At 66.2% G+C, this 56,342-nt stretch carries 53 protein-coding genes, 1 tRNA gene and 2 pseudogenes (2 of these 56 cut by a window edge); 28 read left to right on the top strand and 28 right to left on the bottom strand.

All coding sequences use genetic code 11. The annotated features are described in order from the left end of the window. The 5 genes from EJC47_RS10810 to EJC47_RS10830 form a co-directional block, all read right to left on the bottom strand. Nucleotides 1-763: the 5' portion of a hypothetical protein gene (locus EJC47_RS10810; protein ID WP_126847553.1), read on the bottom strand. 260 nt of this gene lie to the left of the window's left edge; only the first 763 of its 1,023 coding nucleotides appear in the window; the start codon lies at nucleotides 761-763; the stop codon falls past the left edge of the window. A gap of 64 nt (nucleotides 764-827) precedes the next feature. After that, nucleotides 828-2,501: a putative bifunctional diguanylate cyclase/phosphodiesterase gene (locus EJC47_RS10815; protein ID WP_126847555.1), complete on the bottom strand. Its 1,674-nt coding sequence runs from the start codon at nucleotides 2,499-2,501 to the stop codon at nucleotides 828-830. A gap of 71 nt (nucleotides 2,502-2,572) precedes the next feature. Further along, nucleotides 2,573-3,172, bottom strand: coding sequence for a Smr/MutS family protein (locus EJC47_RS10820; RefSeq protein ID WP_171010463.1), 600 nt, complete (start codon nucleotides 3,170-3,172; stop codon nucleotides 2,573-2,575). After that, nucleotides 3,147-4,418: a murein transglycosylase A gene (gene mltA, locus EJC47_RS10825; RefSeq protein ID WP_126847557.1), complete on the bottom strand. Its 1,272-nt coding sequence runs from the start codon at nucleotides 4,416-4,418 to the stop codon at nucleotides 3,147-3,149. The genes EJC47_RS10820 and mltA overlap by 26 nt, the downstream gene beginning before the upstream one ends. A gap of 5 nt (nucleotides 4,419-4,423) precedes the next feature. Continuing rightward, complete coding sequence (locus EJC47_RS10830; protein ID WP_148110549.1) at nucleotides 4,424-5,068, bottom strand: Tim44/TimA family putative adaptor protein; 645 nt, start codon at nucleotides 5,066-5,068, stop codon at nucleotides 4,424-4,426. A 179-nt stretch (nucleotides 5,069-5,247) separates the two neighbouring features. Here EJC47_RS10830 and secB point away from each other — a divergent pair, with 179 nt between their 5' ends. The 3 genes from secB to trpS all read left to right on the top strand — a co-directional run bounded on the left by secB (nucleotide 5,248) and on the right by trpS (nucleotide 8,437). Next, nucleotides 5,248-5,769 carry a protein-export chaperone SecB gene (gene secB, locus EJC47_RS10835; RefSeq protein ID WP_126847559.1) on the top strand — a complete coding sequence of 174 codons (522 nt, stop codon included), beginning with the start codon at nucleotides 5,248-5,250 and terminating at the stop codon, nucleotides 5,767-5,769. A gap of 63 nt (nucleotides 5,770-5,832) precedes the next feature. Then, nucleotides 5,833-7,431: a murein biosynthesis integral membrane protein MurJ gene (gene murJ / locus EJC47_RS10840; protein ID WP_126847561.1), complete on the top strand. Its 1,599-nt coding sequence runs from the start codon at nucleotides 5,833-5,835 to the stop codon at nucleotides 7,429-7,431. A gap of 4 nt (nucleotides 7,432-7,435) precedes the next feature. After that, nucleotides 7,436-8,437 carry a tryptophan--tRNA ligase gene (trpS, locus tag EJC47_RS10845; RefSeq protein ID WP_126847563.1) on the top strand — a complete coding sequence of 334 codons (1,002 nt, stop codon included), beginning with the start codon at nucleotides 7,436-7,438 and terminating at the stop codon, nucleotides 8,435-8,437. Between the two features lie 179 nt (nucleotides 8,438-8,616). On the opposite strand, the gene dnaA is transcribed toward trpS, so the two are convergent. The 3 genes from dnaA to mutM form a co-directional block, all read right to left on the bottom strand. After that, entirely contained in the window at nucleotides 8,617-9,987 is a 1,371-nt protein-coding gene (gene dnaA / locus EJC47_RS10850; protein WP_126847565.1) for a chromosomal replication initiator protein DnaA, read from the bottom strand. Between the two features lie 516 nt (nucleotides 9,988-10,503). Next, nucleotides 10,504-10,767, bottom strand: coding sequence for a 30S ribosomal protein S20 (rpsT, locus tag EJC47_RS10855; RefSeq protein WP_033966658.1), 264 nt, complete (start codon nucleotides 10,765-10,767; stop codon nucleotides 10,504-10,506). Nucleotides 10,768-10,859: 92 nt separating this feature from the next. Then, nucleotides 10,860-11,669 carry a bifunctional DNA-formamidopyrimidine glycosylase/DNA-(apurinic or apyrimidinic site) lyase gene (mutM, locus tag EJC47_RS10860; RefSeq protein ID WP_126847566.1) on the bottom strand — a complete coding sequence of 270 codons (810 nt, stop codon included), beginning with the start codon at nucleotides 11,667-11,669 and terminating at the stop codon, nucleotides 10,860-10,862. A gap of 214 nt (nucleotides 11,670-11,883) precedes the next feature. On the opposite strand from mutM, the gene EJC47_RS10865 reads away from it, so the two are divergent. From EJC47_RS10865 to EJC47_RS10905, 10 genes and pseudogenes are all read left to right on the top strand, one after another. Further along, on the top strand, nucleotides 11,884-12,645 hold the full coding sequence (locus tag EJC47_RS10865) for a class I SAM-dependent methyltransferase (RefSeq protein ID WP_126847567.1): 762 nt from the start codon (nucleotides 11,884-11,886) through the stop codon (nucleotides 12,643-12,645). Between the two features lie 154 nt (nucleotides 12,646-12,799). After that, nucleotides 12,800-14,335: a 2-polyprenylphenol 6-hydroxylase gene (ubiB, locus tag EJC47_RS10870; RefSeq protein ID WP_126847568.1), complete on the top strand. Its 1,536-nt coding sequence runs from the start codon at nucleotides 12,800-12,802 to the stop codon at nucleotides 14,333-14,335. After that, nucleotides 14,332-15,450 (top strand): hypothetical protein, encoded by a 1,119-nt coding sequence (locus EJC47_RS10875; protein WP_260591542.1) that lies wholly within the window; start codon nucleotides 14,332-14,334, stop codon nucleotides 15,448-15,450. The genes ubiB and EJC47_RS10875 overlap by 4 nt, the downstream gene beginning before the upstream one ends. Next, nucleotides 15,447-16,603: pseudogene (gene coaBC / locus EJC47_RS10880) on the top strand (bifunctional phosphopantothenoylcysteine decarboxylase/phosphopantothenate--cysteine ligase CoaBC); the annotation flags it as partial. The gene EJC47_RS10875 and the pseudogene coaBC, both read left to right, overlap by 4 nt. A gap of 57 nt (nucleotides 16,604-16,660) precedes the next feature. Further along, nucleotides 16,661-17,107, top strand: a complete 447-nt coding sequence (gene dut, locus EJC47_RS21200) for a dUTP diphosphatase (protein ID WP_171010470.1) — start codon at nucleotides 16,661-16,663, stop codon at nucleotides 17,105-17,107. Then, entirely contained in the window at nucleotides 17,104-17,487 is a 384-nt protein-coding gene (locus EJC47_RS10885) for a hypothetical protein (protein ID WP_033964155.1), read from the top strand. The genes dut and EJC47_RS10885 overlap by 4 nt, the downstream gene beginning before the upstream one ends. 133 nt (nucleotides 17,488-17,620) lie before the next feature. Continuing rightward, the gene (locus EJC47_RS10890) at nucleotides 17,621-18,370 is read left to right on the top strand and encodes a HesA/MoeB/ThiF family protein (RefSeq protein WP_126847570.1); all 750 of its coding nucleotides are present in this window, start codon (nucleotides 17,621-17,623) and stop codon (nucleotides 18,368-18,370) included. Nucleotides 18,371-18,405: 35 nt separating this feature from the next. After that, on the top strand, nucleotides 18,406-19,536 hold the full coding sequence (wecB, locus tag EJC47_RS10895) for a non-hydrolyzing UDP-N-acetylglucosamine 2-epimerase (protein ID WP_126847571.1): 1,131 nt from the start codon (nucleotides 18,406-18,408) through the stop codon (nucleotides 19,534-19,536). After that, the gene (wecC, locus tag EJC47_RS10900) at nucleotides 19,520-20,818 is read left to right on the top strand and encodes a UDP-N-acetyl-D-mannosamine dehydrogenase (protein ID WP_126847572.1); all 1,299 of its coding nucleotides are present in this window, start codon (nucleotides 19,520-19,522) and stop codon (nucleotides 20,816-20,818) included. Before wecB ends, wecC begins: the two co-directional genes overlap by 17 nt. Before the next feature lie 18 nt (nucleotides 20,819-20,836). Further along, complete coding sequence (locus EJC47_RS10905) at nucleotides 20,837-21,847, top strand: NAD-dependent epimerase/dehydratase family protein (RefSeq protein WP_126847573.1); 1,011 nt, start codon at nucleotides 20,837-20,839, stop codon at nucleotides 21,845-21,847. A 29-nt stretch (nucleotides 21,848-21,876) separates the two neighbouring features. Here EJC47_RS10905 and galU read toward each other — a convergent pair whose 3' ends face one another. The 4 genes from galU to rpsU form a co-directional block, all read right to left on the bottom strand. Further along, complete coding sequence (gene galU / locus EJC47_RS10910) at nucleotides 21,877-22,746, bottom strand: UTP--glucose-1-phosphate uridylyltransferase GalU (protein ID WP_126847574.1); 870 nt, start codon at nucleotides 22,744-22,746, stop codon at nucleotides 21,877-21,879. A 106-nt stretch (nucleotides 22,747-22,852) separates the two neighbouring features. Beyond that, a complete protein-coding gene (locus tag EJC47_RS10915) occupies nucleotides 22,853-23,407 on the bottom strand; it encodes an FKBP-type peptidyl-prolyl cis-trans isomerase (RefSeq protein WP_126847575.1) in 555 nt (184 codons plus the stop codon). A 1-nt stretch (nucleotide 23,408) separates the two neighbouring features. Then, nucleotides 23,409-23,990 carry an FKBP-type peptidyl-prolyl cis-trans isomerase gene (locus EJC47_RS10920; protein ID WP_126847576.1) on the bottom strand — a complete coding sequence of 194 codons (582 nt, stop codon included), beginning with the start codon at nucleotides 23,988-23,990 and terminating at the stop codon, nucleotides 23,409-23,411. Nucleotides 23,991-24,072: 82 nt separating this feature from the next. Next, on the bottom strand, nucleotides 24,073-24,279 hold the full coding sequence (rpsU, locus tag EJC47_RS10925; RefSeq protein WP_010162663.1) for a 30S ribosomal protein S21: 207 nt from the start codon (nucleotides 24,277-24,279) through the stop codon (nucleotides 24,073-24,075). Between the two features lie 153 nt (nucleotides 24,280-24,432). On the opposite strand from rpsU, the gene cysS reads away from it, so the two are divergent. The 5 genes from cysS to EJC47_RS10950 all read left to right on the top strand — a co-directional run bounded on the left by cysS (nucleotide 24,433) and on the right by EJC47_RS10950 (nucleotide 29,603). Further along, nucleotides 24,433-25,860, top strand: a complete 1,428-nt coding sequence (gene cysS / locus EJC47_RS10930) for a cysteine--tRNA ligase (protein WP_126847577.1) — start codon at nucleotides 24,433-24,435, stop codon at nucleotides 25,858-25,860. Nucleotides 25,861-25,943: 83 nt separating this feature from the next. After that, nucleotides 25,944-26,375 carry a TM2 domain-containing protein gene (locus EJC47_RS10935; protein ID WP_260591543.1) on the top strand — a complete coding sequence of 144 codons (432 nt, stop codon included), beginning with the start codon at nucleotides 25,944-25,946 and terminating at the stop codon, nucleotides 26,373-26,375. A gap of 35 nt (nucleotides 26,376-26,410) precedes the next feature. After that, nucleotides 26,411-27,346 carry a D-2-hydroxyacid dehydrogenase gene (locus EJC47_RS10940; RefSeq protein ID WP_126847579.1) on the top strand — a complete coding sequence of 312 codons (936 nt, stop codon included), beginning with the start codon at nucleotides 26,411-26,413 and terminating at the stop codon, nucleotides 27,344-27,346. A 73-nt stretch (nucleotides 27,347-27,419) separates the two neighbouring features. Next, nucleotides 27,420-27,905 (top strand): hypothetical protein, encoded by a 486-nt coding sequence (locus EJC47_RS10945; protein WP_185867641.1) that lies wholly within the window; start codon nucleotides 27,420-27,422, stop codon nucleotides 27,903-27,905. A gap of 111 nt (nucleotides 27,906-28,016) precedes the next feature. Continuing rightward, nucleotides 28,017-29,603 (top strand): class II 3-deoxy-7-phosphoheptulonate synthase, encoded by a 1,587-nt coding sequence (locus tag EJC47_RS10950; protein ID WP_126847582.1) that lies wholly within the window; start codon nucleotides 28,017-28,019, stop codon nucleotides 29,601-29,603. A 24-nt stretch (nucleotides 29,604-29,627) separates the two neighbouring features. Here the strand turns inward: EJC47_RS10950 and EJC47_RS10955 are convergent, their stop codons facing one another. Further along, nucleotides 29,628-29,774, bottom strand: a complete 147-nt coding sequence (locus EJC47_RS10955) for a lmo0937 family membrane protein (protein ID WP_010407531.1) — start codon at nucleotides 29,772-29,774, stop codon at nucleotides 29,628-29,630. Between the two features lie 141 nt (nucleotides 29,775-29,915). Here EJC47_RS10955 and EJC47_RS10960 point away from each other — a divergent pair. The 5 genes from EJC47_RS10960 (at nucleotide 29,916) to EJC47_RS10980 (ending at nucleotide 36,889) form a co-directional block, all read left to right on the top strand. After that, nucleotides 29,916-29,990 (top strand) — tRNA-Glu (locus EJC47_RS10960). Between the two features lie 84 nt (nucleotides 29,991-30,074). Then, nucleotides 30,075-31,838 (top strand): site-specific integrase, encoded by a 1,764-nt coding sequence (locus EJC47_RS10965; protein ID WP_126847584.1) that lies wholly within the window; start codon nucleotides 30,075-30,077, stop codon nucleotides 31,836-31,838. Nucleotides 31,839-32,117: 279 nt separating this feature from the next. Next, nucleotides 32,118-32,606, top strand: coding sequence for a hypothetical protein (locus tag EJC47_RS10970; protein ID WP_126847587.1), 489 nt, complete (start codon nucleotides 32,118-32,120; stop codon nucleotides 32,604-32,606). A 173-nt stretch (nucleotides 32,607-32,779) separates the two neighbouring features. Further along, nucleotides 32,780-33,049: a hypothetical protein gene (locus tag EJC47_RS10975; protein ID WP_126847589.1), complete on the top strand. Its 270-nt coding sequence runs from the start codon at nucleotides 32,780-32,782 to the stop codon at nucleotides 33,047-33,049. Between the two features lie 87 nt (nucleotides 33,050-33,136). Next, the gene (locus tag EJC47_RS10980; protein WP_126847591.1) at nucleotides 33,137-36,889 is read left to right on the top strand and encodes a hypothetical protein; all 3,753 of its coding nucleotides are present in this window, start codon (nucleotides 33,137-33,139) and stop codon (nucleotides 36,887-36,889) included. A 29-nt stretch (nucleotides 36,890-36,918) separates the two neighbouring features. Here EJC47_RS10980 and EJC47_RS10985 read toward each other — a convergent pair whose 3' ends face one another. The 4 genes from EJC47_RS10985 to EJC47_RS21025 form a co-directional block, all read right to left on the bottom strand. After that, nucleotides 36,919-37,377 (bottom strand): YbaK/EbsC family protein, encoded by a 459-nt coding sequence (locus tag EJC47_RS10985; protein ID WP_126847593.1) that lies wholly within the window; start codon nucleotides 37,375-37,377, stop codon nucleotides 36,919-36,921. Between the two features lie 106 nt (nucleotides 37,378-37,483). Next, nucleotides 37,484-37,804 (bottom strand): hypothetical protein, encoded by a 321-nt coding sequence (locus EJC47_RS10990; RefSeq protein WP_126847595.1) that lies wholly within the window; start codon nucleotides 37,802-37,804, stop codon nucleotides 37,484-37,486. Between the two features lie 9 nt (nucleotides 37,805-37,813). Further along, complete coding sequence (locus EJC47_RS10995) at nucleotides 37,814-39,109, bottom strand: hypothetical protein (RefSeq protein ID WP_126847598.1); 1,296 nt, start codon at nucleotides 39,107-39,109, stop codon at nucleotides 37,814-37,816. Nucleotides 39,110-39,395: 286 nt separating this feature from the next. Further along, nucleotides 39,396-39,542, bottom strand: coding sequence for a hypothetical protein (locus EJC47_RS21025; RefSeq protein ID WP_185867642.1), 147 nt, complete (start codon nucleotides 39,540-39,542; stop codon nucleotides 39,396-39,398). An 88-nt stretch (nucleotides 39,543-39,630) separates the two neighbouring features. Between EJC47_RS21025 and EJC47_RS11000 the strand changes: the two genes are divergently transcribed. After that, nucleotides 39,631-40,659: a hypothetical protein gene (locus EJC47_RS11000; RefSeq protein WP_126847600.1), complete on the top strand. Its 1,029-nt coding sequence runs from the start codon at nucleotides 39,631-39,633 to the stop codon at nucleotides 40,657-40,659. A gap of 46 nt (nucleotides 40,660-40,705) precedes the next feature. Here the strand turns inward: EJC47_RS11000 and EJC47_RS11005 are convergent, their stop codons facing one another. Then, complete coding sequence (locus tag EJC47_RS11005; protein ID WP_221885170.1) at nucleotides 40,706-41,170, bottom strand: SDR family NAD(P)-dependent oxidoreductase; 465 nt, start codon at nucleotides 41,168-41,170, stop codon at nucleotides 40,706-40,708. Nucleotides 41,171-41,279: 109 nt separating this feature from the next. Here EJC47_RS11005 and EJC47_RS11010 point away from each other — a divergent pair, with 109 nt between their 5' ends. Both EJC47_RS11010 and EJC47_RS11015 read left to right on the top strand, forming a co-directional pair. Beyond that, nucleotides 41,280-42,116 carry a hypothetical protein gene (locus EJC47_RS11010; RefSeq protein ID WP_126847602.1) on the top strand — a complete coding sequence of 279 codons (837 nt, stop codon included), beginning with the start codon at nucleotides 41,280-41,282 and terminating at the stop codon, nucleotides 42,114-42,116. A gap of 104 nt (nucleotides 42,117-42,220) precedes the next feature. Next, nucleotides 42,221-42,889: a hypothetical protein gene (locus EJC47_RS11015; protein WP_126847604.1), complete on the top strand. Its 669-nt coding sequence runs from the start codon at nucleotides 42,221-42,223 to the stop codon at nucleotides 42,887-42,889. 67 nt (nucleotides 42,890-42,956) lie between these two features. On the opposite strand, the gene EJC47_RS11020 is transcribed toward EJC47_RS11015, so the two are convergent. From EJC47_RS11020 to EJC47_RS11050, 7 genes and pseudogenes are all read right to left on the bottom strand, one after another. Then, nucleotides 42,957-43,676: a hypothetical protein gene (locus EJC47_RS11020; RefSeq protein ID WP_126847606.1), complete on the bottom strand. Its 720-nt coding sequence runs from the start codon at nucleotides 43,674-43,676 to the stop codon at nucleotides 42,957-42,959. Then, entirely contained in the window at nucleotides 43,666-45,843 is a 2,178-nt protein-coding gene (locus tag EJC47_RS11025; protein WP_126847608.1) for a hypothetical protein, read from the bottom strand. Before EJC47_RS11025 ends, EJC47_RS11020 begins: the two co-directional genes overlap by 11 nt. Then, nucleotides 45,830-47,956 (bottom strand): hypothetical protein, encoded by a 2,127-nt coding sequence (locus EJC47_RS11030; RefSeq protein WP_126847610.1) that lies wholly within the window; start codon nucleotides 47,954-47,956, stop codon nucleotides 45,830-45,832. The genes EJC47_RS11025 and EJC47_RS11030 overlap by 14 nt, the downstream gene beginning before the upstream one ends. Beyond that, complete coding sequence (locus EJC47_RS11035; RefSeq protein WP_126847612.1) at nucleotides 47,949-49,277, bottom strand: hypothetical protein; 1,329 nt, start codon at nucleotides 49,275-49,277, stop codon at nucleotides 47,949-47,951. The genes EJC47_RS11030 and EJC47_RS11035 overlap by 8 nt, the downstream gene beginning before the upstream one ends. 315 nt (nucleotides 49,278-49,592) lie before the next feature. Then, nucleotides 49,593-49,784, bottom strand: a complete 192-nt coding sequence (locus EJC47_RS11040) for a DNA-binding protein (RefSeq protein ID WP_126847614.1) — start codon at nucleotides 49,782-49,784, stop codon at nucleotides 49,593-49,595. Between the two features lie 214 nt (nucleotides 49,785-49,998). Continuing rightward, nucleotides 49,999-50,775: pseudogene (gene xth / locus EJC47_RS11045) on the bottom strand (exodeoxyribonuclease III). 22 nt (nucleotides 50,776-50,797) lie between these two features. Then, a complete protein-coding gene (locus EJC47_RS11050; RefSeq protein ID WP_126847616.1) occupies nucleotides 50,798-52,084 on the bottom strand; it encodes a hypothetical protein in 1,287 nt (428 codons plus the stop codon). 243 nt (nucleotides 52,085-52,327) lie between these two features. Between EJC47_RS11050 and EJC47_RS11055 the strand changes: the two genes are divergently transcribed. After that, a complete protein-coding gene (locus EJC47_RS11055; RefSeq protein ID WP_126847618.1) occupies nucleotides 52,328-53,314 on the top strand; it encodes an HNH endonuclease in 987 nt (328 codons plus the stop codon). 90 nt (nucleotides 53,315-53,404) lie between these two features. Here the strand turns inward: EJC47_RS11055 and EJC47_RS11060 are convergent, their stop codons facing one another. After that, entirely contained in the window at nucleotides 53,405-53,782 is a 378-nt protein-coding gene (locus tag EJC47_RS11060) for a hypothetical protein (protein ID WP_126847620.1), read from the bottom strand. Nucleotides 53,783-53,920: 138 nt separating this feature from the next. Between EJC47_RS11060 and EJC47_RS11065 the strand changes: the two genes are divergently transcribed. Further along, entirely contained in the window at nucleotides 53,921-54,217 is a 297-nt protein-coding gene (locus EJC47_RS11065; RefSeq protein ID WP_185867643.1) for a helix-turn-helix domain-containing protein, read from the top strand. 1 nt (nucleotide 54,218) lies between these two features. Here EJC47_RS11065 and EJC47_RS11070 read toward each other — a convergent pair whose 3' ends face one another. Together EJC47_RS11070 and EJC47_RS11075 are read right to left on the bottom strand one after the other, a co-directional pair. After that, on the bottom strand, nucleotides 54,219-54,869 hold the full coding sequence (locus tag EJC47_RS11070) for a hypothetical protein (protein WP_126847624.1): 651 nt from the start codon (nucleotides 54,867-54,869) through the stop codon (nucleotides 54,219-54,221). After that, nucleotides 54,866-56,342: the 3' portion of a TM0106 family RecB-like putative nuclease gene (locus EJC47_RS11075; protein WP_126847626.1), read on the bottom strand. 11 nt of this gene lie beyond the right edge of the window; only the last 1,477 of its 1,488 coding nucleotides appear in the window; its start codon lies beyond the right edge, outside the window; the stop codon is at nucleotides 54,866-54,868. The genes EJC47_RS11070 and EJC47_RS11075 overlap by 4 nt, the downstream gene beginning before the upstream one ends.

Consider the following 56,342-nt stretch of genomic DNA (forward strand, 5'->3'; position numbering starts at 1 on the left):
GCCGCGCCTCGAAGGAATCCTCGGTGCCCACCGCCGGGTCGGGATCGTCGAGATGCAGGAACATGTCGTTCCAGAACGCGACGATCGCTTCGGGCCGGTCGATCACGCAGAAGATGAACTCGATTTCGGTCAACTGGCGCAGAGCGAAATCGGCCGCGACGATGTCGCCGCGCAAGCGCGCCTGGCGCTCAGCTTTAACCTTATTGGTGTAGTGCCGCATGAAGTCGTCGTGCCGCTCGGCACCGGCGCGCGCGCGGTCCGCCTCGGACATGTATGCGGGATTGCGCGCCTTGCACACCGGGCAATTCTCGGCGGCCTCGCGCTCGATCGTCGCGCGGTTGCGCGTGCCAGGGGCGAGGCCGGGCCCGCCATAGCGATCGGTCAGATGGTGGCGCAGGATGAACATCGTCAGCCGGTCATTATACCAGCGGCGTTCGCCGACCTGCTCGTCCTTGTGGAAGACCGGGACGGGCACGCCCTCGATCGCGCGTTCGATCGCGACATCGACCAGGCGCTGCACCCCGTGATCCAGCGCGGCGAGCCAGGCGGCGCGGAAGCCGTCGGCCCCCGGTTGTCGGCGGAGGTAGTAGGCCCCCTCCGCGCTCATGTTGATGCGCCGGGCGGCGGCGGTGACCGATCCGGTTTCGGCGAGCGCGGCGATGAAGCCGCGCTGCCGCTCGGGCGTCCAGCCGTCATAGCGATATTTGCGGGGAACGGGCTCGAACGCGAGCACCGGGCGAGCGGTGGGGACGAGGTTCTGCATGTCCGCGCATTTAACTGATATGGTTAATGTAGGGCAGCGTGCGGTCGCTGCGCGAGTGCGCGGTTCAGCCGACCGCCGCCCAGCGCACTTCGCCCTTGCTCCAGGCGAGGAAGGCGGCTTCGTTCATCGGTTGGGCGATGGCATAGCCCTGGATCACGTCGCAGCCGATGATACGCAGGATATCGGCCTGCGCCTGCGTCTCGACCCCCTCGCCGACCGCCTGGCAGCCAAGGCCGTGGATCAGCCCGATCACCGCCTGTGCGATGATGCGTGCATCGGCGTCCGCGGCGATATGTTCGATCAGGCTGCGGTCGAGCTTGATCCGGTCGAGCGGGAGCGCGCGCAGGCGCGGCAGGCTGGAATAGCCGGTGCCGAAATCGTCGATCGCGATGGTCGCACCGTCGGCGCGCAGCAGCGCGATCGCCTCGAGCACTTCGTCGCTGCAGTGCATCGCGAGTGTCTCGGTGATTTCGAGTTCGAGCAGCCGCGCGGGTGCATCGACGCGGTGCATCGCCGCACGCAGGCGGCGGAAGAAGCTGGCATGGTCGAGCTGGCGCGGCGACACGTTGACGGCGAGGCGGTGTTCGATCCCCATCCGGCTCCAGCGCGCGATCGTCTCGGCGACGCTGTGCACGACCCAGTCGCCGATCTCGACGATCAGCCCGGTTTCCTCGGCGCGCGGCAGGAAAGTGCCGGGCAGGCGCAGGCCGTCCTGCGGGTGCCGCCAGCGCAACAGCGCTTCGGCGGCGACGATCTGCCCCGATCCGATGCGGAGTTGCGGCTGAAAGACGAGCGCGAATTCATCGCGGTCGATCGCGTCGCGCAGCGCGCTTTCCAGCCCGGCGCGCTCGGTGATCTGCGCGGCCAGCTCGGCCGAGAAGTGCTCGGCGCGGCCGCGGCCGCTGCTTTTTGCGTGATACATCGCGGCATCGGCGGCGCGCATCAGGTCGGTCAGCGTTTCGCCATGGTCGGGGCGCAGCGCAATGCCGATCGACGCGCCGATCGCGATATCGGTGCCCGCCAGATCGAACGGCTCGGCCAGCGCGAACAGGACCGCACGCCCGATCCGGGCCGCGTCCGCCGAATCGACCTGCGCGAAGAACATCGTGAACTCGTCGCCCGCCAGCCGACCGATCAGCGGGGCCGGCCCGGCCTCGGGCAGCGCGACGCTGTCGGCGACCGCGCGCAGGCGGTTGGCAACCATCCCCAGCAGCATGTCGCCACAGGCATGGCCCATCGTATCGTTGACCGCCTTGAAGCGGTCCAGATCGATGAAGAACAGCGCGCCGCCCGCGCCCGTCGGCATCGTCGACAACAGCCGCTCGCACGTGCGGCGGAAGTTGGTGCGGTTGGCAAGCCCGGTCACCGGATCGAACATCGCCAGCCGCTGGACGCTATCGAGATTGGCGTTCAACTGTGCGAACAAGCCATGCATCGCGGTAGCGAGCTGGGGCACGTTCGTCGCGATTTCCGGGGGGATCTGGTCGCTGAGATCGCCCTGCGCCGCCTGCGCCAGACGCGCGATGGCAGCGTCGATCGCCGACGCCGTCCCGGCAATGCTGCGCTCGGTCGATGCCCAGCACATCACCGCACACACGATCGCCGGGATCAGCGCACGCGAGATGTTGCTGATTTCGACGCCGCCCGACGATGTCGCGGCGAGCGCAAGGATAAAAGCGACCGCCCCGGAGCACATCGCGAACACGATTGCGCGGCTTTTGAGCGTAACGCCTTCCATCGCGATATCGTTGACTCCTGGCAGCGTGGTGCGAAACGCACTGGCTTGTCCAAGACGATGACAGCCAAAGGTTAAGACTTTCGCGAACTCCGCGCGCGTTTCAGCACGATGTAGAGCGCACCGCTCCCACCGTGGCGCGGATGTGCCGCGCGGACCGCCGCAATCGCGTCGGCGTGGCGCGACCCGGCCAGCCAGTCGCCGGTCGCCGCGCGAATCGCCCCGCGCGCGTGCGGACGCTCACTGGTCGGGCGCGGCGGCTTTCCGGTGACCAGCAGGATCGTGCGGTCCCCGGCCCGGATCGCCGCGTCGAGCGCGCCGTCCAGTTCATTATAGGCGGATTGCAGCGTATGCCCGTGCAAATCGATTGTGCGATCGGGGGAAACGAGGCCTCGCGCGATTTGCTTGTCCCAGGTGCCGTCCAGCGTGTTGGCGCTGTTGGCGGCAGCGCGTGCGGGTTTGGGAACCGGCAACGGTGGAACGCGGCCGACGACACGCTTGGCAGGCGTTGCCGCAACCGGCGGGGCGATGGATGGCGCGGCCACGCCCGCTGCCCTGGCGGTTTTCGAGCCCGTCGCTGGCACCGTCGGCGCGGCTTTGGCCAAAGGGCGTACCCCGGCCATCACCCGCGCCCACAACGCCGCTTCGTCAGAACTGAGGTGACGCGTTCCCATCGGGCCTCTCACCAGACACGCGCGCGCCAGCCAGTCGCTGAAGAGTGCCCGTCGGCAACAAGAGAAAGGCGGTGCCGCGCGCGGTCATGCCCCCGGCGATGGCCTCGGCATCGGGGCCTGCCCCCCAAAAGGTATCGACGCGATTGGCCCCCTTGATCGCGCCGCCGGTATCCTGGGCGATCCACAGGCGGCTGGCGTCGGCGCGATCCATCGAGAGCAAGACCGGGGCCCCCAGCGGGATGAAATGCGGATCGGCAGCGACACTCACCCCGCCGGTGACCGCAACGCCCAACGCGCCCATCGGCGAGCCGGATTGTTCGTGAAAGAACACATAGCTCTTGTTTTCGCGCATGATGTCGCGGCCCTGATCGGGATGGTCATGCAACCATTGCGACATGCCCTGCAGCGAGGTTTGCCCCGGCCCGAGCAAGCCGCGCTTTTTCATCAGCGTGCCGATTCCGGTGTAATCGCGGCCATTCTGATTGTCATAGCCGATCCGCATCACCGACCCGTCGGGCAAGCGCAGCCGCCCCGACCCCTGGATCTGCAGGAAGAACAATTCGACCGGATCGGCCGCCCAGGCAAGGATCGGCGCGCGCCCGGCGAGCGACCCGGTCTCGATCGCGGTACGATCGTCATAGGGGATGAAGCTGCGCCCATCGACGCGGCCGCGGATCTTCTTGCCCTTGAGCGTATCGCTGAACTGGCCGAGATCGACATCGACCAGGTCGGTCGGTCGCGCGTAAATCGGCACGTCATAGCCGCGCCGCCGTTCGCGCGCGGCGCGGATTTCGGGCTCGTAATAGCCGGTGGCAAAGGCTTTGCCGTCGCCGACCTGCGCCGTCTCGAAATATTCGGCGAAGAACGCCCGTGCCTCGCCCCGGCGGACGCCTGGCGCGGCCCCACACGCCGCCGCCCAATCGCTGCCGCGAGTCAGGCCGGAAACATCGGTACGGCGCAACAGCGACGGACAGGAGGCCTGAAAAGCCACCAGAGCCCGCGCCGCAGCGGCTTCGTCGATGGGGAGCGTGTAGACAGGCGGACCTGCGATCACGCCCGCGCTGGCGGCGGTCGCCGTGCCGGCCGCAACCGGCGCAACGGGCTGCGGCGCGATCGGGGTGGCGGCGACGGGTTTGCGCACCGGTGCAGGACGGTTGGCGACCGGACGGGGGCGTTCGACGTGACCGCCGCACCCGGCGAGCAAGACGGCAAACGCAATCGGCAGCCCGGTAAATGCCCCCCGCATTGGCGTTATGCCTCGTCGGTGTCGGCGAGCTTCCAATTCGGGTCGCTGCTCTTGAGAGTGCGCACGAAGGTCCAAACATCATGCGTCTCAACCGCATCGGTCATCGAGCCCGCGATCACGTTACCCTCGGCATCGCGCGTCACCGCAGCGATGTCGGCATCGAAGCGGACCGTGATCCGCGCAACCTTGCCGTCGAGCGACGCGTCGGCAATGACCGCGCGCTCGATCGACACGAGCCGGTTGTCCAGCACATGGCCCGCAGTGTCACGCGCCACGATCGCGCTGGTGAAGGCATCGCGCACCGAATCCTCGGCAAGCCAGGCGAGTTGTTCCTCGTCGCCCTTCCAGAATGCCTCCAAAATCATGCGATAGGCACCCTGCGCGCCACCGAGAAAACGCGAGACGTCGAAGGTGGATTCGGCAGCGATGATCGCGCGGATCCCCGCTTCGGCCTTGGGCTCGACATTGCGGCTGATCGGTTCACGCGCTTCGCCGATCGCCTCGACCGGGCGCTGCACCACCGTCAGCGGAGCACGTTCCTCGGTCGGCTTGGGCAAGGGCTGTTCGTGACCCGTGCGTTTGCCCAGCACCCGATACAGGTTCAGCGCCAGAAACGCAGTCAGCATTACGAGAATGACGGTCAGGAACACGCGGCCTCCGGGGCTTTCAACAGATGCAGTACATAGGCCTAACGCGCCAAGGATTCAAATCATGCAATAAGACGAGCGTCTCCGGCGAGTTGAACTCGCTGCCCCCCCCTGCTAGGCGCGCGCTTTCGACCACGCCACGGAAGTGTGGCGCTTATACGATCAGGGTAAGGACGAGTTCCATGAGCGAGCAGGACGACGGCTTCATCACCACCACGGTTCCGACGACCGACCCCTATGGCAATGGCCTGGACACCGCGCCTGCGGCCGGCCTCATCTCGCAATATGTGAAGGACTTGTCGTTCGAGAATCCGAACGCACCGGCCATTTTCCAGAACCCGACCGCGCCCGCCATCGACGTGCAGTTCAACATCGCTTCGGCCCAGGTCGGCGACGATGTCTATGAAATCGTGCTGCGTATCGAAGTGAAGGCCGAAGCAGAGGGCACCGTCGCCTTCCTCGTCGACCTTTCCTATGCCGGGCTGTTCGGCCTGCGCAATTTCCCGGCAGAGCATCTCCAGCCGTTCCTGCTGGCCGAAGCGCCGCGCCTGATCTTCCCGTTCGCGCGCCGCGTGCTGGCCGACGCCATCCGTGACGGCGGCTTCCCGCCGCTGCTGCTCGAGCCGATCGATTTCGCCAGCGTCTTCCTGCAGCAGCAGGAAGCGGCCGAAGGCGGCATTGGCGAGACGCTCGGCACCGCCTAAGGGCCCTTTCAGCCCCCGATCTCCCAGTCCGGATGCGGGGGCTGTTTTTGTGAAGACAGCGCCATGAACCTCGTCAAATCACTCGGCTCGATCGGCGGCCTCACGCTGGCCAGCCGGGTGCTGGCGTTGGTGCGCGATTCGCTCGCCGCCCGTTATGTCGGGGCGGGGTTTGCATCGGACGCGTTCAATGGCGTCGCCTTCCGTCTGCCCAACATGTTCCGCGCTTTGTTCGCGGAGGGCGCGTTTTCCGCCGCCTTCATCCCGATGTTCAACAAGAAAGCCGCCGGGCCGGACGGCATTGCCGGCGGCTATCGCTTCGCCGAGCGCGCGCTGGCGGTGTTGCTGCCGATCCTGATCCTGTTCACCGGCGCGCTGATCCTGGCGGCCTGGCCGATCACTTGGCTGCTCTCGGGCGGTTTCGCCCGCCAGCATCCCACCCACGAGCAATTCGCCTTTGCGGTGATGCTGTCGCGGATCACGTTGCCCTATCTCGCGCTGATATCGCTGGCGTCGCTGCTGGGGGGCATCCTCAATTCGCTCGACAAATTCTGGGTCAATGCGGCGGCCCCGATCCTGCTCAATCTCGCCATGATCGCGGGGCTGTGGTTCTTCCACGGCACCGACGTCTATCAGACCGCGCGCGTGCAGGCGATTTCGGTGACGGTCGGCGGCGTGCTGCAACTGCTGTGGCTGCTATGGGCGTGCCACCGCGCCGGGGTCGATATGCGGCTGCGGCTGCCGCGCTTGGACGCCGATGTGCGCGAGATGCTGCGGCTGATCGTCCCCGCTGCGGCGGGCGCGGGCGCGTCGCAGATCAATCTGTTGATCTCGACCTCGCTCGCGGGCAGCCTGCTCGCCTCGGGCTCGATCACGTATATTTATTATGCGGACCGGCTGAACCAATTGCCGCTCGGGCTGATCGGGATCGGGCTTGGCACGATCCTGTTGCCGACAGTGTCGCGCCTGCTCTCGACCGGGCAGGATACCGCCGCGATGGAGACGCAGAATCGCGGGATCGAGCTGGCGCTGTTCCTCACCCTCCCCGCCACCGTCGCCTTCATGGTCGCCGCCGAGCCGATCGTGCGCGGGCTGTTCCAATATGGGCATTTCACCGCGATGGACGCGCGCCGCTGCGGCTGGGCGCTCAGCGCCTTCTCGGTCGGCCTGCCATCCTATGTGCTCGTGAAGGTGCTGACGCCCGGTTATTATGCGCGCGGCGATACCAGGACGCCGGTGCGCTATGCGATGATTTCGATTGCGGTGAACATCGTCGGCAACCTCATCCTGATCCCGCTGATCGGCCATGTCGGCCCGCCGCTCGCCACCGCGCTCGCCTCGACGGTCAATGTCGCCATGCTCTATCGCACGCTGGTCGAGCGCGGCCATTTCGCGGCGGACAGCGCTTTGCGCCGCAAGGTCCCGCGCCTGCTGCTCGCCGCCCTGCTGATGGGGGCGACGGTGTTCGCGTTCGAGCGGCTGCTCACCCCCTATCTCGGCGGCGCGCTGATCGTGCGCTATGCAGCCCTTGGCGTGCTGGTCGGCGCGGGCAGCGCGGTCTATGGCGTGGCCTGTTTCGTTACCGGTGCTTACCGGATCGCGGACCTGAAGGCGCTGATGCGGCGGCGCGGCACCTCCAACACTCCCAAGCCCGCCCAGGAATAAGCATATGCGTGTCGTCTCCGGCATCCAGCCAACCGGCAATCTCCACCTCGGCAACTATCTCGGCGCGATCAAGCAATGGGTCGCGATGCAAGACGCGATGCCGGAAGGCGACGATTGCCTGTTCTTCCTGGCCGATCTTCACGCACTGTCGCAGCCGGTCATCCCGGCCGAGCTCAACGCCCACACCACCGAAATGGCCGCCACTTTGCTCGCCTGCGGGATCGACCCGAAACGCGCGATCCTGTTCAACCAGGCGCGCGTGCCCGCGCACAGCGCGCTCCACTGGATTCTGGGCGGCACCGCGCGGATGGGCTGGCTCGGCCGCATGACGCAGTGGAAGGACAAGGCGGGGAAGAAGGGCGAGACGCAAAGCGTCGGCCTGTTCACCTACCCCGTGCTGCAAGCCGCTGACGTATTGCTCTATCAGGCGACGCACGTTCCGGTCGGCGAGGACCAGAAGCAGCATCTGGAACTGGCGCGTGACATCGCGGTGAAGTTCAACACCGATTATGGCGACACCTTCACGCTGCCCGAGCCGTTCATCTCCAAGGCCGCCCCGCGCATCATGAGCTTGCGCGATGCCAGCGCCAAAATGTCCAAGTCCGATCCGTCCGACGCCAGCCGGATCAACCTGGTCGATGACGACGACACCATCGCGGGCAAGATTCGCAAGGCCAAGAGCGATGCCGATGGCTTGCCGGGCGAAGTCGCCGGCCTCACCGAACGGCCTGAGGCGCGCAACCTGGTGACGATCTATGCGGCGCTGGCAGGCGTAACGCCCGATGCGGTGCTGGCGCAGTTCGCCGGCCAAGGCTTCGGCGCGTTCAAGCCTGCCCTCGCCGATCTGGCGGTGGCGACGCTCTCGCCGATTCGCCAGCGCCTGACGGCCTTGCTCGATGATCGTGCAGCGGTCAGCGCGGTGCTCGCCGAGGGCGCGGCGCGCGCGAGTGTGCTGGCGGCACCGACGCTGGCGGCGGCGCAGGCGGCGGTCGGGTTGCAGGTGTAACCTTCGCCGCAGGCCGACTGGTGCCAAAATCCCTCTCCCAGCGGGAGAGGGAGGGAGCGGCGAAGCCGCGGAAGGGTGAGGGTGAGCCGGGTGCAGCTCCCGCAAAGTCGCCCTCACCCTTCCCACCGCTGACGCGGCGGGCCCCTTCCCTCTCCCGCTGGGAGAGGGAGGTTAAGCGATCAGCCCTCCAGTTCGCGCAGCAAATAGCGCACGGCGGTATCGATCTCGCGATCGGTGTCGCGCAGTTCCTCGATCCGGCGCACCGCGTGGATCACGGTCGAATGGTCGCGCCCGCCGAACTTACGGCCGATCTCGGGCAGCGAGCGCGTCGTCAGCCGCTTGGCGAGGTACATGGCGATCTGGCGCGGCCGTGCCACCACCACCGCGCGCCGCGCCGAGACCAGATCGACCGGCTTCAGCTCGAAATGCGCCGACACCGCCTTCTGGATCTCGTCGATCGTTACGCGGCGTTCCGCCCCGCGCAACACGTCACCCAGCGTCGCCACGGCGAAGTCGAGGTCGATCTCGACCCCGGTCAGTTGCGCATAAGCCACCACGCGGTTGAGCGCGCCTTCGAGATCGCGAATGTTCGCGGTGATGCGCGATGCCAGCAAATCGAGCACCTCGGCGGGCACCTTGGCACCCGGCATGTCGGCCAGCTTGCGCGCCAGCACCGCGCGGCGCAGCGCCAGATCAGGCGCCTTGATGTCGGCCACCAGCCCGCACGACAGCCGCGAGGTGATCCGCGCCTCGACCCCGTCGAGCCCCTGCGGGCAGCGATCGGCCGAGATGACCAGGCGCTTGCCCGCGCCCATCACTTCGTTGATCGTGTGGAAGAACTCTTCCTGCGTCGAATCCTTGCCCGCGATGAACTGGAGGTCATCGACCAGCAGCAGATCGGCCGAGCGCAGCCGCGTCTTGAAGCTGTGCGTGTCGCGGTTGCGCAGCGCCTGGACGAAATCGAACATGAAGCGCTCGGCCGACATCAGCAGCACGCGAGCGCCGGGCACCGCCGCCAGATAGGCCGCACCAATGGCGTGCATCAAATGCGTCTTGCCCTGCCCGGTGCCGCTGTGGAGGAACAGCGGGCTGAAGCGCGGCACGCCGGGCTCGGCCAGCGCGCGCGCCGCGTTGAACGCGACCATGTTGGAAGAATCGACGACGAAGCGGTCAAAGGTGAAGCGCGGGTCGAGCGGCGGGCGATCGGCGACCACCACGGGCGCTTCCACCGCAGCCGGGAGCGAATCGACCGTGAGAATGGCGGGCGCGGCAGCTGCGGTGGCGGAGCCCGTCTCGATCGTGACGCGTCGCACCGTCGGCAGAACCGCGCGGAACTCCTGCAGCAAGCGATCGGCATAATGGTTGCGGACCCAATTGGTCATGAACGCCGACGGCAACGCCAAACGCACCGACCCCTCGTCCAGACCGGGCAACAGCGTCATCGGCTTCAGCCACTGATCGAACAACCGCGCGCCCGCCGATTCCCGCAAATGCGCCCGCACGGTGGCCCAGGCGCGGGCCACCGAACCGTCCGGCTGCACGCCATCCATGCTGGTGCCGTCTGCGCTCGCCCCCCTGTTCAACGTTACGACCACACCAAAAACCTTTGTTTGACAGCGCGGTGAAAGACCGCGCCGCCGGAACTGCACAGACAAAGCCCCCCACAGCCGGAATCACCGCCTGCATGACGTTGCCATTCGAATTGAGTCGCGAGACGCTCGGTCTGCGCGTTGGAGGGCCAGTTATGAAGATCGCAGCGAGTCGATCAAGGCCTGCCCCTGTCAGATTTTTGAAATAATCTGGATTGACTCGTATCTAGCCACGGATTCGCGTCAAATTTCTTATAAGTATCTGATTTACAACAGATATTGTCGTTACACTTTCGTGTCGTTTTTGCGAATCGCGGTGAATCCGTGGGTTCCGGTAAATTGGGGTTCGCGGGGTCCCGAAACGTTCCGTGCACAACGCGCGGCGATGGGATGGAAGCGATGCGGTTCCGCAGCCGACGACAAAAAGCCCGCCGGATTTGCATCCAGCGGGCGTTTTTACCGCAAAATCAGCGGGAATCAGGCCAGCGCGGAGAGGCGCTTGGTCAGACGCGAGAACTTCCGGCTGGCGGTGTTCTTGTGCAGCACGCCCTTGGCGACGCCGCGCATCAGCTCGGGCTGGACCAGCGCCATCGCAGCGGTCGCTGCGGCCTTGTCGCCTGCTTCCAGTGCATTCTCGACCTTCTTGACGAAAGTCCGGATGCGACCGGTGCGGTTGCCGTTTACCAGTGTCCGCGCGGCGTTACGACGGATACGCTTTTTCGCCTGTGGCGTGTTCGCCATGAAGCCCTCTGATTCTGCAAATAAGAAAGGGCGGGAGAAAGCTCCCGGCCCCGGAAGCCGTGCGCCTTAGCGAGAACGTGCGCGCTGGTCAATCACCGCTGGCACTTTGGGCACCAAAATGTCGAGCGCCCGCCCTCGGCATAGCGCGCTACGGTGCCCCCGCACGCGCAGGGCTCCCCCTCGCGGCCATAGACCAGGAATTGCTTGGAGAAATAGCCGAGTTCCCCATCGGGCCGCGCATAATCGCGCAGGGTCGATCCGCCTGCCTCGATCGCGGAGAGCAGCACCGACCGAATCGCCGCGACGAGTCGCTCGAGCTTGGCGCGCGACAGCTCGCCCCCGCTGCGCTTGGGCGAAATGCCCGCAAGATGGAGCGCCTCGCAGACATAGATGTTGCCGAGCCCGGCGACGATTCGCTGATCGAGCAGCAGCAGCTTGATCGACGCGATTCGCCCGGCAAGCGCCGCGTGCAGGTACGCGGCGGTCAGCTCGGGGCCGAGCGGTTCCGGCCCCAAGGCCTTGAAGGCGGGAAAGTCGGCGAGCGCGGTCGTCGCCAGCAGATCGACCGAGCCGAAGCGCCGCGCGTCGTTGAGCGCCAACCGCTGCGTCGCGGTTTCGAGAATCAAATGATCGTGCGGCAGCACATCGCTGGGGTCGACGCGCCAACGCCCCGACATGCCGAGATGGAACACCATGGTGTCGCCGCGATCGGTTTCGATCAGCCCGTATTTGGCGCGTCGGCTAAGCCCGGTGACCGTGGCCCCGGTCAGACGCTGGCCGAGATCGGCCGGAAAGGGGTGCCGCAAGTCCGGGCGGCGGAGCTGGACCAGCGCGATGCGCTGCCCCTCCAGCACGGGCCGCAGACCGCGCACGGTGGTTTCGACTTCGGGGAGCTCAGGCATTCCCCCGCTTTCGCTGGAACCGCGACAGGGGTCAACGTGCCCACCGCGTTATCGCTTCTCCGCGTCCTCTGCGCCTCTGCGCGAACCAATTTTGTTCGCGCGGAGGCGCGGAGGACGCAGAGACGAAGAGATTCCTCGGCCACGCGCGGAGCAATTTGGCGGAGCAGCAACGCGATGGTTTGCGCCGCCGCTTCGCTCGGCTAGAGCGGGCGGCATGACCGACACCCAATCCGGCTCCGATACCGCCCCCGGCACCGTCTCCTTTGGCTATGAAGACATCCCCGCCACCGAAAAGACCGCGCGCGTCGGCGGCGTGTTTTCGAGCGTGGCGCGCAGCTACGACATCATGAACGACGCGATGTCGGGCGGGATGCACCGTTTGTGGAAGGATCGCTTCGTCCGCCGCGTGAAGCCGCGCGCGGGCGAGCAGATCCTCGATATGGCGGGCGGCACCGGCGACATCGCCTTCCGCCTGGCCGAATCGGGCGCGAGCGTGACCGTCGCCGACATCAACCCGCAAATGCTGGAAGTCGGCATGGAACGCGCCGCCAAGCGCGGCATTGATGGCCTGGTATGGACCGAGGCCAATGCCGAGACGCTGGTCTTCCCCGACCGCTTTTTCGACGCCTATACGATCGCCTTCGGTATCCGCAACGTGACCGACATCCCCAAGGCGCTCCGCGAGGCGCACCGCGTGCTGCGCCGCGGCGGGCGCTTCTATTGCCTGGAGTTCTCGACCACGCTGTGGCCCGGCTTCGCCGATGTCTATGACGTCTATTCCCACAAGGTGGTGCCGCAGCTCGGCAAGTTGCTGGCGCAGGATGCCGACAGCTATCGCTATTTGATCGAATCGATTCGCCGTTTCCCCGACATGCCGACTTTCGAAGGCATGATCCGCGACGCGGGCTTCGTGCAGACCGGGGTCGAGCCGATGCTGGGCGGGCTGGTCGCGATCCACCACGGGTGGAAGATTTGATGCAGTGCGCTGAAACCCCTCTCCCAACGGGAGAGGGAGGGGCCCGCTCGACGCAGTCGAGTGGGAGGGTGAGGGCGACCAACGCCTGCGCAATCACCCTCACCCTTCCGTCGCTTCGCTCCTCCCTCCCTCTCCCGTGGGGAGAGGGAACAATATGACCGCCCCCGCTATCCACCTGTGGCGCCTGCTCAAATGGGGCCGCATCCTCGCGCGCCATGGCGCGCTCTCGGGCATCGAGCGCGATCTCAATACGCCGACGCCGGTGCGTCGCCTCGCGCGGATCGCACGGATCGGTGCGCGCGTGCCCGCCGTGCCGCGCTATGCCGATGCGTTTCAGGCGATCGGCCCCGCTGCGATCAAGCTCGGCCAGACGCTGGCGACGCGGCCCGACATTGTCGGCGAGGCGGCGTCGAACGATCTGATGCGGCTGCAGGACGCGCTGCCGCCCGTGCCCTATGACACGATCCACGCCGCGATGACGCGCGCGTTCCAGCGCGATCCGGCGGAATTGTTCGCCTCGATCGATCCCGTCCCGGTCGGTGCAGCCTCGATCGCGCAAGTCCATCGCGGGGTCACCACCGACGGCCGCACCGTCGCGATCAAGGTGCTACGCCCCGGCGTCGAGGAAGATTTCACCCGCGCGATCGACACCTATGAATGGGCGGCGGCGCAAGTCGAGGCGATGGGCGGCGAACTGTCACGGCTGCGCCCACGGCTGGTGATCGAGACGTTCAAGCGCTGGACCGCGCGCGAGCTCGATTTGCGGCGCGAAGCCGCCTCCGCCTCCGAACTCGCCGATGCGATGACCGCCGAGCCCGATTTCCTGGTGCCCAAGATCGATTGGCAGCGCACCACCGGCCGTGTGCTGACGCTCGAATGGATCGACGGGATCAAGCTGTCCAACCGCGCGGCGCTGGTCGAAGCGGGCTATGACATGCAGGCGCTGGCCAACACCCTCGTCCACGCTTTCCTGCGCCAGGCGATCGCCGAAGGCTTCTTCCATGCCGACATGCACCAGGGCAATCTGTTCGCGCTGCCGGGCGGCAAGATCGCCGCGATCGACTTTGGCATCATGGGGCGGATCGACCGGCGCGCGCGCGTGTGGCTGGCCGAGATCCTCTACGGGCTGATCACCGGCAACTATAAGCGCGTGGCCGAAATCCATTTCGAGGCGGGCTATGTGCCGCCGCACCACAATGTCGCCGAGTTCGCGACGGCGCTGCGCGCGGTGGGCGAGCCGATGCGCGGCATGGCGGTGAAGGACATGTCGATCGGCATGATGCTCGACGGCCTGTTCAATATCACTCGCGATTTCGACATGCAGACGCAGCCGCATTTGTTGCTGCTGCAAAAGACGATGGTGATGGTGGAAGGCGTCGCGACCAGCCTCGACCCCGACATCAATTTGTGGGACGCCGCCGCCCCGTTCGTGCGCGAATGGATCCGCACAGAACTCGGCCCCGAAGCGGCGGTCGCCGACCGACTGGTCGAGGGCTTCCGGACCCTGTCGCGCTTGCCCGATCTGGTGCGCAACATCGAACGGCGTTTCCCCAATCCGCCCGGAGCCCCGCCCGAGCCGCCGCTCAAACACATCGAAGTGCTGCGCGTCGGCGGCGGCTGGCGGTATGCGCTCGTTGCGCTGGTGAGCGCGGGGGCAAGCCTGGGCCTTGGGTGGGTACTCTGGGGGTGAAGGACGCCACGCCCCTGTGGCTCGCCAAGCCTTCCAGATTTGCCGGGGTATCGCTCCAGAAGGCCCGTATCGGCCTGGCGCTACTCGCGCTGCTGTTACTCGCGACCTTGCTGGCTTTGGCGAGCCCCGGGACACCGTCGATCGACCATGACCCGGCCAATCGCGGCGAAGATCAAGCCGATGTCGTGCGCTATGAGACGATTGTCCAAGGGATGCGCGGCGGTGGCGGTTATTATCCGGTGACCGCCCAAGCGCTCCGCGCGGGCGATGATCCGATGCGCCCCTTCCTCACCTTCCGCCTGCCGACGCTCGCGGTGGTACAGGCCGCGCTGCCGCCCCCCGTCACCATGCTGCTGCTCTATGCGCTGGTCGCGGGAGTGGTGTTCGCCTGGTATCGACAATTGCGGTCGGCTTTTGCCCGTCCGGCAGCGGTGTGGGTCGCGATGGCGTTGCTGGCGGGGGGGCTGATCGCCTTCGTGAAGGCCGACCTTGCCTGTTTTCACGAGATTTGGGCGGGATTGCTGATCGCGCTGTCGCTCGCCGTGCGGCGCGAGGGCAAATGGGTCGAGGCGGTCGCGATCGGGCTGATCGCGATGCTGATCCGGGAAAGCGCTGCGCTCTACGTCGGTATCATGGCAGTGTTCGCCTTTGCCGAGGGCCACCGCAAGGAAGCGATCGGCTGGACATCGACGCTGGGGGTGCTGGCGATCGTACTCGCGCTCCACGCTCACGCCGTGTCGCTGGTGGTACGGGAGACCGATCCGGCTCTGTCGGGCTGGCCCGGCCCGCTGGGTTTCGGCTTTTTCATCACGACGATGCAGCTTTGGACGGTGTTGAGCTTGGCTCCCTTGTGGTTCGCCGCGCCGGTCGTCGGGCTGGCACTGTTCGGCTGGGCTGCGTGGAAGAGCGAACTGGCGTTGCGCGCGCTGGCCGTGTTCGCCGGTTATGCCGCGCTGCTGGCTCTGTTCGGGCGCGCCGACACCTTCTATTGGGGGCTGATGGTCGCGCCCACGCTCCTGATCGGCCTCGCTTTCGCGCCGGACGGCGTGCGTGACCTGATCGCGCGCGCGCAGGACCCGCGCCGCAAGATTACTGTTACGCGGGTGGTGCGATGAAGATTCTGCTGATCGTCGGCGGCGGCATTGCCGCGTACAAAGCGTGCGAGCTGATCCGGCTGTGCCGCAAGGGCGGGATTGCGGTCAAATGCGTGCTGACCGATGGCGGCGCGCATTTCGTCACGCCGATGACGCTGGCCGCTTTGTCCGAAAACCAGGTCCATACCAGCCTGTGGGACCTGAAGGACGAAGTCGAAATGGGTCATATCCAGCTCAGCCGCGAGGCCGACCTGGTGGTGATAGCCCCTGCAACGGCGGATCTGATGGCGAAGATGGCGGCGGGCATTGCCGATGACCTGGCCACCACTTTGCTGCTCGCGACCGACAAGCCCGTGCTTGCAGCACCCGCAATGAACGTGCGGATGTGGCAGCACCCGGCAACGCAGCGCAACGTCGCCACGCTGCGCGGCGATGGCGTGACCGTGCTGGAGCCCGATGAAGGCGCGATGGCGTGCGGCGAATATGGCCCCGGTCGCCTGCCCGAGCCCTCGGCGATTTTCGCGGCGATTCGGGCGGCTTTGGCTGCGTGACCGCGCTTCACATCCTAGTCACGGCCGGCCCCACGCATGAGCCGATCGACCCGGTGCGCTACCTCGCGAATCGCTCCTCCGGCAAGCAGGGCTTTGCGATTGCCGCCGCGCTGGCCGCGCGCGGCGCGCGGGTGACGCTGGTCGCGGGGCCGGTTGCGCTCCCCACGCCGCCGGGGGTGACGCGCATCGATGTCGAGACCGCGCTGGAGATGGCAGCGGCGGTCGAAGCGGCGCTGCCGGTCGATGCGGCAATGATGGTCGCCGCCGTCGCCGACTGGCGAGTCGACCGCACCGCGCAGAAGATCAAGAAAGGCCCGGACGGGCCCCCGACGCTGCAGCTTGTCGAGAATCCCGACATCCTCGCCACGCTCGCCGCCAGCCCGCTGCGCCCGCGCCTGCTGATCGGCTTTGCGGCCGAGACCGAGCGCGTAACCGAGCACGCCACCGCCAAGCTGACGCGCAAACGCGCCGACTGGATCGTCGCCAACGACGTGTCGGGCGACGTGATGGGGGGTGCCGCCAATGCCGTCCACATCGTTACTGCAGGCGGGATCGAAAGCTGGGAGCGGCTGCCGAAGGACGAGGTCGCGGCGCGGCTGGCCGATCGCATTTTGGCAACGCTTGCGCCGAACGGCTCGGCGACCTTCGACACGCCCGATACGCACTGCTATGATCCGGCGATGAGTGGCTCCATTACCATTGCGCTGAAACGCCTCCCCCATGGCGAAGGCCTGCCCCTGCCCGTTTATGCAACCGAGGGTGCGGCGGGCATGGACGTCGTCGCCGCCGAGGAAACCGTGCTCGTGCCCGGCGCGCGCGCGGCGATTGCAACCGGCTTCGCCATCGCGATTCCGCCGGGATATGAGGTGCAGGTTCGCCCGCGCTCGGGCCTGGCGCTGAAGCACGGCATCACCTGCCTCAACACGCCGGGTACGATCGACAGCGATTATCGCGGCGAAGTGAAAGTCATTCTCGCCAATCTCGGGCAGGAGCCGTTCGCAATCGCGCGTGGCGACCGGATCGCGCAGCTTGTCCCCGCCCCCGTGCAGCGCGCGGTGCTGGAAGTGGTGGAGGCGCTTGACGATACCGCGCGCGGCGTCGGCGGCTTCGGGTCGACCGGGCGATGATCGCCCTGCTGCTTCTGCTCCAGGCGGCGGAGCTGCCCGCCATGCCGACCGACTGGTCGGCGTTGGCACCGATCCCCTATCTCGCGCCGCCCAAGGTGACGCCCGAGCTGTCCGGGTTCGTGGCGACCGAAATCACCGCCGGGCGCTGCGCCGTGCCCAAGCCGGCCGATGGCCATTATGTCGTGCGTGTCGACGTCGCGACCTTGATCGCCTCGGACGGAACGGTGCGGCGCGCGGTGCCGCACGCCATTGCCTGCCCGACGGTCGAACAATATGCGGCGGGCCTCGTCACCGGTTTTGCGCGGGGCAATCTGCCGATGCGGCCGGGCGCGACCGACGCCTGGTATCGCGCGACGATCGTGTTCGAGTGGAACGCCTAGTGCCGTCCTCGGAGAGGCCGGATCATCCCCATCCCGTTCGGGCTGAGCCTGCCCTGAGCAAGGCCCTTCGACAGGCTCAGGGCGAACGGAAAACGGCGCGAAACACCAAAGCTGTGCCTCTGACAGGCTGCCTGTGACGCTGTCCGACGAAGAGCTGAACCGCTACGCCCGCCATATCGTGCTGCGCGAGGTTGGTGGCGCAGGGCAAATGCGGCTGAAGGCCGCGTCGGTCGCGATTGTCGGCGCAGGCGGTATTGGCAGCCCAGCCATTCAATATCTGGCAGCAGCCGGGGTCGGGCGGCTGATCGTCATCGATGACGACACCGTCGATCTTTCCAACCTCCAACGCCAAACCCTGTTCGGCGATGCCGATGTCGGCGCGGGCAAGGTCGCGGCGGCGGCGCTCGCGGCTCACCGGATCAACCCGCATGTCGTCATCGACCAGCGCCCCGAGCGGCTGACCCCCGACAATGCCGCCCGCCTGCTGGCGGGCGCGGATGTGGTGATCGATGGCACCGACAGTTTCGCGACGCGTCTGGCCGTCGCCGACGCCGCGCACGCCTTGCGCATCCCGCTGGTATCTTCGGCGGTCGGGCAATTCGAGGGGCAGCTTGGCGTGTTTCGCGGCTGGGAGGCGGACAAGCCCTGCTATCGCTGCTTCGTCGGCAATGTGGTCGATCAGGCCGGCGACAGCTGCGCCGAACAGGGCGTGCTGGGCGCGATGACCGGGGTGATGGGCAGTCTCGCCGCGCTGGAGGCAATGCGCAGCGTGGTCGGCTTCGGCGACGATAGCGCGGGCAAGCTGCTGCTGATCGACGCGCTCGCTTTCCGCTTCCGCACGATCGTGCTGCCCAAGGATCCCGGATGCGGGGGATGCGGTTAGCGGGGTTTTAAGGGAGCGCACGCTATGCGCCTGCCATGACCTCTCCGCGCATCCTCATCATCTTCGGCACCCGGCCCGAAGCGATCAAACTCTTTCCCGTCGTTGCGGCGCTCAAGGCGCAGGGCGGCCTCGACGTGCGCACCTGCGTGACCGCACAACATCGCGGGCTGCTCGACCAGGTGCTCAGCATCGCCGGTCTGCGCCCCGATATCGATCTCGACCTGATGGAACCGGGCCAGACGCTCGACCGCCTCACCGCGCGGTTGCTGACCGGCCTTGGCGATGTGATGGATGCCGAAAAGCCCGACCGGGTGATCGTGCAGGGCGACACCGCCACCGCGATGGTCGGTGCGCTCGCGGCCTATTATCGCAAGGTGCCGGTCAGCCATGTCGAGGCGGGCTTGCGTTCGGGCGACATCTACCAGCCCTGGCCCGAGGAGGTGAATCGCCGCATCGTCGCGCCGATCGCCGACCAGCATTTCGCGCCGACCGAAACCGCCGCCGAAGCGCTGCGTCGCGAAAATATCGCAGCCCAGACGATCCACGTCACCGGCAACACCGTGATCGACGCGCTGCACGCAACGCGCGCCAAGCTCGTGGCGGACTCGACGCTCGCCAGCGGGCTCGACGCGATTGCGCAGCGTTTCGCGGGCAAGCGCATCATTCTGGTCACCACCCACCGCCGCGAGAATTTCGGCGGGGGCATGGACAATATCGCGCACGCGCTCGCCCGCATCGCCGCGCGCGATGACGTGGCGATCCTGTTCCCGATGCACCCCAACCCCAATGTCGTCGAGGCGATGAACCGCGTGCTCGGCGACCGGCCCAATATCGCGCGGATCGATCCGCTCGATTACCCCCACTTCATCCGCGCGCTGGAGCTGTGCGACATCGCGCTGACCGATTCGGGCGGCGTGCAGGAAGAAGCGCCTGCGCTCGCCAAACCCGTGCTGGTGATGCGCGAGACGACCGAGCGCCCCGAAGGCGTGGCGGCAGGCACGGCCAAGCTGATTGGGACCGATGCCGAACGGATCGTTTCCGAAATATCAACCCTCCTCGACGACAAGGGCGCGTACCAGTCCATGGCACGCGCCCACAATCCGTTCGGCGACGGCCATGCGTCCGGCAGGATCGCAAAGGTAATCGCCGATGGTTTCGGATGCTGAACTGAAGGTTGTCGTCGTCGGGCTGGGTTATATCGGCCTGCCGACCGCCGCCGTGATCGCGCGCACGGGGGCCAGGGTTCTTGGCATCGACGTGTCCGAGCATGTGGTCGAGACGGTCAATTCGGGCAAGATCCATATCGAGGAAGTCGATCTCGACGGCCTCGTCTCGGGCGTGGTCGCGCGCGGCACCTTGCGTGCGGCAACGCAGATCGAACCCGCCGACGTGTTCGTCATCGCGGTGCCGACGCCCTTTGCCGACGATCACGCGCCCAATATCGGCTATGTCCTGCGCGCCGCCACCACCATTGCCGCCGTGCTGAAGGCAGGCGATGTCATCATCCTTGAATCGACTTCGCCCGTGGGCACGACCGAGAAGGTGCGCGACTTGCTCGCGCAGTTGCGCCCCGATCTGAAGGTGCCCGGCAAGACCGGCGAGAGCGCCGACATCGCCATCGCCTATTGCCCCGAGCGCGTTCTCCCTGGGCGCATCCTCGTCGAGTTGATCGACAATGACCGCGTGATTGGCGGCATCACGCCGCGATGTGCGCGCAAAGCGCTGCAATTCTATCGCCGCTTCGTGCGCGGCGCGTGCGTCACCACCACCGCGCGCGCGGCGGAGATGACCAAGCTGACCGAAAACGCGTTCCGCGACGTCAACATCGCCTTCGCCAATGAACTCAGTCGCGTCGCCGATACGATGGAGGTCGATGTGTGGGAGGTGATCCGCCTCGCCAACCGCCATCCGCGCGTCAACATCCTGTCGCCCGGCCCCGGCGTCGGCGGGCATTGCATCGCGGTCGACCCGTGGTTCCTGGTCCATGCCGATCGCGACAACACCCCGCTGATCCGCACCGCGCGCGAAGTGAACGACGCCAAGATCGACTATGTCGTCGAGCGCGCCGAGGCGATGGTGGCGGCGCACCCGGGCGTTCGCGTCGCCTGTCTGGGCCTCGCCTTCAAGGCCAATATCGACGATTTCCGCGAAAGCCCCGCGCTCAAGGTGGCGACCGCACTCGCGCAGCGCTTCGGCGATAGGCTCGATGTGGTCGAGCCTTATACCCGCACCCTCCCCGCCGCGTTCGACGGCACCGGCGCGACGCTGACCGACATCGATACCGCGATCGAGACGTGTGGCATCATGATCGTGCTGGTCGACCATGACGTGTTCAAATCGGTGCCGGTGGACGAGCGCGCCGACAAGATCGTCTATGACACGCGCGGCATCTGGCCCGATCAACCCCGCGCGCCCGTCCGCACGGAAGCGTTGCGCCTCGCCAGCTAAGGCCTGATAGAGACCGCCATGTCGACCGATCCCATCCTCGTCACCGGTGTCGCCGGGTTCATTGGCATGCATGTCGCGCGCGCGCTGCTGGCGCGGGGCGAGCATGTCATCGGCATCGATAGCTTCAACGATTATTACCCCGTCAGCCTGAAGGAAGCGCGCGTCGCGGCGATCGCGGCGGAGGCTGAGGGGCGCTTCACGCTGCACCGCGTGGATTTCGCCGATCATGCCGCACTCGATGCAGCGCTCGGGTCCGCACGATTCACCCGCATCGTCCATCTCGGCGCGCAGGCCGGGGTGCGCTATTCGATCGACAATCCGCGCGTCTATATCCATTCGAACATCGCCGGGCACCTCAACCTGCTCGAACTCGGGCGGCAGCGCGGCGTGGCGCATCTCGTTTATGCGTCGTCCTCGTCCATCTATGGCGGCGATGCGAGCGTACCCTTCAAGGTCGACGACCGCGCCGACCGCCCCTTGTCGCTCTACGCCGCGACCAAGCGCGCCGACGAGTTGATGAGCGAAACCTACGCGCATCTCTATCGCCTGCCGCAAACGGGGTTACGCTTCTTCACCGTCTATGGGCCGTGGGGGCGGCCCGACATGGCGATGTGGCTGTTCACCAGCGCGATCCTCGAAGGTCGCCCGATCCAGGTGTTCAATCACGGCGATATGCGGCGCGATTTCACCTATATCGACGATATCGTTGCCGGGATCGTCGCCTGCCTCGACCATCCGCCTGCCGATGACGGCAGCATCAAGGCCGGCGGCAGCCCGGCCCCGCACCGGCTCTACAATATCGGCAACCACCGTTCGGAACGGCTCGACCGGCTGATCGACCTGATCGAGGCGGCGTGCGGCAAGCCCGCCATCCGCAACAACGCGCCGATGCAGCCGGGCGACATGCCCGATACCTTCGCCGACATCAGCGCGATCCAGCACGACCTCGGCTTCGCACCGACCACCTCGATCGATGTCGGCGTGCCCCGTTTCGTGGATTGGTATCGCGGCTATGTCGAGCGCTGCTGAGCGCCCGATCAGCCCCGACCGCTCGAGTCTTATTTCAGCAGGTCCACCGCAAAAGCACGGACGGCTTCGCCAATATCCGCGCGCCCGACGGCCACCGCCAGATTGGCGGTTACGTACCCAGCCTTATCGCCGCAATCATAGCGTTTGCCGTCAAAGGTGAGCCCATGGAAGGGTTGATTGCCAATCATCCGCGCCATTGCATCGGTCAGCTGGATTTCGCCACCCGCGCCCTTGCCCTGGGTTTCGAGCACCCGCATCACCTCGGGCTGGAGGATGTAGCGGCCGATCACCGACAGGTTGGAGGGTGCGGTGCCCTTGGCGGGCTTTTCGACCAGCCCTTTGACTTCGGTCAGGGCACCGTCGCGCACGCCTGGCGTGATCACGCCATACATATGCGTCTGATCCTCCGGCACTTCCTGCGCGCAGATAATGTTGCCGCCGACCTGCATATAGGCGTCGACCATTTGCTTCAGGCAACCGGGCTTGCCCACCATGAAATCGTCGGCGAGCAAAACCGCAAAGGGTTCATCCCCCACGATATCGCGCGCGCACCAGACCGCGTGGCCGAGACCCATTGGTTCCTGCTGGCGAACATAGGCGACCGCGCCCGGCGTCAACCGCGTCTGCGACAGCAGTTCCATGGATTTACCCCGCGCCGCCATGGTCGCTTCGAGCTCATAGGCGATGTCGAAATGGTCCTCGATCGCCGATTTTCCGCGCCCGGTGACGAAGATCATCTGCTCGATACCGGCTTCCAGAGCCTCGTCGACCGCATATTGGATCAACGGGCGATCGACGACCGGCAGCATCTCCTTGGGCATCGCCTTCGTCGCAGGCAAGAAGCGAGTACCAAGGCCGCCGACAGGAAAAACGGCTTTGCGCAACAGGCGAACGGTCATTTTTTCTCCGAGAGGAAACATGTTAGCGAAACATGAGTTCGTTACGCTTAAATAGCGAGCGGGTCGATCAGTCCATCCGTCGAATGCGACGGACTGCCAACCAATCTCACTGGCCCGACGGAGCGGCCTTAGGATCGGCAGGCTGTTGCTGGCGCAACTGGTCAAAAGCGGCCTGCGAAATAAAATCGATCAAATCGATGTCGAACACCAGCACCGACTTTGGCGGGATCGGCCCGGAACCGGCCTCGCCATAGCCCAGACTTGGCTTGATCCACACCCGATACTGCGCGCCGCGCGGCATCGCCTTCAACGCTTCGGCGAAACCCGGCACGAGCCCCGCGACGGGCAAGGGCGTGGGTTGGGCGCTTTTGTCGAAGGTCGTGCCATTCGTCAATTTGCCGACATAGTTGACCAGCGCGACGTCTCCGTCGCCCGGCTTTTCCGTCCCGGTTCCGGGTTTCACCACCCGATATTGCAAGCCTGACGGAGTCTGGATGACCCCGCGCACGCGCGCGTTCGCAGCGAGGAAAGCATCGGCCGTAACCGGGACTGCGGCGACTGGCTGGGCGCGACGCGGGAGCGGCTTTTTGACCCGCGCTTGCGCAATCCCACTGGTCAGGAGCAGCGCCGCCAGCCCGGCGGCAAATGCGATCGCGCGCATATCAGCGGCCCGTCGGCGGTCCACCGGCACCCGGGGGCATCATGCCCTGCTGCTGCTGCATCATCTGCTGCTGCATTTGCTTGTACTTCAGGATCGGCATCGAATCGAGCAACTCGACATCGAACACCAGCGCAGCGTTGGGCAGGATCGGGCCGCCCGGCGGCACATGCTCGCCATAGCCAAGGCTCGGCTTGAGCCACAGGCGATATTTGCCGCCCTTGTTCATCAGCTTCAGCGCTTCGCTGAACCCGGGCACGACCCCACCAACCTCGAGCGGGGTCGGCTGCTGCGACTTGTCGAAGACGGTGCCATCCAGCAGGCGTCCCTCATAGGTGATGAGGACTTCGTCCGCGTCGGTCGGGTTTGGCCCGGTGCCCGGCGTCAGCACCTGATATTGCAGGCCCGACGGTGTCGTCACCACGCCCTTCGTCCGCGCGTTGTGCGCGAGGAAGGCCGTAGCGGGATTGACCTGAGTCTGGAACGCCAGCGCAACCGCCGCGACCAGCGCGACGGCGATGCCAAGCCACAGATACACCAAAATGCTCCGCTTCACGGGCTTTAGCGGGACAGCGGTGATCGACATGGTGGCTCCCGGGCAGGGGGTCGAGAAAGATAGGCAGCGAAATCAGGTCGTGGCGGGCATCACCGCCCGCCCGATCATGATCTCACCGTGCGCCGTCGCGTTCCATGCGCTTGCGCTCGAGCTTGCGCGCGCGGCGAACGGCAGCGGCACGCTCACGAGCGCGCTTCTCGCTGGGCTTCTCATAGTGACGGCGCAACTTCATTTCGCGATAGACGCCCTCGCGCTGCAGCTTCTTCTTGAGCGCGCGCAGCGCCTGGTCGACATTGTTGTCGCGTACGATGATTTGCATAAACCCGAACAGCTCCGAATCGATAGAAAAGCGCCGCCGCGAACATCAGGTCCGCGTCGCAAGGCGTGCGCCCTACACGGGGACACCCGAAGTTTCAAGGCATACCGCACCTTTTACGTGACTTTGGGCCGGAGCGGTCTGTAAGCGGGCGCAATGAGCAGCACGCCCCTCACCTTCTATAACAGCCTTACGCGCTCGCTGGAGCCGTTCGTCCCGATCGATCCCCGCCTGGTGCGGATCTACACCTGCGGGCCGACGGTGTATAACTATCAGCATATCGGCAACATGCGCGCCTTCCTGTTCGCCGATACGCTGGGGCGCGTGCTGCGCTGGAAGGGCTTCCCGACCAAGCACATCATCAACATCACCGATGTCGGCCATTTGACCTCTGACGCGGATGCCGGCGACGACAAGATGGAAAAGGCCGCCGCCGCGCAGGCCAAGTCGATCTGGGAAATCGCCGCGCATTATACTGCGGCGTTCAAGGAAGATGTCGCGCGGCTCAATATCGATCCGCCCGCCGAATGGACCGTCGCCACCGACCACATCCCGCAAATGATCGCATTCGCCAAGCGAATCGAGCAGGATTGCTACCTCATCGATGGCGGGCTCTATTTCGACACCACGCGCGTGCCCGATTATGGCAGCCTGGCGCGCGCCGTGTCCGACGCAGGCGAAAGCCGGATCGATCCGGTCTCGGGCAAGCGCCATCCGCAGGATTTTGCGATCTGGCGGCGGTCGCCCCCCGGCGAGCAGCGCCAGATGGAATGGGATTCACCCTGGGGCAAGGGCGCACCCGGCTGGCATCTCGAATGCTCGGTGATGAGCCTGCAGCATCTTGGCCACCCGTTCGACATCCACACCGGCGGGATCGACCACCGCGAGATCCATCATCCCAATGAGATCGCGCAGAACCAGGCGTTCTGCGCGTGCGACGACACCGGCGCGCGGCTGTGGATGCACAACAACTTCCTGGTGGACCGCGGCGGCAAGATGTCCAAGTCTACGGGTCAGTTCCTGCGCTTGCAGACGCTGGTCGATGCGGGCTTCCATCCGCTCGCCTACCGCATGATGTGCCTGCAGGCGCACTATCGCAGCGAGTTGGAATTTACGTGGGAGAACCTTGCCGCCGCCTTCACGCGGCTGAAGCGGCTGGTGATCGCGCGCGACGGCTTGCGCGCCCGCGATGACGGCACGCTGAAGGGCGATTCCGAACCCTATCTGGCGCGGCTGGAAGAAGCGGTCGGCGATGATCTGGGTACCCCGCGCGCGCTGCCGGTGCTGGACGAGTTGCTGGCGGACAAGCGCCTGTCGCCCGCGACTCGGTTGCAGGCGCTCGACGATTTCGATGCGGTACTGGGCCTCAACCTCGCCACGCTGACCCGCAGCGAACTCCGCGTGCGCCCGGTGACCGCGATCGTCACCGAGGCGGACATCGATGCCCAACTCGCCGCTCGAAAAGAAGCGCGCGCGGCAAAGAACTTCGCCCGATCAGATGAGATTCGCGATGCACTCGCGGCGGTCGGTGTCGAGGTGATGGATGGTGATGCGCTGGCCTGGGACTGGAAATTGGCGCTCTGAACACACCCCCTTTTCTTCCGCCCGGCCCACGTTAAGCTTGCCCCTGCATCAACCGGGGGGGATAGATCATGCAGGGGCGCGTATTGGGTTTCGACACCCATTTGGGCGAGGGCGTGATTTCATCGGAGGATGGCCAGCGCTATCCTTTCCGCGCCGAGGAGTGGCGTCAACGCGTACCGCCGCACCCCGGGCAAAGAGTCGATTTCGAAGCGGCGCAGGATCATGCCAAGGCCATCTACGTCATCGGCGGCAGCGGCTCGATGGTGGCCGACAAGAACCGTATCGTCGCCGCGCTGCTCGCCTTTTTCCTTGGCAGCCTCGGCATTCACAAATTCTATCTCGGCAAGACCACTGCGGGCGTCATCATGCTGCTGTGCGGAACGATCGGCTGGTTCCTGATTTTGCCCGGCGTCATCAACGCGCTGGTCGCCTTTGTCGAATTCATCATTTACCTCATCACCCCGGATGAAGCGTTCCAGCACAAATATGTCGAGGGCGACGCATCCTGGTTCTGATTGCCCCAAGTGATCGTACTTGAGAGGAAAATTCCATGAAGGCCGTCCTCCCTGCCCTAGCGCGCGCTTTGCTGGAGCCGCGTCTGCCAACGGGGCTGGAGGTGACCTGGGTGACGACGCGCGAGGAAGCGACGACCGCGATGGCCGATGCCGATATCGGTTGGGTCGACCTCTATCCACACGGGCTGACCCCGGAAGCCGTGGCGGCGGGGACATCGCTCAAATGGCTGTTCACCGCGATCGCCGGGGTCGAATCGCTCGATTTGCCGACACTCGCCGCGCGCGGGACGGTGGTCACCAATGGCGCGGGCATCAATGCCATCGCGGTGGCCGAATATGCCGTGCTCGGCATCCTCGCCGCCGCCAAGCGCTTCGACAGGGTGGTGCGCAGCGCCGACCGCCACGAATGGCCCGATTATGCCCCGGGCCGCCTCGAACTGTTCGAAACAGCCGCGCTGATCGTCGGCTATGGCGCAATCGGGCGCTTGATCGGCGAACGGCTCGCCGCCTTCGGTGTCGCGGTGACGGGGGTAACCCGCTCGGGCCAGGGCGGCACGCTGACGCCCGATGCGTGGAAAGCCCGGCTCGGCGATTTCGACTGGGTCATCCTCGCCGCCCCCTCGACCGACGCGACCAAGACGCTGATCGGCGCGGACGAGCTGGCGGCGATGAAGCCCGACGCCTGGCTCATCAACATGGCGCGCGGCGACATGGTCGATCAGGACGCGCTGATCGCGGCGCTGACCAAAAAGACGATCGCCGGGGCCTTCCTCGACACCGTCACCCCCGAACCCCTGCCCGCCGAGCATCCCTTATGGTCCGCGCCCAATGCGATCCACAGTATGCACCTGTCGGGCCGCAGCCAGACCAAAATGTTCCAGCGCGCCGCAGCATTGTTCCTGCGCAACCTCGATGCTTTCTTGGCGGGCAAGCCGATGGTGAATGTCGTGGATTTGGGGGCGGGGTATTAAGGCGAGGCACATCCTCTGCGGCAGGCAGAAATCGCCCATTTGCGGACGTCCGGCTTCGCGCTACGATCTGGTGATGGCAGCCTGGCAATTCGTCATCGATCTCATTCCAGCATCTTCGGCCCGCGTCGCTGGAGTTACTGCTGCACGCATGAGCCGCGAGCAACTCGATGAAATTGATCTCTGCTTCTCGAATGCCGATGCCGAGGTGCTGTTTGCCCGGCTAGACACGCTCCTCACCGAAAAAAAGTCCTGGTCTGCCAGCCTGCGGATTTGGGGTGATGAGAAAACGGACGACATTCAGGTTGGCTTCTACGGTCAGGCCATTGAAGACATTCAGTTCCGTCTAAACGTAGGAGACCTTTGCCTACCCCTAGTCGGCGGCATCTGCGACCTTGCGCGCCATTTCGATTGCATCCTTGCTACCCGAGATGGCGCGATAATTCAGCCTAACCGGGAAGCTGTCGTGAGGACGATCCTGCAATCGCGGGCGATGCAGTTCGTTCGAGACCCTCATCGCTTTTTGGAAGAGGCAATTCGCTTGGACCGAGAAGGCGCGTAACGGCAGCTTTCCACCAATCCCTCTCGCCCCATTTCATCCCCAAACCCCATTTACCCCATCTGGGAAAATTCCCGCTTGCCGCACTTACCCTGATTGGGTAATGCGCCGGCCATGACGACGATGGCCGGCCTCAAGATCAAGCACTTTCGCGAAGAGCGCGCGCTCAGCCGGGCGGCGTTCGGGGCGTGGTACGGCGCACCCGGCTCCACCGTCCAGGGCTGGGAAGAAGATGGCAAGCGCGCCAGCGGCCCGGTCGTCAATCAGATCGCGGCCAATGGCATCGCCACCCATGCCGATTGGTACATTTCGATTCGCACGGAGAATGACATGAGCAGTTGGGCCCCCGATAGCTGGACGCGCGCCGATGCCCGCCAGATGCCCACCTATCCCGACGCGGCGGCGCTGGACGCGGCAACCGACACGCTCGCCAGCTTCCCGCCTTTGGTGTTTGCGGGCGAAGCGCGCAACCTCACCGCGGATCTCGCGCGCGTCGCCGAGGGCAAGGCATTCCTGCTGCAAGGCGGCGATTGCGCCGAGAGCTTTGCCGAGCACAGCGCCAACACCATCCGCGACACCTTCCGCGTCATTCTGCAAATGGCGGTGGTGCTGACCTTCGCGTCGAAGCTGCCGACGGTGAAGCTGGGCCGCATGGCCGGGCAGTTCGCCAAGCCGCGCTCGTCCGATGTCGAAGTGCAGAATGGCGTCGAACTCCCCGCCTATCGCGGCGACATCGTCAACGATATCGAGTTCACGCTCGAAGGCCGCCAGCCCGATCCGCAACGCATGATCCGCGCCTATAGCCAGTCGGCGGCGACGCTCAATCTGCTGCGCGCCTTTGCCGGCGGTGGCTATGCCAATCTCGCCCAAGTCCATCGCTGGACGCTCGATTATATGGGCCGCAGCCCGTGGGCCAAGAAATATGCCGAGACCGCTGACCGTATCGGCGAAGCGCTCGACTTCATGGCCGCCTGCGGCATCAGCCCAGAGACGGTGCCGCAACTGGCACAGACGCGCTTCTATACCAGCCATGAGGCGCTGCTGCTGCGCTACGAACAAGCGCTGACGCGGCAGGATTCGCTGACGGGCGACTGGTATGACACCAGCGCGCACTTCCTGTGGATCGGCGATCGCACACGCTTCGAAGGCAGCGCGCATGTCGAATATCTGCGCGGGATCGGCAATCCGATCGGCATGAAGTGCGGGCCGAGCCTCGAGCCCGACGCGCTGCTGCGCTTGCTCGACACGCTCAACCCCAACCGCGTGCCTGGCCGCATGACGCTGATCACGCGCTATGGCCATGACAAGATCGAGGCGGGCTTGCCCAAACTCGTGCGCGCGGTGCTCCGCGAAGGGCATCCGGTGGTATGGAGCTGCGATCCGATGCACGGCAATACGGTGAAAGCGGCGACGGGCTATAAAACCCGCCCGTTCGACCGGATTCTGGCGGAAGTACGCGGCTTCTTCGCCGTCCACCGCGCGGAAGGCTCAATCGCGGGCGGTATTCATGCCGAGATGACCGGGCAGAATGTCACCGAATGCACCGGCGGCGCGGTCGACGTGACCGAGCAATCGCTCGCCGATCGCTATCATACTCATTGCGATCCCCGGCTCAATGCGGGGCAGTCGATCGAGCTCGCTTTCCTGCTGGCGGAAATGCTGAACGTGGAGATGGCGGAACGGCGGCGCGCGGCGGCCTGAACCGCCCCGCGCCGCGCGGATCCGTTAGAGCGCGCTGCGGCCCTGCAGCAGGCGCACGACCACGACGATCAAGGCGATCACCAACAACAAATGGATCAACCCACCGCCAATATGAACGGCAAAACCCAGCGCCCACAGCACCAGCAAAACGACGACGATGGTCCACAGCATCGGAAATCCTCCCATTACGCCACTCCGCAGGTGCGGGCGGTATCGGCTAAGGAAACGCCCACGCGCCGGGCAGGTTCCGAGCGCGCGGCACTTCGCTTGACGCAGCGAGACGGGATCGGTAAGGCCCCACCTCCGCCTTACGGCCCCTTCGTCTAGCGGTTAGGACGTCGCCCTCTCACGGCGAAAGCACGAGTTCGATTCTCGTAGGGGTCACCATTTTCGGCTCAACCCGCAGAAATCCAGCATTTACGTTGGTTTCACCTCCGCCTGGTACAGCGAGCGGGTACAGCGGGACGAATTATGGTGGCGATGGCGGAGCCCTGGCGGCATCCTGAAACTGGAACTTTCTACCTTCGGCGGCAGATCCCGAAACAGCTTCGCGAGGAGTTCGGCGGGCGTCAGCTCTGGAAGAAATCCCTCGAGACGAAGGACTCGGCGGAGGCCCGGCGGATATTCGCCGCAGCCAATGCCGAACTGGAAGGCCGGTTCGCGGCCGCCCGCGCGGCGATCGACGAGCGGACCGTCGGCACGCGGCTGACCGCAGCACAGGCCGATGCCGCAGTCGCGAGGGCATGCGCGCTCCACCGAGGGAGCCGGCTGGACCGCTTCCCCGCCCTGTCGAACGTATACTGGGCCGAGGAGGCGGCGGCGGCGAAGCTGGCCGCCGGTCGCGTCTCCGTATTCCTCGAATCGTCCCCCGCCGGCCTCGCGGCGATGGATCCGGCCAACCTGCCCGGAGATGTGTGGATGCGCATCTTCAAGACGCGCCCCCGCAAGGACATCCTCTTCATGGCGGAGCACATGATCCTGTGGGTGCACGGGTCGTTCCGCAGCGAGGGAGGCTTCGGCGACATCGCGCGCAGCGCGGACAACGACTGGGCGCTGACAGAGGCCGTGACCAGTGCGATCGAGCGGGAGCAGGCCGATCTGCGCGTCCTGGCCGCCTCGCCCTTCCGGCCGACCGGGACGCGGCTTCGTCCCGGCATGCTGCTCGGAGAGCTGTTGACCGAATGGAAGAACAAGACGCCGGCACCCGGACAGCAGGGCGCGCACGAGACCGGCACGACGGTGGAGGACTTCATCGACTTCGCAGGAGACATACCCGTCTCGCAGATCGGCGGCGACCACCTCTACAACTTCCGGGACGCGGTGGCGTCACTGCCGAAGGCCATGCCGCTGGCGCATCGGGCCCTCACCTTCTCGGCGCGGATGGCCGCATGCCGCGATCTCTCGGGGCCGAAGGTAGCGCCCGCCTCGGTCAAGCGCCGCGTCGGACACCTCCAGGCGCTGCTCACCCACGCGTTCAACCAGCGTTGGATCGAGATGAACACCGGCAGCGGCATCCGCATCGAAGGCTACACCAAGAACACAGGCGGCCGCCGCCCATTCCTCGACGATGAGTTGGCGAAGCTGTTCTCGGGCAAACTCTTCCTGCAGCCCAAGAATTGGTCGGAGCGAAAGGAGTCTGTCGGGGATATGACGCTCGCCTGGCTGTTCCTGCTCGGCCTGACCAACGGATCGCGCATCGAGGAGATCGGCCAGACCGAACTTGCGAATGTGAAGCGAGACGGCGGGGTACTCTATCTGGATCTCGGCTCAGATGCAGTGGTCAAGAACGAGACGTCGCGACGCATGATACCAATCCACGAGGTCGTCCTCAGCCTCGGTTTCGAGGCGTATGTATTGGCGTTGAGGGAGGCCGGGCAGACCAGACTGTTCCCGGATCTTCGTCCAAACAAATTCGACAAATTGTGTCAGGCGGCCTCGCGGGTCGCGAACCGACTGATCGACAAGGTGGTGTCCGACGATCCCCGGATCGCGTTCCACTCCCTCCGGCACAACTTCAAGGACCTCGCACGCGACGTTCCCATCGAGAAGTACATCGTCGACCAGATCATGGGACATGCCGGCATATCGACCGGCGACAAGTACGGCATCGGCGCGAGGTTAAAGACTCTCAAGCGCGAACTGGACCGGGTGACGTTCGAGATGATCGACTGGCCTGCAGTGAGGAAGGCATTCGGCTCGATCGACTGGGAGAAGTCGGTGGGAGGACGAGCATGAGGATGTGCTACGTCGTCTTCACCGATCCCGGCCATGTGTTCGAGAGCATCCACCGCTCAGTCGATGGCGCTACGGCCGTGGCTAGCGCGTGCGGCGCAGCCTGCATGCCGGATGGATCCGTGATCACGATGAGCGGGGTCGCGGCCATACTCCGGGTCGAAGCTGCCGTCTCGCTGCACTGTCATCCGGAAGACGGAGGCGGTCTTGTTCACATCGAACGGCATGCGATTCTAGTCTAGGTGCGATTCTCGGCAGTCGGGACGGGCCGGCGAGCGCATCGTGCTGGTGATGAACGAGGCGTTCGGCTCTCCGACCGCCCCTCCCTTCGACCTGGCCCACCTTCGCCACCCGGCGGCCTGGAACCTCCACGAGGGCGCGCCCGCGGCCGAGCGCCGCAAGGCGGGGTCAGCATTCGCCGAAAAGATGGAGGTGATCCTGACCGCTTCGATCGCCCAAGTCCTCGCCTCCCGCAGGCCCGCACCGCCGGACGCCGACGCGGTTTCCGACGTCGCCGCGCGGATCTCCGAGCTCCGCATGCGCACCGCGCGCGGCGATGCGCCCGCGCTCGTTACCATGCCGAGACTGTCGGTGCTGATGGCGCCCTTCACCCGCCCGACCTACATCGACCCGGCTGTGGTCAAGGCGGCACGGCTCGACTTCGTGCCCGACGGCTATGAGCAGGCGGAGGCCGGATCCGGTCCCGGGCAGTGGGTGAGCCACGATCCGGGCGTGCGGCGCGGCGATGCGCCCAACCCGGAGGCGCGCTGATTCACGCGGTTGCCCGCTGGTGGCATCGTCGAGGAGGTGGTACCGATCGGGGCAAGGATCGACGACAACCGGACCATCGTGTCGACGGCCTCCAGCTGGAGGCGACCATCCTCGATGCTGCCCGTCGCCTCGCTGCCATACTATCCGCTATCGGCTCGACAGGGCGGATGGTGATGGAGGCTTCGCTGAACGGGACAGAGGGCGTTCAGCTGGCCGCCCCGCGATGGCTCAGCCGACCGCTCCGCCTGCCCGGCCTCCCTCTCGGGACCGTCGTGCTAGACGCGGGCCGGACGGATCCGCACGTCCTGCGACCGCTTTTCGACGCTGCGTGGCTGGGGAGCGGCTTCGAGGACGGCACGCCAAGTTTCGCCGGCCAAGCGTGGAAGGGCGACACCACTCCGGCCCTCTACGAACCGCTCGTCGTGCGCGGTTCGATCTGGTGAGCCCCGAAAACGTCGCGCCGATACATTTGGCGCGCTAGAACCCGACCGAAGCCGGGCAGCCGCCCAGGAACAGCCAGAGACGAAGCGATGCAGTGGATCAAGCAGACTGACCTCGACACCTGGGCGGACCGCAAGGGAAGCCGGATAGAGTTCCCGGTGATGGTCCGCGACCTGATCCTCGCATCGTCCCCGGACCCCGCCGACATCCGGCACATCCGTTTTCCGGGCGGCGAGTCCGGTGAGGTCCGCGGCTACGACGGAGACCTGACGACAGCGGTCGGGTCGACATACGTGCCCGCCGGGCGGTCCGTCTGGGAGTTCGGCACGAACGAGGACCCAGTCGCCAAGTTCAAGAGCGACTACAAGACCCGCGTCGATGGCCTTGAGACGGACGACCAGAAGGCTGATGCGAAGGCTGTCACCTTCGTCTTCGTAACCCCGCGCAATTACAATCACCCCACGGTCAAGCTGCCAGACTTCCTGAAGGAGTATCGCGAAGGCGGGCACTTCGCAGACGTCCTCTATTACGACGGGGCGATGCTCGAGACGTGGCTGGAGCAGCACGGGGCGGTCGGTGCGAAGCACGCCCGCCTCGTCCTCGGGCACGTCCCAAAGATCGGAGCGCGAAGCACCGAGGAGTTCTGGAGCGATTTCTCGAAGGAATACAATCCGGAGCTGACGGAAGCGGTCGCGCTGTGCGCTCGCACGGAAACCGCGGGCCGGATCGTCAGCCATCTCATGAGCAACCACGGCTCTCTGGTGCTCGTCGGCGACGGCCCCGACGAGGTCAGCGCGGTCGCCGTTGCGGCCATCCGCAACGCGGAGAAAGCCGACCGCGACTATCTCGAGGCGCGGACGCTCGTCGTCGACACAGACGAGGCGGGCCGGCGCCTGTCGATCGCCGACCGCTACAGTTTCATCGTGTCGCCCTCAGTCAAGGACGTCGGCGCCGCGTTGTCGACGTTCGGACCAGCGGTCTCGACGCTCGACTACCGTCCGAATGGAGGACGGCACGAGCGTCTCGAACGACCCTCGATCCGCGACATGAGCGAGGCGTTGCAGTCCATGGGTTACGGAGACGAGGAGGCCGAGACCCTCGCGCGCAAGACCGGTAGAAGCCTGACCGTCCTCCAGCGCCACATCGGGCGCACCGGCGCGAAGCGGCCGGAATGGCGCACCGATGGCGGGCGGCTGGTTCCCGCGCTGCTCGCCGGTGCCTGGAACTCTCGGCAGGATGGCGACCGCGCGATCGTCGCTGAGCTGAGCGGCACGGACTACGAGACCTACGAGGCCGGACTGCGGCGGTATCTTGAGATGCACGACACGCCCATCGACCTGCGGGCCGGTATCTGGAAGCTGCGCGCGCCGGTCGACGGGTTCGTCAACCTGTCGCACCTTGTGACCGAACGGGATCTTCGCACATTGGCCAGCGTGGCGCTCAAGGTCTTCGCGACGGCCGATCCACCCGACATCGCGCAGGAGCGTTTCGGCGTCTCGACGGCTCCCTACAGTTCGATCCTGCGCGACGGCATCGCGACGACGCTGCTGATCGTCGCCGCCATGCACGAGGAGGTCGGGCTTGAGGCGATGGATCGGCCGGCGCAGTTCGTGGCCGATCTCGTCGCCAGCCTGCCGGGGCTGACGGACGACCCACGCGTCATCTTCGCGCTCGAGCGGCAGCTGACCTACCTGATGGAGGCGGCCCCCGACCCTTTGCTCTCGGCCCTCGGGCAGATGCTCGAGGGCGACCATGACCTCACCGCGCAGTTCTTCGTTGAGACGCTGAACCACGGCGTCGCGCGGTCGAAGCTACCGAACCTGCTCTGGGCGCTCGAGCTCCAAGCCTGGGATCCGCAATACTTCCGCAAGGTGGCCTTGCTGCTCGCCAGGCTCGACTCGCTCGATACGGGCGGCAAGTCCGGCAACAGGCCAATCGACAGCTTGCGCGACGTCTTCGTTGCGTGGTCGCCCGGGACGAATGCGACGCTCGCCGAACGCATCGCCGTCCTCGACGAGATCATAGCGCGCCATCCCGCGACGGGCTGGCGACTCACCGCGCTTCTCCTTCCGCGGTTCCACGACGTGAAGGGACCCACGCAGCGTCCGCGCTTCCGCGACGCCGGGGCGTCCGAGCGAGAGGTGCTGACGGTGGGCAAGGTTCACGAGACCTACGACGCCGTGACCGACCGGGCGCTCTCCGGCCTCGGCGAGGATGCGGTCCGCTGGAAGGAGGTTGTCGACGCCTTCCCACGCTTCTCGCCCGAGCGGCGCGTCCAGTTCCTCGAGATGCTCACCGCGCACGCGTCCACGGTCGTCGGCGAGGAGCGTATCGATCTCCGTCGCCAGTTGCGCGCCATTGCAGACCGGCACGCGCGCTTCCGCAACGCCGAGTGGGTGATGCCCGAACCCGAACTCGCGCGCCTCCAGCGCATCGTCGCCGGTCTGGAAAGCACCGACCCGATGGGCCAGGCGCGGGCGCTCTTCGACGAATGGATGCCGCTCTACGCGGAAGACTACGCCGAGGCAGAGCGGGCGCTGGATCAGCGGCGTCGCGCCGCGGTGGCCGAGCTGGCGGCGTCCGGCGGCGCGCAGGCGGTGCGCGAGCTGGCCGGGATCGTCCGCATCCCGAGGCTCGCGGCCTACGCCGTCGCGGTGGGGGTCAGGGACGAGGACGTCCTCGAGGACCTGCTTAACGACGGAGACCCGGGAGCCCCCGCCCCCGAGTTCGCGACCTGGCTGGCTGGCAACATGCGCCTCGACCGCGGTCCGTCGTTCGACGCCCGCATCTCCGAGCTCGCCGACAGGCACCGATGGTCGCCAGTGCGGACTGCATCGATGCTTCTAACGTGGCCGGAGGAACCGGAAACCTGGAGGCTGGTCGATGCGCTGGGCCCTGAGGCAGTTGCGCACTTCTGGAGTAACCGCGAGCCTCGGCGGTTCGAGGGTGACGCGACCGACCTCCAGACGCTCGTGCGCTCCTATGTCGCCGCCGGGCGCGCGGGGACGGCGCTCGAGGCGATTCACGACCGGGAGAAAGACTTGGATTGGTCCACGGTCAGGGAATTGCTGTCCGCGCGCGCGGCCGAGATTTCGACGCGGGGTCTGCGTAGCGACATGGACGGTTGGCACGTATCCGAGCTTTTCAAGGAACTCCGCACGCGGGAGGGCGTCGACAAGGTCGAGCTTGCGCGCCTGGAATACGCGTTCTTCCCCGTCATCGAGCACGAGGACGCCGACCTCGCCTTGTTCGACCTGATGGCGACGGACCCCGAGTTCTTCGTCTCGATCCTGAAGGACGTCTATGTCGAGGACGGCACCGATCCCGGCGAGCAGAAGACGACCGAGGAGGAGCGGCTGCGCGGGAACGCTTCGCACCGCATACTGATAGCCTTCGAGCGGATGCCGGGCGCGACGGAGGGCGTGGTGGACGACGCGGCGCTGACCGCATGGGTCGATGGCATGATCGAGGAGGGCGTCAGGGCGAAGCGCAGCGCGGTCGTCCCGATGTATATCGGGCGCGTGATGGCCCATGCGCTGGAGGATGGTGGCGTGTGGCCGCCCGACCCGGTTGCGCGCACCATCGAACGTCTGGCTTCGGACGACGTGGAACGCTCTATCATGATCGAGCGCTTCAACATGCGCGGCGTCTACACCAAGGCCATGTTCGACGGCGGCAAGGACGAGCGCGGTCTGGCGACCCTGAACCGGGGTTGGGCGAGCGCGCGGACCGCGTTCCCCCGCACCAAGGCGATGCTCAACGCGATAGCGGATCGCTGGGACGAGGACGCGAAGCGCGCCGACGAGGAGGCCGAACGGGACAGGTTGAGGTTCGACGGATAGGCGCTCGGCGACCATTCATCGCCGCGACCTCAGGCGCAGACGTCGACCCATTCGGCGTCGGCGAGCGCGGCGAGCCTTTCCGGCGACAGCCTTGCCGAGGCGGTTCGCGAACCGGCGGCCGGGAAAACCTCGACGAACCGGAGGAGCGAGGCGTCGCAGAAGACCGCGATGGGCGTCGCGAGTCCGAACGGGCACACCCCGCCCACCGGATGGCCGGTGAGACGCTCCGCCTCGTCTGCCGGCAGTATTCGTGGTCGGACGCCGAAGCGATCCTTGACCTTCCGGTTGTCGATCCGCGACGTCCCGGAGGCGACGACCAGTATAACCCGGTCGCCGGTCCTCAGCGCGATGGTCTTCGCAATCTGCTCCGCCCCGACGCCGAGCGTCTTGGCCGCCTCAATCGCCGTGGTGACGCTCGCCGCCTGCTCGATAATCTCGACATCGGGCGCGCGCGACGCGAAGAAATCGCGGACCGCCGCGACTCCCATCAGAGCGGCTCCCTAGACGGACGATCGATCGGCGCTGGCCGCGGGAGAATACCGTCCCTGGCTGGTCCCTCGTCCTCGTTAAGGCTCAATCGTGCGGGTCGCACGATCAAGGCTCGCAGAAACCCTCCACCGCGGAGCCGAGCGGCACGCCCTTGAACTCGCACTCGACGTCGGCGATCGAGTCGGCGGTGGTGATCGTGACGGAATCCTTGAACTCCTCGGTCACTTTCCTCCCGCCGCCCGCTCCCTTGAAGTAGGTCACGCGCCCCATGACAAGTGTTCCGCCGACAGCCTCGTATTCGATCGTGTAGGTGACGACGCCGATCGCCGTGGCGACAATCACGGCGGGACCCCACAGGTCTGGCGCCGCATATGCATTGAACGCCCGTCTGCGGAGCGCGTGCGCTTGTTCAAAAACTTCCGCCACTCGCCTCTCCTACGGTATGAGCTCTAGCGGAGCGAAGTGTGGCGCCGGACCAAGCGCCTTCGCCTTCGCCGCGCACGTGGCGGACGATGCGACCATCACGGCTTTGCGGCAGTCCAGGTAGATCGCGCCCGCTAAGTCCATATAGTCCGTCAGCGCCTTGATGCGGTCGTCGATGGACGGCGTCGGCGCCTTGAAGATCGTCGGATGGTCGCGCGCCGCGTAGCTGTCGGTCAGCGCCTGCAGCGCCTCCATGTAGTCGTAGCGGAACCCGACGATGCTCGCCTGCGCCTCGGTCGCGGGGTCGATGAACTTGGCGAATAGCTGGTCCGACAAAGCCGAATACGGCGTCACCTCCACGAACACGACCTCGTTGGCGTCCTTGAACTTCCCGTCGGCGCCGTAAGCGAGAATGTTGGCGAGCCAGTTGCTCGGTTGCTGATCCTGCGCGGGCCCGCCCCGCACGTTGTATTTCATGGCCGACTTGGACGCGAGGTCGGACCACGCGTTCGCGTCGGAGACCGCGCCGCCGAGGATCTTCTGGACTCCGATCGACACCGACGTCGAATTCGCCCCGGCGGAGCTGTCCATGCGGACCGCGAAGTCCATCGAGCCCACTATGTGCTCGCCGAACCACACCTTCGATATGAAAGCCTGCCCGCACGACTTCGTGAACTGACGGGTGGCGTCGGCGGAACGCAGTGCGTTGCGCGCGAGCGCGCTCGGGGACAGCGCGGCCGATCCCGGAGGACTGACCAAAATCATGCTGTCACCGACGACGCCCTTGTCGACCTCGATGTAGCTGCTGAAAGAGCTGTAGCCGTTGGCTTGGGAATCCGCGTGCGAGGCGCCGAGCGAGAACGCGTAATAGGTGATCGTGGCGGACACGCCGAACGAATGTGCCGACGAATGCTGGGAATAGTTGCTCACGTAGTTGATCTGAGACCAGTTGCGGGGGCTAGGCACGCCCGCGACCGCCGACGCGTAGACCGCGGCGTCCGGTGCGTAGTTCACGCAGCGGTTGGGAATCGGGCTGTTAGTCCAGATGTCGTAGCCGCCGCCCAGGAGCCCTTCAGCGATGCGACGACGAACGGCGGGGTCCCTGAGATCGGGCTTCGCGTCGGTGGTGGTTGGCGTGATCGGCGCCTGCGGCGTCTTCCCCTTGACCATAGCCTTGGCGTCGATGGGGACGATGATCGATCTCGGCAGGTCCGCCGGCTTCAACTCGATCGGTGGCCCGACCGTTTGCGCGGCCGCGGTCTGCGCAAGTCCGATGATGCCGATGGCGCCTGCAATCGAAGACCTCATGAATTCCTCCCACATCGCTTGAGCAATAGCTTTGGGCGAGTCGGCCAGGCTGAAACGACGATGTGGTCAACTTGCCTAGTAGGAATCTATTACTCAAACGGGAACCCACAATGATCCAAGGCAAGTCAACGCGTCCATTTTGACTTGTTCGCATCACTGAACGTCAATGCCGCTCTTGCCACACTTCGGATGACGCGGGCGGGGAGAGGATGGGCGAAAAAGACTTGCCGCCCCCTACCCTGGCGATGCGAGCGGATCACCTTCGACGCCCACGGATGCCAGGGAATTACCGCCGACGATAGTAGCGGTCAGTGGCGGCACGCGACGCGTGGGCAAGTTGGTGGACGACCGTATCGAGATCGTAGTCGCGCCGAAGCCGCTCGAATCCATCGGCGAATTCGCGACGCAGCAGGTGGGGATCGTGGCGGTCCAATTAAATTCTCCATAACAATGCTACGATCGCTATATGGACCGCTCTTCACGTATTGCAATACCATCGTGACATCTATATGGTTTTTAGAATGGTGAGCATCCGCAAGATCGAGGCCGTGATCACGGCGATGAACGGCAACGACCCCTCGGGTCTCAAGGGTCGGCTCCAGTATCTCAACCTTCAGCGCTTCCCGCCGGGATTTCGCGTCGGAAAGGCGAAACGCGCGGACTACGGCATGGACGAGGTGCTCGCCTTCTCGCTCTGGTTCTCGCTCACCCAGGCGTCGCTCACCCCAGCCTCCGCACTGGCGCTGGTCAGAGACTTCTGGCCAGAACTCTCGCGGCTCTTCATCACCGCGGCTAGCGCCGGCGTGAAGGGGCTCGACGTCCCGTCCGAGAACTCAACCATCGCCGTCATCTCCGGAAACGCGCTCCGTTCCGCCGATCCAGGATCCGACTCCGCCGGCCAACCGGCAAGCCCGTTCGACATCGCGTCCGCGACCCCGGAGACGCTCCCCAAGTCGCTCGGCTCCGGCTTCGACGCGCGCATCGTCATCGACATGGTCTCGGTCAACGCCGCGATCGAGGCCGCGATGGGGCTCGAGCCGACGCCGGTCGGGAAGGAAGGCGTCGCAGACGAGATACGTTTCTTCGCCGAGCGCGAAGGCTGGGCGCGGAAGATCGGCCAAACGGAGAAGGCGCCCGAACTGGCAGTGAGGAAGAAGGTCCCGGAGGCCCGGGGCGAAAGACTGAGCGAGGCAGACTATTACTTCGCACGCGCGCTCGAACTGATCGACGCCACTCCCGGTCTACCGGCGATCGACGACGACAACCCGCCACCGCCGCGTCTTGTCCGAACCGCCCGCTACCTGCTGCGACCGTCGCCGCGCGAGGGGTGGAAGCGCTGGATGTCGGTCGGCGACGGCAACGTGTCATTCTACTTCGGGATCGCCGCGCTCATCGAGCAGACGCTCGGCGTCGCCACGGGCGTCCCCCACACCGCCAGCGACGGCGCGCTGATGCGTCTGACGGACGGCGAAGGCGATATGGAGACGCTTGCCCAGAAGTTGCGGACGACGGCACTCGCGGCACACGATCTTGAACTCGACCCTGCCTGACGCCGAGACGCGCCGCCGGCCCAACTGGAACGACGGTCAACGACGCTCAATGCAGGGAGCCGCGTCCCAGCTCGACCGAAACCTGTAACCTGAAAGGACGCACTTTCCGCTGGGACGAGCCCGGTCCCCTGGCCGCGGGGTCGCGCATCGACTCGCCTCCGCCATCCAGGCGACCGCGTCCGCGTCGGCGGGGATCCTGAGCGGAGCCGACGGATCGGTGGCAGCCTCGAAGATCGCCGGCATGAGTGACCGGCCCATCGTCCTCGCGAAACTGCTTCATCATGCCTTCGATCAGCGGCTTGTAGTCGGCGTTGTCGAGGCCGCGCAGGTGCGGCATCGCGTTGGCACCGAACTGCGTCGCGGGCGAGCGGCGCGGCAGCACGATGTGAACGCGAACCCTGAACGGCGCCATCTCGATCGCAAGGCTCTCCGTGAGCGCGCTCACCGCGGCCTTGCTAGCGCGATAGGTGCTGACCAACGGCAGCGGCTTGATCGTCACCGTCGACGTCATGCGATTATCACGCCGAGCGCCGTTCGGAGCGACCAGGAATAGCCGCTGGACCAGAACCCGAGGTAGGCGCGTCATTGCCTAGGATCGAACGGGAGGGCAGACAGTCGGGATGATCACCGATCCCAATACCACGTTCGTCGTCCGGCTAGACACCAACGAGATGATCGAGCGTGAGAGGTTCGCCGCACTGCTCGCCGCCATTGAGGAGCAGGTCAGGGCCGATGGATTCGCCGGCCCCGACGCCGTCCTGGCCGTAGGCGCGGTCGACCGGGGCAGCGTCGAGGTGACGGTGGCGATCGTCAGCGGCGTCGCTGCGACCCTGCTCGCGATTCCCGGGTTCCTGGTCGCCTTGAAGGATCTGTCCAGGCAGCGCGGCAGGGACCCGAACCCCTTCGCGGTCGCCGTCGGGGAGGTCATGGCGCTCGACGGCGTGATGCGGATCGATCTCCGCCACCGCGACACCCTCGTTACGATCTCCCGGGACGAGGTCCCCTTCGTGCAGCGGATCGCGTTCGGCAGCGACCTGGCACCTGAACATCCGAGAACCCTTCCGCAGGCCATGCCAGCCGAGATCGACGAAGAGGACGATCTGGACCGCGTCACCGAGGACGAGGACCAAGACTGGGTCCCGCTCCTCAAGGCCTCCGACGAGCCGCCGCGTGAGGCCAGTGAGGGGCCATCGGGTCAGGTGAGCAGCCTGCAACTGGTCGGCGAGTTCGAGCATCACGACATGCCCGATGGCACGAGGGAGCTCAGGTTCGTGCCACGCGACACCACCTTCGCGCACTACTTCATCGTCGTCAGCAACACCTACGAGGCCGAGCCGATGGAGATGGTCCAGTATCAGGTGACGGGAAACGTCACGCTGGACGCCGGATCGCCGGGGCAGATCGAGATCGTCAGCATCGCGCCGCCGGACGACGCCATGATCACGTTGAGGACGTAGGCCTCACCCCGGCCCCTGGCGGGCTGCCTTCGGCCTGTTTGATCGGAACCTGAGGCCGCTTTCACCGTTACTTGATTTATAAGTCAAATAACGGACTGTTGCCGATGAGCTCCTGCCGGCCCGAAACTGCATGTGCCTGCGCAGCCTGCCGCGCGATCGACGCCGCCGCCGAGTGCGAGGCGTGGCTGCGCGAGGCGGGCATGCACCACGCCGCGACCTACGCCCACGACGCCACCGCGACGCTGCGGCTCGCAGGGAGGATACTGGCGGAGCGGCTCGAACGCGATGGGGCCGCGACCGGCCCCGATGGGCCGTGGGAGGCGCTCGTTACCGAGACGGGCCAGCGGACAGGCTTCGCGCTTAGGCCGGACGAGAACGGCGTCGCCTACCGCGGCAGGCTCTCGCCGGACGGCAGGTTCAGTCCGACGCCGGGCACAGGCATCCCGATACCGGCGATCGCGCACCGCGACCTCGGCTGGGAGCTCACGACGAGCGCGATGGCGCGGGAATTCGCAGCCGACGACCTGTCGGCCGCGCTGCTGCGGCGGGCCCTGGCCGGGACCGGATGGATCGCAACCCACGACCGGCAGCGCTGGTCGACCTCGTGGACCGGCGCATCGACGATCCTCCGGATGCTGCGCGGCGGCCGGCCTGCCCCCGCCCTGCGCGAAGGCCCGGACGATCTCATCGACGGAGCGGTCGCCCAGCTACTCGCTGGCCTAGGCTGGCTGCCGGAGCCTGTTCGCGCACCAACCTGCCAAGTCGAAGCCTAGGCACATTGCCGGCGCGGTGCCGGCAATCACCGTCAACCGAAGGATCATCCCCCGATGCGCACCGTCGTCATCCTGATTTCGTTCGCCATGTGCTCCTGCCATCCCGCCACGCCTGGCGGGCGCGACCAGCCTTTGCATCCGCGCCCGGTGGAGGGCTGACGCCGTCATCGCGGGCCACCAAGGCGTAGCCCGGCAGGGACAGGAACGCCCCGAGCTCCCCCACGCCGTCCTCGCTTCCGTCGGCCCGCTTCCAGAGACCGGCCTTGAAGTCGTCGAAGATGGCCTTGAGGCGCGCCTTTAGCCCGTCCCGCTCCGCCTCCGCCCGGACAGCCCGCACGCTAGCCGTGATCACCGCCGCGTCGGCGCGCTGGGCGATGTCCTGGAAATACTTGATGGAGGTCTCGCGACGCGCCGCCTTCTCGGCTTCCCGCTCCTCCTTGGTCTTCCTCGGCTTCTTCTTCGACGCCGACGCTCCACCCCGCAGGGCCTTGCGCCGACCGATCTCGTCCTGGATGGCCTTCCTGAGCAGCCTGTAGCCGACAGTGTCGCTCGAGAGCGACGTGCGCGATCGGCCGATCCGCAGGGCGACGATCTGCTGCGTCAGCTTGCTCGTCGGGTCGATCCGCAGGTCCTCGAACGACTCCCACAGGGCACGCTCGCAGGCGTTGGCCGGCGTATGACCGTCCGGCCATGCGGGGACACGGCGGGGCAGCACGACGACTGAGGGTCCGTCGTCGCGCTCGATGGCCACCGGCCCCTCGGCGTCGAACATCTCTTCATCCAGCATCACGCAACTCCTCCAACCCATCGACACCCGCGAGACCTTCGGCGAGCCCGCCGATCGGGAAACCGCACTCGTTCAATCGCCGCGCCGCGATCAGCGCCCGGTCCCGGGACGGCCGTCCGAGATCGGTCTGCCCGGCATCGAGATCGCTCAGCCACCGCCGCCGCTCGGCGACGAACGTGCGCATCACCGCCGGTCCGTCCCGGGGCGCCGCATCGGCGAACGGAGACGCGCCAGGCCCGTCATCGATCTCGGTGGCGAGGTTCGCCATGCCGGCGAGCGGGCGCAGCCGGTCCAGCGGGGGGCCGGCCTCGACGCGCGCCACGCGGGTGCGCCAGAGTTCGCTCTGGCTCGCGTCGGACATCACCGGGCCGATCATCGCGAGCACCTCGTCGATCGCGTCGGACATCGTGCCCTCCACGCCCAAGTCGCCATCGAACACCTCGCGCACCAGCAGGCCGGTGTGCGCCGATACCGCCCGGTCCAGTTCGCGCAGGTAGTCGGGATCATTCGTGACGTATGTCCGCTTCGTGTCCTCCGGCCGCTTGTGCTGCAGCTGCCGCGAGATCGCGGGCAGCAGCGCCGGCTCCAACTTGTAGTTCGCCTGCGCCCAGGTCTTACGGAACTGGTAGATCGCGATGAGCGAATACCCATCGGCCTTGTATCGCCGGTAGTCGAAGCCGGCGTCGCGGTTGGGCAGGCCCGAGAAGCCCGCGAACAGCGGTATGCTTCGCTGGAGCGAATGGGAGAACCGGGCCGAGCTGCAGTGGGACATGGTCAAGTACCCGGGGTCGCGGGCATCGACGAAGTCCACGATGAGCATGCCGCCCGAGCCGTCCACGGCGAACTCGCGCAGCGGTTCGTGCAGCGCCTCGATGACGCACAGCGCCTCGAGCGCCACGGGATCGGCGCCGCCATCCTGCCGCCCACCCATCAGCCAGCTCACCGGTCGCGGACGCCGCTCGCGCTTGAAGACGTGGCCGTTCAGCACCAGTAGCACCGTGTAGCCGCTCTTGCTGAGCATCTCGGTCACGGAGCGCGGGACCGACTGCCGGCGATCGCCGACAGCGTCGCCGCCATCCGTCCGCAGCAACCTGCGCGCCTTCGACCCGCCCATGAGCCCGAGGAACTCCTGCGGCCGCATGCCCACGGCCAGCAGGACGAGGACCGCCGCCGCGTCGCGGATCAGGTGGATCAGCCGCACGATCCGCTGGAACGGACTGTGGCGATCGTAGTCGTGGCTTGCGGTCCACCACGGCCCAGCCTCGCCAGCGATGGTCGAGAAGACGAAGCCATCGAGTGCAGCCGTAGCGGCGTCGTCGCGATCGGCGCATTCCCGGTAGCGATCGGCGAAATCGCGGACCAGGCGTGCGACATCCGTCGCGGGCGTCCCCATCAGGCGCCGGGCACCCGCCTCAAGGATCAGCTGCACCGCCGGCGGCAGCCTGCGCGTCGCCGCATCGCCCATCTCGCCCCAGCTCCTTGCGACCTTGTGGGCGGTCTCCTCGTGGAACGGCGCGCCGTGGACACCGGCATCGACGAGCCCGCGGATCTGCACACGCATGTCCCACAGGTGGATCGGGCCCTCGGCGCTCTCCTCCACAAGACTGGCACTAGGGCCCTTCCTGCCCCAGGATTGCGGCCTCTGCTCGAGCTGCTGGCGTGGATCCCAGTCGCCAGCGTCCGAGTCGAAGGTGCCCGACTGGATCAGGTCCACGAACTCGAACAGCGCCTGCATGAAGAGTTCGCCGAACCCCTCGCCCAGGTGCGAGATCGACCGCGCGCCGGCATGAGTCATCCATCCGCCCAGCATGACAAGGCTGCGACCGAGCGGCCCGGCCGACGACACCGACAGCCGCTTGGACGACGGGTGCGCCATCGCCACCAGCAGCGCGATCCTCAACTCGTTGGCGAGGTCGGGGTCGATGCCCTCGAACCCGACCCTCTGGAAGCGCCGGCCCGCGGGCGGCCTCACGTCCAGCCTCCAATCCGGATCGAGGAAGCGCGACTGCGACGACACCGGCGGATTCGAGGCCACCATCTCGCTGAGGTGACGCAGGAAGCCCGGCTGATCCACCAACCGCCAGGTCGCGTTGTCGGACGTGTCCGCCTGCAAACCGCCTCCGTGGCCGGCGAGGTGTCCGAGATCGGCGACGTCACGAGATCGCATCGGGCAGCTCCAGGCAGGGGTGGGATGGGTGGCGCCTGACGGCCACGACGACTTCGTCGGGGAAGAGCGGCAGCCAGACCTCCAGCAGCTCGCGGAGCACGGGCCGGTAGCGGCGCGTCCAGTCCGCCGATGCGCCGTCTGCAAGCCGCCGCGAGATGTAGATCGCCCGTGCGGCGAGGCGCGCGAACGCCCATACCGGCGACCGGACATCCAGCTCCGCGTGCGGACAGACCGCGCACATGCCGCGCGACCGGCAGAGCTCGCCGGGCTCCAGCGGATCGGGCGGATCGAGCGGGCTATCGCAGCGGAAGCCGTCCTCGACCGCGAACAGGTCGGCACCCCGCGGCCGCTCCTCGATCCGGATGCCGTGGATGGCCTGCCGCTCGAGCAGCTTCCCCGCCCAGTATAGCCGCTCCCAGTCGCGGCCCCGCGCCGGCCCCGCCCCATAGAGCGACGGCATGTCCGACCCGACCGCCCAGTTGCCCGAGGCGTGGACCAGCATCTGGTCGCCGTTCGTGCGGTCGTGGATGATGTCGATACCTATTGGACGCAGCGCACGCGGCGTGAACGGCGCCGTCCCCGCCCGTGCGCAGAGTTCGGCGAACTCGAAACGGAACCGCTGCTCGTTGGAATTGGCGAAGCTCAAGTTCGTCCGATCCCGCGAGGGGAAGGTGGTCACGAAGATGAACAGATTGGCACCCACCTTCTCGTCCGGATCGCGGATGTGGTCGGTCCACGTCTCGACGAACCGCATCAGCGGCACGGGATCCTCGGGCTCGTCGGTCACGGGAAAATCGACGGGCTGCAGGCGCTTCGCACGCGGCTTCCACGGCGCGGCACGGACACGCTCGGGCACACCCTCCCCCGCATCGTTGTCGAGCTCGGTCCAGTGCAGCTCGCGCGGCTTCAGCGCCTGGGTCCGCATCTTGGTCAGAAGCCCCGGATTCCACCGCGTGAGCATGCCCATGGTCGCCGCGGGCGCACACATGTCGCGCGCCGTCGGATAGGCCACCCTCAACGCTGCCAGCCAACCCTGCCGGGCGAACCCGACACGCTCCTTGAAGTAGCGACGACCGAAATCCTCGCGGCCGGCGCCACTCCCGAGATGCTCCCGCTGGACGGATATCAGCCGTGCCACCTGGGTGGGAAGTGCCCCCTCGGCGTCCGGACCATTGAGGCTGGCCGTCAGCTCGGCAATGTGGTCCCAGCCAATCCGGAACAGAAGATCGAAGCCGAGGCCCCCATTGCCGACAAGATCGAACCGGCTAGTCGGACGGGCGGGATCGGCATCCAGCATCATCTGGGCCGCTTTCAGCATATCGCTCGAACTGGGGCCCGCCGCGTCGCCGTCGCCGGCCAGGAACGCGACCAGTTGATTGCGCCGCGCGATGGTCTCCCTGATTTCGAGCGAACACCGTTTCGCCAGGCGCTCGATGTCCGCATCGGTGAAGGCGAGCTTGGCGTTCGGCTCAATCTCGCCGTCGACCATCCGCCACTGGGCCGCCACGTCGTGCGGGTTAGACTTGCGCTCCAGATCGATGTGACCGGTGCCTGGAACGATCCGCAGAAGCGTCCTGAAGCGGTTAAGGTCCTCCCTTCCGTTGAAGGTAAGTGGGCCGCCGGCGATCTTCTCGCGCGCCTGCTCGACATGGACCATCAGGTCCGCCGGCATGTCCTCCGGCGACAGTCCGGCATACGGTGTCGCCTTGAGCGCCGCGACGCAGTTCGTCAGCGACACCGCATACTTGAACCAGGTGACCGGGACGCGGTCCCGGCAGGCGGCGAGCAGCGCGGCCACGAGCGGTTCGCCGGCCGCCGGAACATCGATCACTTCGTTGACCGCGATGCGGGAGCGATCCCCGCGGACCCGCGGGTTCGCGATCTCGACAAACACCCTGCCCTCCCCGTCGCGGACCACCGTCGGCGGAGCGTCCGGCGCGAGGAGGTCCGGCGCGTCGATGATGAGCAGCGGCGGCGCAGGCGAAGGGGTGTCGACCGCATCGGTATCCGCAACGGTCCCAGGTTCGCCAACCGTCTCCGGCGCAGGCGGCGTCCATGGCTTCAGCGCGCCGCTCTCGCTCAGCCTGACCGCGTTCGCCGACCGGCTACGCATTGATCAGCGCCCGATTGCCGGCGACGGCATGGTCGCCCACGGTCGCGACCTTGCGCAGGTCCGGCCACAGGTAGATGCGCGCCGTGGTGCCGCGGTCCGCGTGGCCGAGCCGCAACTGGACGAAGGCGATCGGGTCGTCCGCGAAATGGTCGCTGCGCAGCTTCGCGACTCGATACATCCGATGCGCGTAGGTGTGCCTGAGGTCATGATAGCAGTGCCAGAGCAGCTCGACATTCCGAACTCCGCCCCGACCGTCCGGCACGGGGATGCGCTCGACCATGCCGAGGCGCTCCTGGACGACCCGAAAATCGCGCTGGATCGAACTGGGCTGGGTCGCGGAACCGACATGCTCGCCCGACGCCAAGCCGTTCACCAGCAGTTCGGGCGGCTCGTCCCAGTTGGAGCCGTGGATGTCGCGGGCCTCCTGCACACAGTCCTTGCGCTCATGAGCCGCGTAACGCTGCCACCGCAGGATGTCGCGCCCGAACACGAACGCGGTCCGATAGTCGGCGCCCTTGGTCCGGAGGATCGGGAACTGGAACAGTTCGTTGGGATCGGTGATGGTGTGATGCATCACCTCCTCGACCATGATCCCGAGGTTCTCGATAAGCCGGAGGCCGTTCCGGTAGCCGTTGCTGAAGCTAACGCCGGGCCGCGACGAAGGACCGTCGCGGCGCCAGCGACGCGGATCCATCAGCAGCAGCGCCTCGATCCTATTTACGGTATCCTTGTGCAACGGCCGGATCATGTGGGTTCGCAACAGCGAGGTGTCGATGCGCCCGCCGTCCGCGTCCAGCATCGAGGCCATGCCCCAGCCACGCGCCACGTGTGCATCGGTGTCGATGTCGATCGCCGTCATGCCGATGCTGTTCGTGTAGTCTGCGCATCGGGAAAGCGCCTGGACGTAGCACTCGATCGTGCCGCCGGTGATCGGCCTGCCCAGCCGCCCCATGCCCTGCGCAAGCGAGTTCACCACGGTCGTCACGACGTCGTCGTCGAGATACTCGTATGGCCTGCCCTCAAGGACCAGCGCCTCCAGCCCCGGCTTCATACCGTAGGCGTAGGCCCGGTTGGTCTGGGCGTTGTATTTCCCGCGATCGTGGAGCGACAAAAGGTAGCGTAGCGGTCCTTCGAAAGGCAGTCTCGTCTCGTGGTTCACCGGACACGCGAAGCCCGGTGCAACCGACCACGTCTCCGCGACATCGGCGGGCACCCCCGCGATCGGATAGACTCCGGCGCCGGGGTTGAAGCGGACGATGTCGACGAGCGGGCGGTCCCACATCGCAACGTCCTCGATGAGGCCGGTTTCCGGGTCGAACACCTTAAACTCCTTGCTATCAGGCTTGGCGCGGCAGTCCCGGCGCTTGCCAGGCCCAAGAATACGCAGTAATTATCGATAGGTTTCTGCGCTGGAAAACTGAACGTGGCTCAGATGCACTCAGACGTAGAAACTCGTAAAATCCGTATATCTATTTGAACATCTTCAGAATCTGCTAGTGTTAAACCGTCTTATACTAGAGAACCGTGTTCAAGATGTTCATTTTTAGGTTGTGGTTCTTATGGATATTTGCGGGCTTCACGGCCTGCGACAGGCTGATGCGCACTGTTACGAACATGCTGGTTGCGAAATTTGTGTTCATTTTCCGCCGCCACTGACATTCCCGGTCATGCGAGCGAGCAGTTCGGACTTGCGCCCGCAGATATGCTTGCCAACCTTGAACAGCGGCAAGGCGCCGCTCTTCGCGAAATCGTAGATTTCGCGCTCCCCGAACCCGGTGAATTCGGCGAGCCGCTTCGCTCCCTTGAGCAGGTCATCAGACAACGACATTCCATTCCTCCAATCAAACGATATTGATATTACGATGGCAATGTAGCGCGCCATTGCCGGTTGTTCAATACCAACGTAACTTCAATATGGTTTTTGCCGGCTGGTTCAGTCTGGCTCACGCTCCCGCACGTCTTCCGCGGGTGTCGAAACAGATGTCAGCGTCACTGGGGAAGCAGCGGCAGAGAGAAAATGGAGAGCGTTCACCTGCGTCGGGTCAATCCTCCGCGAGCTCGATCCACACCGGGGCATGGTCGCTGGCCTTCTCCCAACCCCTAACATCCCTGTCGACCTGCGCGTCCTTCAGGCGCCCGGCGAGCGGCGGGTTGAGGAGCAGGTGATCGATGCGAAACCCGGCGTCGCGACCGTAGGCATTCCGGAAATAGTCCCAGAACGTGTAAATCCTCTCGCCCGGATGGAGCGTGCGCAACGCGACGGTCCAGCCCCGATCGACCTACCGTGCGAATGCCGCACGCACCACCGGCGCGAACAGTGCGTCGTCCAGCCAGCGCTCCGGCTTGTAGACGTCGAGGTCGGTCGGCATCACGTTGAAGTCGCCCGCGAGCATCACCGGGAGGCCGCTAACGATCAGTGTGACGGCATGGCCGATCAGCCGCTCGAACCACCGCAGTTTGTAGTCAAACTTCGGGCCCGGCCTCGGATTTCCGTTCGGCAGGTATAGCGCGCCGACGATCACGCCGTTGACCGCCGCCTCGATGTAGCAGCTCTGCACGTCATCGGGCTCGCCGGGCAGCCCGCGCCGGGTCTCGTTGATCGAGCCCGCCCGGCTCAGGATGGCGACGCCGTTCCAGCTCTTCTGCCCGTGCCAGACCGCGTCGTATCCCGCATCGCGGATCGCCGCTTCCGGGAACCGCTCGTCCAGGCTCTTCAGCTCCTGCAGGCACACGACGTCCGGCCGGGATTTCGCGAGCCAGCGCAGCAGGACCGGAAGCCGGCCGTTGACGCCGCTGACGTTGTAGGTGGCGATCTTCATCCGCTTTCAACGCGATGCGACGTCATCGGTCCCCGGAGTCCCCATCCTTCCTCTCGCGCGCCCACTCGGCGTCGCTGTTCGCCTCAGTCTCGGCCGAGAACATGCGCCAGCTGCCCCGCTGCTTCGCAATGTGCCGCTGGATGATCATGTGCTGCACCTCCTCCCCGTCCACCAGTTCCGCGTGACGACCATGCTGGGCGGCCTGATGGAGACGCCTGGACTGGGCGACAATCCGTGCTTCGTCCTCGGGCGACATCGTTTTCCCGATTGGCTTGCGGTCGCGCCAACCGGGCATACGTCCATCCCAGAGCCCAGCCACCAGACCCTGATGATCGACTGGTGGCCGGTCGGCCAGCGTGAACAAACCCTTCGACTTCAACACCTCCGGCAGGTTAGCGAAATGGGCGTTGAGGACCGCGAGGTCCGCTTTCAGATCCGGCCCCCAGACGAACCGCTGGCGATCGTTCAGAAAGAGCGGTGCCGCGGCGCGATGCAGCTTGTCGCCGGAGACGAAGATGTCCGCGAAGGGGAGATAGTGGAGGTAGCTGATGTCCACCCGGTTGCTCGGCCGCTGGTCGGAGATCAGGCCGTTTGACAGGCAGAGCTCGAAAAACAGGTCCACTTCCAGGCAGTGCGCCGCGTAGGGGGCATATTCGCGCAGGGACGGAGCGCCGGCGATGCGCCATCGCCGGATGATCTCGGCCAGCGCGTCGGACGGCATGTCCAGAAGGTCGTGCGCGAGCAGGACGGACCGATAGTTCTGCCCGCCGGCATCAACCATTCGCCGGGCCAGATCCCGGGCCGCGCGATGGGACTTGGGCCGATCCTCCCGGCGCATCAGGGCCTTATACGCCTTGGCGATCGCCGGAAGGTCGATCGCCGCCAGGCTCGCTCGCCAGTGCTGCGCGAACCGCCTTTCGACGTCGAGGAACCGACCGTCCTGCCACCGATCGAAGGCTTCGCGTTCCGGGGACTTGCGATAAACCACCCCGGCCTTCCCCTCCACCCGGACCGGTATGCCTCCAGCAACGGCTGGCCGGTGATCGAACTCATCGCGGCGATGACCTAGCAGGTCGTCCAGCACCACCTGCTGATGGTATGTGTTGACATAGCTGTGGGCGACCGGAGTTCGTTCGGCCAAGCCACCCACGACCTGCTCCGCGGTGCGGCCCCTCTCGGTCGCCTTCGTCAGGTCCGCCATCGTCTCCACGAAGAACAGCGGCGTCACGACGCAGCTGAACATCTGATCGAGGATTACGGCCTCATCCACCGACAGGCTCTGAAGGAACGACTTGTCGAAGATGAGCATCGGACCCATCGGATCAGATGGCCCCGAGCAACGACGACCGCGTGCGTGATCGCCTCGGACCTGTCGCCCCTCTTCTCTTCAGATCCTCATGAACGCGCGTGATGGTCATGACGATCAGATCGTCACCCGAAGCGCCGATATCAACGGCCCAGCGGTCGCTGATCCGCCCGGATTGGCGTCGGGCCGGGTGGCGCGAATGTTTGGCAAGTCCTAGATCGGTCGCTCACCCAAGGCGGAATTCAAATGGCCCGTTGCGTATATTGCCTCCATACACTGGTCCCGAAGGACGAGCGCGAGAGCCCGCTGAATCCATCCCTGGAGCACTTCATCCCCTGGTCGCTCGGCGGCAGCAACGGCTTCGCGACTATGGACGCGTGCACCGAGTGCAACAGCACGCTCGGCGACACGGTCGACGCGGCGACGATCAACCAGCCGCTGCTTGCCATGATCCGGCAGCAGTTCGGCATCACCGGCTACAGTGGCAACGTCCCGGACGTCGTGATGCCGATGCGCTCGATGGACACGAACGAGCCCGGTCGGATGACCATCCCACCGGTCGGCGAGGTCGAATACCATCACAAGCCAGTGGTCGTCCGTCAGCCACATGCGCTCGGCGAGGAACTGTTGGTCGTGGGCAGCGAGGACGACGTCCGCAAGATCGTGCAAGGCATCGCCGACAAGGAGGCGAAGCGCGGACGACGCCTGGTCGACCCTTCCTCCGGTCAAACGATCGACCTGGATGACTCCATCGCCAGCGCGGAGCGGGAAATCACTGATCTCTACCGGGCGCGAACGGTGATATCGCTGCCGCCGATCTACCGGACGATGGCCAAGGCCGCCTACGGTCTGGCGCATCACATGTTCGGCTGGCGCTGGACCGGCTCGTACGACGCCGCCAGTCTTCGCGACGCCGCCCGGGGATTGACCAGCGACGACGACGTCGTCGCGATGATGCAGGGCATCAGGACAGAGTTCCGTGACAAGCTGCCGCTACCCGCCGGCCAGCAGGACCACCACGTCGTCGCTTTCGTACCGGGCGCCTCGCCGTCGATCTTCGTCTCGCTGTTCGGCGAGGCGCTCTTCACGGCCCTCATTCCGGTAACCGTCAGCGACGAGGCGACGGAGCTTGGCATCTGCGAGAACAACCGAGCGATGGTCGCGATCGATCCGCGGTCCCGAGCCGCAACCTGGACCGACTTCCTGACCTACGTGCAGCATCTGCAGCAGTGATTCCGCCGTGCCGAATGGCAATAATTCGAACCCGATTGGCCGGACGGCCGATCAGACCCGGAAGAAGACGGCAGCCAACGGTCGCCAGCCTCAGCGCGCCGACATCTCCATTTTTGATGATGGATCCCGAATTTCTTCCAGGTGTCGGCGCAATGCACGGAGCGCCGGCGCGCCGGATGACAGCGCTTCGAGTGGCGTGACGTTCTCGTCCTCGTAGCCGACGCCTGTCGAGCGCAGCCAATCCGCGACCTCGGCGTCGGGGACGAGCCGCCAAAGCAGCGCGTCGACGTCGCAGGCGAGGCGCATCCGCGCCTCGGCATCCGGACCGACGCCGCCGACCACCTCCACCAGCGACCGGCCCGACCAGTCGCCCGGTAGCCCCAGCAGTCCGGCAGCCGCCCGCGCGTCCAGCGCCCAGCGCGCCGCCACGCAGGCGAAACGCGCCCGCGCGCCACCGAGATCGTCCATCGCACAACCGTCCATTAGGAGGACTCCATGAGTATTTCTTTTACTTATAAGTCAACTCTCCAACGGCAGAGCGGGTTCCGCTTCTCCCCCCGATACGGGTCATTGGCGTCGTGGCTCGGGCCGTCCTATAACCCGCCCATGACCACCGCCTCGAACGAGAACCATCAGCACGTTCCGATGCTCCTCGCGATCGGCAGGAGAGTGCAGCGGCTGCGCGAGCAGGCCGACATCAAGCCTGCCGACTTCGCGCGGTCTGCCGGATTCAGCCAGCAATACCTATGGCGGCTCGAGAACGGGCAGCAGAACGTCAACGTGAAGACGTTGGCACGGCTGGCGCTGGCGCTGGACATGCCGATGGCGGCGATCCTGCAGGGGATCGAGCCAGACCCCGTGGCGCTGGAGAAGCGGCCCTACGTGAAGAAGACCGACGGCTAGGTCAGATGCCGGCCAGCCAGGCGGCCGGGATCGGCTCGGCGGGCGCGTCCGCCGTGATAATCGACCAGTCGACGACGTTGGGGATCACGCTGCGGATCGGGTATTCTCGGCGCTCGAACAGGTCGTGGTGGACGACTGTCGCCAGCGGCCGCCCGACCGCCCCGACGGCCAGCGTATCGGGAATAGACCCGCGGACCCACAGCTCGATGACGCCGTGCGCGCCATAGCAGGCGGCGTCGCCGAGATGGAACTCGGGCTGAAGGGAGTCGCGCTCCATCGTGATGCCGAGCCGGAGGTCCGGATCGTCCAGGCTCGAGGACGGCACGCGACCCCACAACCCCTTGACTGCGTCCGTCGACGGACGCCTGGCCTTCGCGCCGACGCCGGGGCGACTGGTCCGCATCCGCCACTTGTCGCTCCATCCGCCCGCGGGCCTCATCCGGCGCATCCGATCCTGCATGTCGATGCCCCGCAACTCCGCGAAGTCGATCAGGATGGGCGAAACGCGCCGCAGGATCAGCCCGGCGTAGGTGCGGAAGAGCCGCAGGCGCTCCTCGTTGAACCGGCGTTCCGCCTTGACGCGGGCGCGGTTCTGATCGGGCGTGAGCACCGGCGGCCAGGGCACATCCTTCGGGATCGGTTCGTCGATCATGCGGCGGCCGGCTCCGCCACCGGCCACGGTGCCTCGGACAGAACCGGCAGTTCGATCAGCGCCTCCAGCAGCACGGCCGTCGCGCGGCAGTCGTCGTGGTTGTATTCCTCGATCCGGCGACGGACGGCCGCCGATCCGGCCTCCAGCCACTCGTGGAACCAGGCGATGCTGGCAGCGCCGGACGCGTCGCGGTCGCGCCAGTTGAAACCGAGCCACTTCGCGAGCGGCTTGATGCCCACGCCGTTGGTCGGCCACTCGGTCAGCGGCTGCACCGCGTCGACCAGCAGGTCGGTCGAGCGCGCCCGCGAGAACAGCGCCTCGACCTCCTCGGCGGTGCACACCTCCGGGTAGCGCCGCGCGAGCACGCGGTAGCTGGTGCGCTCGAAGCGGCTGTAGTGGAAGACGTGGCCGCCTGCGGGCGAGTTGAGGAACGCCCAGGCCTCGGCGAACGCCCTTCCCTCGTCCTCGGGACGCTCCGCGAAGAAGGCGTGATACTCCTCGCGCCCGTCCTCGATCACGACGACGCCGTGAAGATATACCAGGCCATCGCTCATCGGATCGCTCTCGAGGTCGAGGTGCAGTTCGCGGTCGTAACGCCGCAGGCCGAGCGGCGCACGCGCGAACGGCTTCGCGCCCGAGGTCGACAGAAGGCGCGCGCGGTCGCGGAAGCGGAGCAGACGGCTGCGGCCGAGGCCGGGTACCGAGGCGCCGCGGACCTGCGCGTCGGACAGCGCGGCGAGCATCGGTACCGTAGGCGCGAGCGGCTCGACCACGTCGCGGAGCGCGCGGCCGAGCCCGGCGACCAGCGTGACGTCGGACGCCGCGTCGAGTTCGGCCCGGCAGACGCCGCGCCAGTGGCACATGCCGCACGCGGCAGACAGCGCCGGCCTGGTGACCGCCGTCCCCTCGACGATCGACCTTGCCCAGTCGACGAGGCCGTCTACCTCGTCCGCGATGCTCGGACGGTCGCCACGCGGGGCGGTCAGGTCATACCAGACGGGACGCCCGTCGCGGCCGACGACGAAGGCGCGGTCGGGATCGCCGAGACCGAGCTCGCCCAACAGCGCGCCGTAGTGCCCGACCTGCACCGCGTATTCGCGGTTGGGCCGACCAGCGGGATCGAATGCCTGACCACTCTTCACGTCGCCAACGCTCCAGCCGGCCTCGTCCAGACGCAGCAGGTCGGGCACGCCGACGCGATCGCCGGCCTCCAACCTGCCGCCGACGATCCAGTCGGGGCGGTCGTCCATCGCGGCGAGCGTGGCGCCGAAGCGGACGCCGGCGGGCAGGTCGCGCAGATCGACGACCGTGCCGGGCAGCGCCTCGACGATCGCATCCTCGTGCACGCAGCCCTGGTCCCACAGCATCCGGACGAAGTCGGACACCTCGTCGCGGCGCGACGCGTCGCCGTTGACGTCGAGGTCGGCGCGGCGCTCGCACAGCAGCAGGTCGCGCACCAACGTGCCGGTGATC

Source organism: Sphingomonas sp. TF3, assembly GCF_003985085.1.
In the GTDB taxonomy this organism is placed as follows: domain Bacteria; phylum Pseudomonadota; class Alphaproteobacteria; order Sphingomonadales; family Sphingomonadaceae; genus Sphingomonas.

Bases quoted from the DNA above. Each gene is read 5' to 3' on its own strand.
- EJC47_RS10815 (WP_126847555.1), bottom strand. From the start codon at position 2,501: ATGGAAGGCGTTACGCTCAAAAGCCGCGCAATCGTGTTCGCGATGTGC.
- EJC47_RS10820 (WP_171010463.1), bottom strand. From the start codon at position 3,172: ATGGGAACGCGTCACCTCAGTTCTGACGAAGCGGCGTTGTGGGCGCGG.
- mltA (WP_126847557.1), bottom strand. From the start codon at position 4,418: ATGCGGGGGGCATTTACCGGGCTGCCGATTGCGTTTGCCGTCTTGCTC.
- secB (WP_126847559.1), top strand. From the start codon at position 5,248: ATGAGCGAGCAGGACGACGGCTTCATCACCACCACGGTTCCGACGACC.
- murJ (WP_126847561.1), top strand. From the start codon at position 5,833: ATGAACCTCGTCAAATCACTCGGCTCGATCGGCGGCCTCACGCTGGCC.
- trpS (WP_126847563.1), top strand. From the start codon at position 7,436: ATGCGTGTCGTCTCCGGCATCCAGCCAACCGGCAATCTCCACCTCGGC.
- dnaA (WP_126847565.1), bottom strand. From the start codon at position 9,987: ATGGATGGCGTGCAGCCGGACGGTTCGGTGGCCCGCGCCTGGGCCACC.
- rpsT (WP_033966658.1), bottom strand. From the start codon at position 10,767: ATGGCGAACACGCCACAGGCGAAAAAGCGTATCCGTCGTAACGCCGCG.
- mutM (WP_126847566.1), bottom strand. From the start codon at position 11,669: ATGCCTGAGCTCCCCGAAGTCGAAACCACCGTGCGCGGTCTGCGGCCC.
- EJC47_RS10865 (WP_126847567.1), top strand. From the start codon at position 11,884: ATGACCGACACCCAATCCGGCTCCGATACCGCCCCCGGCACCGTCTCC.
- ubiB (WP_126847568.1), top strand. From the start codon at position 12,800: ATGACCGCCCCCGCTATCCACCTGTGGCGCCTGCTCAAATGGGGCCGC.
- dut (WP_171010470.1), top strand. From the start codon at position 16,661: ATGAGTGGCTCCATTACCATTGCGCTGAAACGCCTCCCCCATGGCGAA.
- EJC47_RS10885 (WP_033964155.1), top strand. From the start codon at position 17,104: ATGATCGCCCTGCTGCTTCTGCTCCAGGCGGCGGAGCTGCCCGCCATG.
- wecB (WP_126847571.1), top strand. From the start codon at position 18,406: ATGACCTCTCCGCGCATCCTCATCATCTTCGGCACCCGGCCCGAAGCG.
- wecC (WP_126847572.1), top strand. From the start codon at position 19,520: ATGGTTTCGGATGCTGAACTGAAGGTTGTCGTCGTCGGGCTGGGTTAT.
- EJC47_RS10905 (WP_126847573.1), top strand. From the start codon at position 20,837: ATGTCGACCGATCCCATCCTCGTCACCGGTGTCGCCGGGTTCATTGGC.
- galU (WP_126847574.1), bottom strand. From the start codon at position 22,746: ATGACCGTTCGCCTGTTGCGCAAAGCCGTTTTTCCTGTCGGCGGCCTT.
- EJC47_RS10915 (WP_126847575.1), bottom strand. From the start codon at position 23,407: ATGCGCGCGATCGCATTTGCCGCCGGGCTGGCGGCGCTGCTCCTGACC.
- EJC47_RS10920 (WP_126847576.1), bottom strand. From the start codon at position 23,990: ATGTCGATCACCGCTGTCCCGCTAAAGCCCGTGAAGCGGAGCATTTTG.
- rpsU (WP_010162663.1), bottom strand. From the start codon at position 24,279: ATGCAAATCATCGTACGCGACAACAATGTCGACCAGGCGCTGCGCGCG.
- cysS (WP_126847577.1), top strand. From the start codon at position 24,433: ATGAGCAGCACGCCCCTCACCTTCTATAACAGCCTTACGCGCTCGCTG.
- EJC47_RS10940 (WP_126847579.1), top strand. From the start codon at position 26,411: ATGAAGGCCGTCCTCCCTGCCCTAGCGCGCGCTTTGCTGGAGCCGCGT.
- EJC47_RS10945 (WP_185867641.1), top strand. From the start codon at position 27,420: ATGGCAGCCTGGCAATTCGTCATCGATCTCATTCCAGCATCTTCGGCC.
- EJC47_RS10950 (WP_126847582.1), top strand. From the start codon at position 28,017: ATGACGACGATGGCCGGCCTCAAGATCAAGCACTTTCGCGAAGAGCGC.
- EJC47_RS10955 (WP_010407531.1), bottom strand. From the start codon at position 29,774: ATGCTGTGGACCATCGTCGTCGTTTTGCTGGTGCTGTGGGCGCTGGGT.
- EJC47_RS10965 (WP_126847584.1), top strand. From the start codon at position 30,075: ATGGTGGCGATGGCGGAGCCCTGGCGGCATCCTGAAACTGGAACTTTC.
- EJC47_RS10975 (WP_126847589.1), top strand. From the start codon at position 32,780: ATGGAGGCTTCGCTGAACGGGACAGAGGGCGTTCAGCTGGCCGCCCCG.
- EJC47_RS10980 (WP_126847591.1), top strand. From the start codon at position 33,137: ATGCAGTGGATCAAGCAGACTGACCTCGACACCTGGGCGGACCGCAAG.
- EJC47_RS10985 (WP_126847593.1), bottom strand. From the start codon at position 37,377: ATGGGAGTCGCGGCGGTCCGCGATTTCTTCGCGTCGCGCGCGCCCGAT.
- EJC47_RS10995 (WP_126847598.1), bottom strand. From the start codon at position 39,109: ATGAGGTCTTCGATTGCAGGCGCCATCGGCATCATCGGACTTGCGCAG.
- EJC47_RS11000 (WP_126847600.1), top strand. From the start codon at position 39,631: ATGGTGAGCATCCGCAAGATCGAGGCCGTGATCACGGCGATGAACGGC.
- EJC47_RS11005 (WP_221885170.1), bottom strand. From the start codon at position 41,170: ATGACGTCGACGGTGACGATCAAGCCGCTGCCGTTGGTCAGCACCTAT.
- EJC47_RS11010 (WP_126847602.1), top strand. From the start codon at position 41,280: ATGATCACCGATCCCAATACCACGTTCGTCGTCCGGCTAGACACCAAC.
- EJC47_RS11015 (WP_126847604.1), top strand. From the start codon at position 42,221: ATGAGCTCCTGCCGGCCCGAAACTGCATGTGCCTGCGCAGCCTGCCGC.
- EJC47_RS11020 (WP_126847606.1), bottom strand. From the start codon at position 43,676: ATGCTGGATGAAGAGATGTTCGACGCCGAGGGGCCGGTGGCCATCGAG.
- EJC47_RS11025 (WP_126847608.1), bottom strand. From the start codon at position 45,843: ATGCGATCTCGTGACGTCGCCGATCTCGGACACCTCGCCGGCCACGGA.
- EJC47_RS11030 (WP_126847610.1), bottom strand. From the start codon at position 47,956: ATGCGTAGCCGGTCGGCGAACGCGGTCAGGCTGAGCGAGAGCGGCGCG.
- EJC47_RS11040 (WP_126847614.1), bottom strand. From the start codon at position 49,784: ATGTCGTTGTCTGATGACCTGCTCAAGGGAGCGAAGCGGCTCGCCGAA.
- EJC47_RS11050 (WP_126847616.1), bottom strand. From the start codon at position 52,084: ATGCTCATCTTCGACAAGTCGTTCCTTCAGAGCCTGTCGGTGGATGAG.
- EJC47_RS11055 (WP_126847618.1), top strand. From the start codon at position 52,328: ATGGCCCGTTGCGTATATTGCCTCCATACACTGGTCCCGAAGGACGAG.
- EJC47_RS11060 (WP_126847620.1), bottom strand. From the start codon at position 53,782: ATGGACGATCTCGGTGGCGCGCGGGCGCGTTTCGCCTGCGTGGCGGCG.
- EJC47_RS11065 (WP_185867643.1), top strand. From the start codon at position 53,921: ATGACCACCGCCTCGAACGAGAACCATCAGCACGTTCCGATGCTCCTC.
- EJC47_RS11070 (WP_126847624.1), bottom strand. From the start codon at position 54,869: ATGATCGACGAACCGATCCCGAAGGATGTGCCCTGGCCGCCGGTGCTC.